At 62.4% G+C, this 54,641-nt stretch carries 60 protein-coding genes (2 of these 60 running past the window's edge); 27 read left to right on the forward strand and 33 right to left on the reverse strand.

Going from position 1 to position 54,641, the window contains the following annotated elements:
* The 9 genes in view from PQ627_RS03875 to PQ627_RS03915 are tightly spaced (at most 58 nt apart) and all read right to left on the reverse strand, a layout consistent with a single transcriptional unit that may run on beyond the window.
* On the reverse strand, positions 1-197 hold the beginning of the coding sequence (locus tag PQ627_RS03875) for a GNAT family N-acetyltransferase (protein ID WP_274258557.1). 340 nt of this gene lie to the left of the window's left edge; 197 of the gene's 537 nt are visible here — the first part of the coding sequence; its start codon is at positions 195-197; its stop codon lies beyond the left edge, outside the window.
* An 18-nt stretch (positions 198-215) separates the two neighbouring features.
* Positions 216-1,226 carry a YdcF family protein gene (locus PQ627_RS03880; protein WP_274258559.1) on the reverse strand — a complete coding sequence of 337 codons (1,011 nt, stop codon included), beginning with the start codon at positions 1,224-1,226 and terminating at the stop codon, positions 216-218.
* A 58-nt stretch (positions 1,227-1,284) separates the two neighbouring features.
* Positions 1,285-1,935: an alpha/beta fold hydrolase gene (locus PQ627_RS03885; RefSeq protein ID WP_274258561.1), complete on the reverse strand. Its 651-nt coding sequence runs from the start codon at positions 1,933-1,935 to the stop codon at positions 1,285-1,287.
* Between the two features lie 15 nt (positions 1,936-1,950).
* Positions 1,951-2,355 carry a rhodanese-like domain-containing protein gene (locus tag PQ627_RS03890; RefSeq protein WP_274258563.1) on the reverse strand — a complete coding sequence of 135 codons (405 nt, stop codon included), beginning with the start codon at positions 2,353-2,355 and terminating at the stop codon, positions 1,951-1,953.
* Complete coding sequence (locus PQ627_RS03895) at positions 2,352-3,167, reverse strand: IclR family transcriptional regulator (RefSeq protein ID WP_274258565.1); 816 nt, start codon at positions 3,165-3,167, stop codon at positions 2,352-2,354. Before PQ627_RS03895 ends, PQ627_RS03890 begins: the two co-directional genes overlap by 4 nt.
* Positions 3,168-4,784, reverse strand: a complete 1,617-nt coding sequence (locus tag PQ627_RS03900) for a beta-N-acetylhexosaminidase (RefSeq protein ID WP_274258567.1) — start codon at positions 4,782-4,784, stop codon at positions 3,168-3,170.
* Positions 4,781-5,689 (reverse strand): carbohydrate ABC transporter permease, encoded by a 909-nt coding sequence (locus tag PQ627_RS03905; RefSeq protein ID WP_274258568.1) that lies wholly within the window; start codon positions 5,687-5,689, stop codon positions 4,781-4,783. Before PQ627_RS03905 ends, PQ627_RS03900 begins: the two co-directional genes overlap by 4 nt.
* On the reverse strand, positions 5,686-6,666 hold the full coding sequence (locus tag PQ627_RS03910; protein WP_144660472.1) for a carbohydrate ABC transporter permease: 981 nt from the start codon (positions 6,664-6,666) through the stop codon (positions 5,686-5,688). Before PQ627_RS03910 ends, PQ627_RS03905 begins: the two co-directional genes overlap by 4 nt.
* A gap of 34 nt (positions 6,667-6,700) precedes the next feature.
* Positions 6,701-7,993: an extracellular solute-binding protein gene (locus tag PQ627_RS03915; RefSeq protein ID WP_274258571.1), complete on the reverse strand. Its 1,293-nt coding sequence runs from the start codon at positions 7,991-7,993 to the stop codon at positions 6,701-6,703.
* 223 nt (positions 7,994-8,216) lie between these two features.
* On the opposite strand from PQ627_RS03915, the gene PQ627_RS03920 reads away from it, so the two are divergent.
* The 3 genes from PQ627_RS03920 to PQ627_RS03930 are packed head-to-tail and all read left to right on the forward strand — an operon-like array spanning position 8,217 to position 11,223.
* Positions 8,217-8,582 carry a metal-sensitive transcriptional regulator gene (locus PQ627_RS03920; protein WP_274258573.1) on the forward strand — a complete coding sequence of 122 codons (366 nt, stop codon included), beginning with the start codon at positions 8,217-8,219 and terminating at the stop codon, positions 8,580-8,582.
* Between the two features lie 55 nt (positions 8,583-8,637).
* Entirely contained in the window at positions 8,638-8,871 is a 234-nt protein-coding gene (locus PQ627_RS03925; RefSeq protein ID WP_260842389.1) for a heavy-metal-associated domain-containing protein, read from the forward strand.
* Positions 8,872-8,880: 9 nt separating this feature from the next.
* Positions 8,881-11,223, forward strand: coding sequence for a heavy metal translocating P-type ATPase (locus tag PQ627_RS03930; RefSeq protein WP_274258576.1), 2,343 nt, complete (start codon positions 8,881-8,883; stop codon positions 11,221-11,223).
* Positions 11,224-11,244: 21 nt separating this feature from the next.
* Here PQ627_RS03930 and PQ627_RS03935 read toward each other — a convergent pair whose 3' ends face one another.
* On the reverse strand, positions 11,245-11,517 hold the full coding sequence (locus tag PQ627_RS03935) for a DUF2277 domain-containing protein (RefSeq protein ID WP_262276609.1): 273 nt from the start codon (positions 11,515-11,517) through the stop codon (positions 11,245-11,247).
* A 158-nt stretch (positions 11,518-11,675) separates the two neighbouring features.
* Between PQ627_RS03935 and PQ627_RS03940 the strand changes: the two genes are divergently transcribed.
* Positions 11,676-11,939, forward strand: a complete 264-nt coding sequence (locus PQ627_RS03940; RefSeq protein WP_144660457.1) for a WXG100 family type VII secretion target — start codon at positions 11,676-11,678, stop codon at positions 11,937-11,939.
* Between the two features lie 67 nt (positions 11,940-12,006).
* Here the strand turns inward: PQ627_RS03940 and PQ627_RS03945 are convergent, their stop codons facing one another.
* Positions 12,007-13,032 carry an EamA family transporter gene (locus tag PQ627_RS03945; protein ID WP_144660446.1) on the reverse strand — a complete coding sequence of 342 codons (1,026 nt, stop codon included), beginning with the start codon at positions 13,030-13,032 and terminating at the stop codon, positions 12,007-12,009.
* 71 nt (positions 13,033-13,103) lie between these two features.
* On the opposite strand from PQ627_RS03945, the gene PQ627_RS03950 reads away from it, so the two are divergent.
* From PQ627_RS03950 to PQ627_RS03965, 4 genes are all read left to right on the forward strand, one after another.
* On the forward strand, positions 13,104-13,652 hold the full coding sequence (locus PQ627_RS03950; RefSeq protein WP_274258581.1) for a CGNR zinc finger domain-containing protein: 549 nt from the start codon (positions 13,104-13,106) through the stop codon (positions 13,650-13,652).
* Between the two features lie 180 nt (positions 13,653-13,832).
* The gene (locus PQ627_RS03955) at positions 13,833-14,402 is read left to right on the forward strand and encodes an RNA polymerase sigma factor (protein WP_274258583.1); all 570 of its coding nucleotides are present in this window, start codon (positions 13,833-13,835) and stop codon (positions 14,400-14,402) included.
* Complete coding sequence (locus tag PQ627_RS03960; protein ID WP_274258585.1) at positions 14,395-15,450, forward strand: CU044_5270 family protein; 1,056 nt, start codon at positions 14,395-14,397, stop codon at positions 15,448-15,450. The genes PQ627_RS03955 and PQ627_RS03960 overlap by 8 nt, the downstream gene beginning before the upstream one ends.
* Positions 15,451-16,339: 889 nt before the next feature.
* Positions 16,340-16,708, forward strand: coding sequence for a hypothetical protein (locus tag PQ627_RS03965; protein ID WP_274258587.1), 369 nt, complete (start codon positions 16,340-16,342; stop codon positions 16,706-16,708).
* Between the two features lie 39 nt (positions 16,709-16,747).
* Here the strand turns inward: PQ627_RS03965 and PQ627_RS03970 are convergent, their stop codons facing one another.
* From PQ627_RS03970 to PQ627_RS03980, 3 genes are all read right to left on the reverse strand, one after another.
* Positions 16,748-17,095, reverse strand: coding sequence for a hypothetical protein (locus PQ627_RS03970; RefSeq protein ID WP_144660441.1), 348 nt, complete (start codon positions 17,093-17,095; stop codon positions 16,748-16,750).
* 68 nt (positions 17,096-17,163) lie between these two features.
* On the reverse strand, positions 17,164-17,736 hold the full coding sequence (locus PQ627_RS03975) for a hypothetical protein (protein WP_274258590.1): 573 nt from the start codon (positions 17,734-17,736) through the stop codon (positions 17,164-17,166).
* A gap of 9 nt (positions 17,737-17,745) precedes the next feature.
* Complete coding sequence (locus PQ627_RS03980; protein ID WP_274258591.1) at positions 17,746-19,086, reverse strand: MATE family efflux transporter; 1,341 nt, start codon at positions 19,084-19,086, stop codon at positions 17,746-17,748.
* A gap of 41 nt (positions 19,087-19,127) precedes the next feature.
* Between PQ627_RS03980 and PQ627_RS03985 the strand changes: the two genes are divergently transcribed.
* Both PQ627_RS03985 and PQ627_RS03990 read left to right on the forward strand, forming a co-directional pair.
* Positions 19,128-19,694: an antibiotic biosynthesis monooxygenase gene (locus PQ627_RS03985; RefSeq protein WP_274258593.1), complete on the forward strand. Its 567-nt coding sequence runs from the start codon at positions 19,128-19,130 to the stop codon at positions 19,692-19,694.
* A 68-nt stretch (positions 19,695-19,762) separates the two neighbouring features.
* On the forward strand, positions 19,763-20,197 hold the full coding sequence (locus PQ627_RS03990) for a DoxX family protein (protein WP_262276617.1): 435 nt from the start codon (positions 19,763-19,765) through the stop codon (positions 20,195-20,197).
* A gap of 76 nt (positions 20,198-20,273) precedes the next feature.
* Here PQ627_RS03990 and PQ627_RS03995 read toward each other — a convergent pair whose 3' ends face one another.
* The 5 genes from PQ627_RS03995 to PQ627_RS04015 form a co-directional block, all read right to left on the reverse strand.
* The gene (locus PQ627_RS03995; RefSeq protein WP_274258597.1) at positions 20,274-20,975 is read right to left on the reverse strand and encodes an HAD-IA family hydrolase; all 702 of its coding nucleotides are present in this window, start codon (positions 20,973-20,975) and stop codon (positions 20,274-20,276) included.
* A gap of 13 nt (positions 20,976-20,988) precedes the next feature.
* Entirely contained in the window at positions 20,989-22,032 is a 1,044-nt protein-coding gene (locus tag PQ627_RS04000) for an NAD(P)-dependent alcohol dehydrogenase (protein ID WP_274258598.1), read from the reverse strand.
* A 28-nt stretch (positions 22,033-22,060) separates the two neighbouring features.
* Complete coding sequence (locus PQ627_RS04005; protein WP_274258600.1) at positions 22,061-22,957, reverse strand: carbohydrate ABC transporter permease; 897 nt, start codon at positions 22,955-22,957, stop codon at positions 22,061-22,063.
* The gene (locus tag PQ627_RS04010; RefSeq protein WP_274258602.1) at positions 22,954-23,814 is read right to left on the reverse strand and encodes a carbohydrate ABC transporter permease; all 861 of its coding nucleotides are present in this window, start codon (positions 23,812-23,814) and stop codon (positions 22,954-22,956) included. The genes PQ627_RS04005 and PQ627_RS04010 overlap by 4 nt, the downstream gene beginning before the upstream one ends.
* Positions 23,815-23,895: 81 nt before the next feature.
* Complete coding sequence (locus tag PQ627_RS04015) at positions 23,896-25,275, reverse strand: ABC transporter substrate-binding protein (protein ID WP_274258604.1); 1,380 nt, start codon at positions 25,273-25,275, stop codon at positions 23,896-23,898.
* Between the two features lie 100 nt (positions 25,276-25,375).
* Here PQ627_RS04015 and PQ627_RS04020 point away from each other — a divergent pair, with 100 nt between their 5' ends.
* The gene (locus PQ627_RS04020) at positions 25,376-26,317 is read left to right on the forward strand and encodes a sugar-binding transcriptional regulator (RefSeq protein WP_274258606.1); all 942 of its coding nucleotides are present in this window, start codon (positions 25,376-25,378) and stop codon (positions 26,315-26,317) included.
* Between the two features lie 8 nt (positions 26,318-26,325).
* Here PQ627_RS04020 and aztD read toward each other — a convergent pair whose 3' ends face one another.
* A complete protein-coding gene (aztD, locus tag PQ627_RS04025) occupies positions 26,326-27,633 on the reverse strand; it encodes a zinc metallochaperone AztD (protein WP_274258608.1) in 1,308 nt (435 codons plus the stop codon).
* Positions 27,634-27,744: 111 nt separating this feature from the next.
* Here aztD and PQ627_RS04030 point away from each other — a divergent pair, with 111 nt between their 5' ends.
* On the forward strand, positions 27,745-28,719 hold the full coding sequence (locus PQ627_RS04030; protein ID WP_274258610.1) for an acyl-CoA thioesterase: 975 nt from the start codon (positions 27,745-27,747) through the stop codon (positions 28,717-28,719).
* Positions 28,720-28,747: 28 nt separating this feature from the next.
* On the opposite strand, the gene PQ627_RS04035 is transcribed toward PQ627_RS04030, so the two are convergent.
* The 6 genes from PQ627_RS04035 to PQ627_RS04060 form a co-directional block, all read right to left on the reverse strand.
* The gene (locus PQ627_RS04035) at positions 28,748-29,485 is read right to left on the reverse strand and encodes a VOC family protein (protein WP_274258612.1); all 738 of its coding nucleotides are present in this window, start codon (positions 29,483-29,485) and stop codon (positions 28,748-28,750) included.
* A 31-nt stretch (positions 29,486-29,516) separates the two neighbouring features.
* Positions 29,517-30,572, reverse strand: coding sequence for a PDDEXK nuclease domain-containing protein (locus tag PQ627_RS04040; RefSeq protein ID WP_274258614.1), 1,056 nt, complete (start codon positions 30,570-30,572; stop codon positions 29,517-29,519).
* Positions 30,573-30,620: 48 nt separating this feature from the next.
* On the reverse strand, positions 30,621-31,277 hold the full coding sequence (locus tag PQ627_RS04045) for a GntR family transcriptional regulator (RefSeq protein WP_144660418.1): 657 nt from the start codon (positions 31,275-31,277) through the stop codon (positions 30,621-30,623).
* 137 nt (positions 31,278-31,414) lie between these two features.
* On the reverse strand, positions 31,415-32,410 hold the full coding sequence (locus PQ627_RS04050) for a transketolase family protein (protein WP_144660415.1): 996 nt from the start codon (positions 32,408-32,410) through the stop codon (positions 31,415-31,417).
* Positions 32,407-33,297, reverse strand: a complete 891-nt coding sequence (locus PQ627_RS04055) for a transketolase (RefSeq protein ID WP_274258619.1) — start codon at positions 33,295-33,297, stop codon at positions 32,407-32,409. Before PQ627_RS04055 ends, PQ627_RS04050 begins: the two co-directional genes overlap by 4 nt.
* Positions 33,298-33,360: 63 nt before the next feature.
* Entirely contained in the window at positions 33,361-34,698 is a 1,338-nt protein-coding gene (locus tag PQ627_RS04060; protein ID WP_274258621.1) for an MFS transporter, read from the reverse strand.
* A 204-nt stretch (positions 34,699-34,902) separates the two neighbouring features.
* Here PQ627_RS04060 and PQ627_RS04065 point away from each other — a divergent pair, with 204 nt between their 5' ends.
* From PQ627_RS04065 to PQ627_RS04085, 5 genes are all read left to right on the forward strand, one after another.
* Entirely contained in the window at positions 34,903-35,745 is an 843-nt protein-coding gene (locus tag PQ627_RS04065; RefSeq protein WP_274258622.1) for a sugar phosphate isomerase/epimerase family protein, read from the forward strand.
* Between the two features lie 24 nt (positions 35,746-35,769).
* Entirely contained in the window at positions 35,770-36,543 is a 774-nt protein-coding gene (locus tag PQ627_RS04070) for an SDR family NAD(P)-dependent oxidoreductase (protein ID WP_274258624.1), read from the forward strand.
* Positions 36,544-36,574: 31 nt separating this feature from the next.
* Positions 36,575-38,311, forward strand: a complete 1,737-nt coding sequence (locus PQ627_RS04075) for a dihydroxyacetone kinase family protein (protein WP_274258626.1) — start codon at positions 36,575-36,577, stop codon at positions 38,309-38,311.
* A gap of 13 nt (positions 38,312-38,324) precedes the next feature.
* Positions 38,325-38,783 (forward strand): ribose-5-phosphate isomerase, encoded by a 459-nt coding sequence (locus tag PQ627_RS04080; protein ID WP_144660401.1) that lies wholly within the window; start codon positions 38,325-38,327, stop codon positions 38,781-38,783.
* 395 nt (positions 38,784-39,178) lie between these two features.
* Positions 39,179-39,640 (forward strand): phage tail protein, encoded by a 462-nt coding sequence (locus tag PQ627_RS04085; RefSeq protein ID WP_144660398.1) that lies wholly within the window; start codon positions 39,179-39,181, stop codon positions 39,638-39,640.
* Positions 39,641-39,667: 27 nt separating this feature from the next.
* Here the strand turns inward: PQ627_RS04085 and dnaB are convergent, their stop codons facing one another.
* Positions 39,668-41,050, reverse strand: coding sequence for a replicative DNA helicase (gene dnaB, locus PQ627_RS04090; RefSeq protein ID WP_144660393.1), 1,383 nt, complete (start codon positions 41,048-41,050; stop codon positions 39,668-39,670).
* Between the two features lie 585 nt (positions 41,051-41,635).
* Here dnaB and PQ627_RS04095 point away from each other — a divergent pair.
* Together PQ627_RS04095 and PQ627_RS04100 are read left to right on the forward strand one after the other, a co-directional pair.
* Positions 41,636-42,109, forward strand: coding sequence for a hypothetical protein (locus PQ627_RS04095; protein ID WP_274258993.1), 474 nt, complete (start codon positions 41,636-41,638; stop codon positions 42,107-42,109).
* Positions 42,110-42,116: 7 nt separating this feature from the next.
* Complete coding sequence (locus PQ627_RS04100) at positions 42,117-42,530, forward strand: hypothetical protein (protein ID WP_274258629.1); 414 nt, start codon at positions 42,117-42,119, stop codon at positions 42,528-42,530.
* A 99-nt stretch (positions 42,531-42,629) separates the two neighbouring features.
* On the opposite strand, the gene PQ627_RS04105 is transcribed toward PQ627_RS04100, so the two are convergent.
* The 3 genes from PQ627_RS04105 to PQ627_RS04115 form a co-directional block, all read right to left on the reverse strand.
* Positions 42,630-43,253, reverse strand: a complete 624-nt coding sequence (locus PQ627_RS04105; protein ID WP_274258631.1) for an FMN reductase — start codon at positions 43,251-43,253, stop codon at positions 42,630-42,632.
* A 101-nt stretch (positions 43,254-43,354) separates the two neighbouring features.
* The gene (locus PQ627_RS04110; protein WP_274258633.1) at positions 43,355-44,434 is read right to left on the reverse strand and encodes an alpha/beta hydrolase; all 1,080 of its coding nucleotides are present in this window, start codon (positions 44,432-44,434) and stop codon (positions 43,355-43,357) included.
* A 63-nt stretch (positions 44,435-44,497) separates the two neighbouring features.
* Positions 44,498-45,010 carry a GNAT family N-acetyltransferase gene (locus PQ627_RS04115; protein ID WP_274258635.1) on the reverse strand — a complete coding sequence of 171 codons (513 nt, stop codon included), beginning with the start codon at positions 45,008-45,010 and terminating at the stop codon, positions 44,498-44,500.
* Positions 45,011-45,058: 48 nt separating this feature from the next.
* Here PQ627_RS04115 and PQ627_RS04120 point away from each other — a divergent pair, with 48 nt between their 5' ends.
* A complete protein-coding gene (locus PQ627_RS04120; RefSeq protein ID WP_274258637.1) occupies positions 45,059-46,309 on the forward strand; it encodes a CaiB/BaiF CoA transferase family protein in 1,251 nt (416 codons plus the stop codon).
* Positions 46,306-47,256, forward strand: coding sequence for a hydroxymethylglutaryl-CoA lyase (locus tag PQ627_RS04125; RefSeq protein ID WP_274258639.1), 951 nt, complete (start codon positions 46,306-46,308; stop codon positions 47,254-47,256). The genes PQ627_RS04120 and PQ627_RS04125 overlap by 4 nt, the downstream gene beginning before the upstream one ends.
* Positions 47,257-47,270: 14 nt before the next feature.
* On the opposite strand, the gene PQ627_RS04130 is transcribed toward PQ627_RS04125, so the two are convergent.
* Together PQ627_RS04130 and PQ627_RS04135 are read right to left on the reverse strand one after the other, a co-directional pair.
* Positions 47,271-47,717 (reverse strand): SRPBCC family protein, encoded by a 447-nt coding sequence (locus PQ627_RS04130; protein WP_274258641.1) that lies wholly within the window; start codon positions 47,715-47,717, stop codon positions 47,271-47,273.
* A gap of 85 nt (positions 47,718-47,802) precedes the next feature.
* Positions 47,803-48,096, reverse strand: coding sequence for a DUF4287 domain-containing protein (locus tag PQ627_RS04135; protein WP_274258643.1), 294 nt, complete (start codon positions 48,094-48,096; stop codon positions 47,803-47,805).
* A 96-nt stretch (positions 48,097-48,192) separates the two neighbouring features.
* Here PQ627_RS04135 and PQ627_RS04140 point away from each other — a divergent pair, with 96 nt between their 5' ends.
* Positions 48,193-49,074 carry a hypothetical protein gene (locus tag PQ627_RS04140; RefSeq protein ID WP_274258645.1) on the forward strand — a complete coding sequence of 294 codons (882 nt, stop codon included), beginning with the start codon at positions 48,193-48,195 and terminating at the stop codon, positions 49,072-49,074.
* Between the two features lie 14 nt (positions 49,075-49,088).
* Here PQ627_RS04140 and PQ627_RS04145 read toward each other — a convergent pair whose 3' ends face one another.
* Entirely contained in the window at positions 49,089-50,006 is a 918-nt protein-coding gene (locus tag PQ627_RS04145; RefSeq protein WP_260842387.1) for a diacylglycerol/lipid kinase family protein, read from the reverse strand.
* A 174-nt stretch (positions 50,007-50,180) separates the two neighbouring features.
* Between PQ627_RS04145 and PQ627_RS04150 the strand changes: the two genes are divergently transcribed.
* From PQ627_RS04150 to PQ627_RS04170, 5 genes are all read left to right on the forward strand, one after another.
* Positions 50,181-50,387 carry a hypothetical protein gene (locus tag PQ627_RS04150; RefSeq protein WP_262276643.1) on the forward strand — a complete coding sequence of 69 codons (207 nt, stop codon included), beginning with the start codon at positions 50,181-50,183 and terminating at the stop codon, positions 50,385-50,387.
* A 30-nt stretch (positions 50,388-50,417) separates the two neighbouring features.
* The gene (locus tag PQ627_RS04155) at positions 50,418-51,086 is read left to right on the forward strand and encodes an ABC transporter ATP-binding protein (protein ID WP_274258649.1); all 669 of its coding nucleotides are present in this window, start codon (positions 50,418-50,420) and stop codon (positions 51,084-51,086) included.
* 1 nt (position 51,087) lies between these two features.
* Entirely contained in the window at positions 51,088-52,620 is a 1,533-nt protein-coding gene (locus PQ627_RS04160) for a DUF6297 family protein (RefSeq protein ID WP_274258651.1), read from the forward strand.
* A gap of 433 nt (positions 52,621-53,053) precedes the next feature.
* The gene (locus PQ627_RS04165) at positions 53,054-53,350 is read left to right on the forward strand and encodes a hypothetical protein (RefSeq protein ID WP_144660360.1); all 297 of its coding nucleotides are present in this window, start codon (positions 53,054-53,056) and stop codon (positions 53,348-53,350) included.
* Between the two features lie 76 nt (positions 53,351-53,426).
* A protein-coding gene (locus tag PQ627_RS04170; RefSeq protein ID WP_274258654.1) for a hypothetical protein crosses the window boundary here: on the forward strand, positions 53,427-54,641 show its 5' portion. Its footprint extends 135 nt past the window's final position; 1,215 of the gene's 1,350 nt are visible here — the first part of the coding sequence; it begins with the start codon at positions 53,427-53,429; its stop codon lies off the right edge, out of view.

Genomic DNA, 54,641 nt, shown 5'->3' on the forward strand with positions numbered 1-54,641 from the left:
CAAGGCACGATGCCCTGGTCCTCTTCCACATGCTCCGCATCCCTCAGCTGCCGGACCCAGGCAGCGAACCCTTCAGCTGTGGTGACGTTCCCGGCCATGAAAACTCCTGCGCCATCCTGGTGGGCGCCTTCCCACTCAGCGTGCGACTCAAGGAACGACTCGTGGAAAGAAACATCGGGAGCAACGAGGGTAAACATGCACCGAGCCTAGCCGGACTACACCACCGGCGAGTTCATCAGGGCAACCGTGATGAGCAGGGCAATACCGAACATCGGCAGGCAGAGGACAACATTGGTCCGACAATTGTCCCGCATCACGGCGACGAATTCGCGAAGGAATGCGCTAGGGACAAAGTACCTTGCCGTTGGAGCACCGACCACTTCAGCACTGATCTTCTGCCTGCGCGACAGGAGCGCGGCTCGGAGGACGTGGTAGTTGTTGGTGCACACAAGCAACGGACCCTGGATTCCTTTCTCTGCCAGCAGCGCCACGGAATAGGCCAGGTTCTCGCGGGTGGTGGTGGCTTTGTTCTCCTCCAAGACATCTGCAGCCGCTGCTCCCTTCGCCACCAAATACTCCTTCATCGCAGTGGACTCGGGCCTGGGTTCGTCCGGGCCTTGACCCCCGGAAGGTACCAAAACGGGCCTGACCGGGGCGACGCCGTCGTAAATTTCCAAGGCCTTATTCAAGCGAGCGGCGAGCAACGGCGGCACGTCGCCGTCGATCAGGCCCGACCCCAAGACGACGACGGCGGCAGGGTTCAAGCTATGGCGCATCCTGGAATACACCAGCGCGTAGCCCAGGAAGACGACGAAAGCGCATCCCAGGTAAGCGCAGAGGAAGAAGGCCAAGGCAGCGATGCCGGCCAGGATGGGTTGCCCGCTCAGCACGAAAAGGAAGGCGACCACGGGGGCCAGGAACACGGTCAACCCCACGGCGATCGGCAGGAAGCTGGTGATTCCGGGGCCTTCGCGTCGGACCATCGTGACGCCGTTCGCGATGAGGAAGGCGGCGAAGACGAAGATGCTCACCACGGGAACAACGACAACAACGAGGTTCAGCCACTCGAACCATGGGTTCAGGTCAATCAGGAAGTCCAGGAGCGCCTGCAGCAGGAACCAGGCCGCGACCAAAAGGAAGACGCCGTTGCGGAGCCGTCGCCGATCCGACTGGTAGGAGGCCAGGAAAAACCCCGCAAAGATAAGGCCAAGGACCAGGTTCAGCATGGTTCAAGCCTATTCGGTGTGGCCGGGCGGCGGTGGCAGAGCTGTCGCCCCTGAGGAACTACCGGCCCTCTGCAACCTGCCCGGCGAAGTCGTTCAAGGCTCCGGCTACAGCCTCGGGGTGGCTCAACGGAACATAGTGACCGCCCGGGATCTCAACCGGTTCGGCGCCCAGCCGGTCGCGGATTTGGCGCCTCATGAACGACGGCGGGAAGAACAGATCGTCGAGGCACAGAATCCCCAAAGTCGGCACGTCCGGACGCTGTCCCGGCCACGGCGCTGCCATCCAGGCACCCTGTTGGTCTCGCTCCTTTTCCAAAGCGTGGCGGGCCAAATCATCAGGGACCAGGTTGAAGTATGGCTCTTCGGGAATGGTTTCCCGGTCATGCCCCGTGTTGGTCCACCAGTCCCCGAAAGTCTCGCCAGGCAGGGGAATCATCGCCGAGAGATACACCAACCCATCCGAGTGGAGTGCCTCGCAAACCAAGGGCGCGGTGAAACCGCCCAGCGAGTGCCCTACCACGATGGTGTTTCTGGCATCGCCAACTGCTTTCGTCACTGCACGGGTGTAGTCCTCAAGTCCGGCCCCGGGATCTTCGATGGGCAGATCGACGGCCACCACGTGATGCCCGGAGGCTTCAAGAAGCGGGCTGACCAGATGCCAATCCCACGCCGTGGAACCGCCCCCGTGAATCAGTACGAAAACTGCCACGCCGCCCCCTTCACATCAGGCCTTGTGCGCTGTCACCAGCGGATCCGGCGCACTCTGGACCACGCCCGCGGAAGTTTCCACCGGCAACCCGTTCCGGATCCAATACTCGATGCCACCGATCATTTCCTTGACCGCGTAGCCGAGTTCCGCGAAGGCGAGCGCAGCGAAAGTACTCCCATTGCAGCCCGGACCCCAGGAGTACACCACTACCTGCGATCCAGCCGGGACCAGCCCGGGAGCGAGCTCCGGAATGCTGGAGGTGGGGATATGTACGGCATCAGGAATATGCCCGTGCTCCCACGACGATCGCCGTCGGGTATCCACGACCATCAAGGAACCCGGTTCGGACTCAGCCACCTCCATGACGTCGATCTCGCATTGGAGCTTGGCGCGGAAGAACTCTGCAGCGCTCATGCTCATGCGAGTTTCGCCAGCTTCGCAGACGCCCGGCGCGAACCGAGCTTGGCGGAAATCCGGAGGCTGGTCTCCGCCGCCATCGGCCCCACTTCCCGAACCCGCTTGGCGGTCATCCGGGAAGACAGCGAAGATACCGAAAGCGCAGCCACCACGTGATCGTCATGCCCGAAGATGGGCGCCGCAACGCAGCGCACTTCCGGCTCGTTCTCCCGATCGTCGATGGAGTAACCCCGCCGTCGTATGGCTTCAAAGTCGGCGCGCAACAGTGCCGGATCAGTGATGGTCTTGTCAGTGAGCGGCACCAAGTTGCCGGCCAGGATCGGTCCCACCACTTCCTCCGGGCTGAACGCCAACATGGCCTTGCCCACCGCCGTGCAATAAGCGGGCATGGTGGCGCCAACACGCGACGCCATGCGCACCGTGGCCTCGTCTTCCACCTTGTCCAGATAGACGACGTCCTGCCCGGAAAGCACCACCAGGTGGCAGGTGCTCTCCGTAGCACGCATGAGGCTCCGGAGCTCACCGTTTGCAACGCTGCGCAGGTCCACACGATCCAGGTAGGACTGCCCCAACCTCAGGCAGCCGTGTCCAAGGCGGAACTTTCCGGTCTCGTGGTCACGCTCCAGCAGGTTCTCTTCGAGCAATGGCGCAGCCAGGCGCAACAAGGTGCTCTTGTTCAATCCGGAGAGCCGGGTGAGCTCTACGAGCGCCAGCCCATCACCATTGCCAGGTTCCTCGGCCACCACCGTCAACAGAGCCAGTGCTTTGCGAAGTGACGCCGAAGAATTGCGGGCGTCCTTGCCTTCAGTAGTCACTCAGTTCCTCACGAGCTGCTCGGCATCGTAATCACGTTTCCAACCCTCGACGCCCGGCCGCTGCTGCCACGGAGCGGGACCGGACAGCGGCCGGTATTCCACGCCCATGGCCTCGAGCCGTGCAAGATGTGCACCTGTGAGCCGGGTCAGGAACCCATCGTAGTCCCGGTCCTCGGGGTTGGACCAGAACACTTCCGAGATGGCGCTGAGGCGCGGGAAGGCCGCATAGTGCACCCGGCGGGGCGAGTCGAGGTGCTCGGTCCAGATGTTCGCCTGGGCGCCGAGCAAACGTCCCGGCAACCCCTCTGCGGAGAGGCCAGGCAGCGGATCGAACTCGTAGACGGCCTGCAGGGTGGTCACGAACCCGACGGGTACCGGCTCGTCGTCGCCATCGGCTTGCCGGTGGTCGAGGTAGAGCTTGTGTTCGGGGCACATCACAACGTCGTACCCCTTGCGGAGCGCATCAATGCCACCCTCGTACCCACGCCAGGACGCCACGAGCGCGCCGTCCGGAAGTCCGCCGTCGCCGATTTCGTCCCATACGGAGGTGGCGCGGCCGTGCCGCTGAAGGTGCTCCGCCAGCTGCCCGACGAACCAGCTGTGCAGGCCCGAGACATCGTCCAGGCCAAGCGACTCCGCCTTCGCGCGAGCGGCAGCACTGGACTGCCATTGGGAGAGCGGAACTTCGTCGCCGCCCAGGCTTATCCACGGGGAGGGGAAGATCTCCACGACTTCGTCCAGGACATTTCGATAGAACTCCAGGGAGGTTTCCGAGACCGAAAGGACCGTGTCATTGATACCCCAGCGCGTCCACACCTCCACAGGTTCCGCGCCGTCGGCTGGGCCCTCGCCCAGCTCCGGGTACGCTGCGATTGCGGCCTGGCTGTGGCCGGGGACGTCGATCTCCGGGATGACGGTGATGTGCCGCTCAGCGGCGAACGCCACGATCTCGCGGAGGTCGTCCTGCGTGTAGAAGCCACCGTGCGGTCGACCGTCGAAGACACCGGCACGCCAGGAACCAAGCGATGATTCGCACCGCCACGCCCCGATTTCAGTCAGCTTGGGGTAGCGGTTGATCTGGATCCGCCACCCCTGATCGTCCGTCAGGTGCAGGTGGAGGACATTGAGCTTGTGCATCGCCATCACCTCGATGAACCGCAACAGGTTGTCCTTGGGCATGAAGTGTCGCGCGACGTCCAGCATCGTCCCGCGATAGCCGAACCGCGGCTTGTCCTCCACAGAAACCCGCGGAACCGACCACGCCGAACCGACCGCTGACTGCCGGAAAGCCTTCGGTCCAAGCAACTGCAACAGCGTCTGCGCAGCGTAGAACGCGCCGGCAGGTCCACCGGCAGAAATTACGACGGCGTCACTCACCTTCAAGCGGTACGCCTCGGAGTCGAGGTCCGGGTCCAGCAGGAAGCGGATGTGCGCGTCGTCGCTGGCTGCGGCAATCAGATCCCAGCCCGTCGCCGCCCCCAAAGAACGGGCCAACCAACGGCGGGGACCGCTCAGTTCAGGGTCGGCACCCAAAGTAGTACCGGCGTCGAGCGTCAACTCGCCGTGCCCGGCCGAGAAGGACCAGGGCGCCGGGATCAACTGGTGAAGCGGGCTCATCCCTTCACCGCCCCGGCCAGACCGGACACAAGCTTGCGCTGGACGGAGACGAAGAAGATCAACACAGGAATGGTCATGATGACCGAGCCGGCCATGATGGCTCCCCAATCGTTTTGGTCGGGCTTGAAGAACGTCAGCAGTGCCATGGGCAGCGTCTGGTTCTCCTGGGCGGAAATGATGAAGGTCTTGGCGAACAGGAAGTCGTTCCATGTGGAGATGAACGAGAAAACCGAACACGCCACCACGCCCGGTGCCACCAACGGAAACAGGATGGAACGGACAAAGCGGAAGCTGCCGGCACCATCAAGGCGTGCCGCTTCCTCCACCTCAACCGGCACGGCCGCCACGAAGCCGCGCAGCATCCAGATGGCAAACGGAATGCTGAAGCCCACATGGACCAGCACCAGCGAACCCAGCTGGTTCAGGCCGACCAGCGGAATGGCTTCGCCCGCGTTGCGGAGCAGAAAGAACAACGGGATCGTCAGGGCTTCAACAGGCACCATCTGCGAGACCAGGATGATGATCAGCAGCTTGGTCCGCATCTTGAAGTTGTACCGGGTCAGCGCCACAGCCGCGAGGAACGCCAGGATCGTGGACAGCACCACAACCGCCAACGCCACAATCACGCTGTTGAGGAAGTATTGACCAAAATTGTTGACCCCAAGGACGCGCCCGAACGAGTCCAGCGACGGTTCCAGCGTGAACGGGGCCGCGTCACCGGCGTCGAGAGCGGTTTTGGGCTTCAGCGCGGAAAGCACCATCCAGAACAGCGGGAAGGCCACAATCAGCGCGATGACGATCGCCGCGACGTCGGCGCCGAAACGGCGCTTGCCGTTCTTGCGGAACTTCTGCTGGTTCTCTGCCGCTGCTTGCGGCGCAAGCGGTGAAACGTCGACGGCGGTCACAGGGCTTCTCCTGTTCGCTTGAGGATGCGGAGGTAAACGAGGGTAATGACCATCAGCAAAGCAGTCATGATGACCCCAAGGGCCGAACCCAGCCCGTACAGGCTCGCGGCGAAGGCCTGCTGGTAGCCGTACACATTGAGGACCAGGTTCTGGCCCGCGATGCCGCCACCGTTGGTCATGATGTAGATCTGCGAAAAGATCTTGAAGTTCCAGATGATCGACTGGATGGTCACTACGATCACGATTGGGCGGAGCATCGGCAACATGATGCTGCGGGCGATGCGGGGCATGGATGCGCCGTCGATCCTTGCGGCTTCGATGACCTCTGTCGGGATCGCCTGGATGCCCGCGTAGACCGTGACCAGGACGAACGGGAACGAGCACCACACCACTTCGCTGGCTACCAGCCCGAAGGCCGACCATTTGTCGTAGGTCCAGGAGTAGCCCTGGAACTGCGTCAATCCGATGGCGACCAGCGTCTTGTTAACCAGTCCCAAGGTGGGTTCGAACAGGAACAACCACACGGCACTGCCCGTGACCGCAGGCGTGGCCCAGGCGCCCAGCGAAACCACAAACAACACCGATCGGACCCAGGGTCGGAGCCTGGTGGCCAGCACTGCAAGAGAACTGCCCACCAGCAACGTGAAGACCACACAGGCGGTGGCGAAGACCACGGTATTGCCTAGGACGGTCCAGAACTGCGGATCGGCGAAGAGCTTCTGGTAGTTCTCCAATCCCACGAATTTCAGGGGTGCTTTCCCACTGACCTGGGCCTGGCGGTAGTCGTACAGGGAGACGTTGATCAGCTGGAAGATCGGGTAGCCGAGCAAGGCAATCAGGACAATGAAGGCCGGTGCCAGATAGAGCCAAGGCTCCAGACGCCCCCGACGGCGGGAGGCGCGTGCCGCCGTCGTCGTGCCTTTGCGTGGGGTGCCGCCCTGCGGCGCTTCAGGCAAAACCGGGGTGAGGGCTGTCATGATGCGCCTTCGGTGCGTGATGGGGTGCAGCGCATTACTTGGACCCGAACGCAGCGTTCATGGCGGCAGCGGCCTCGCTGGTTGCTGCGTTCACATCGGCCTTGCCCGTGACCACCTTCTGGTACATGCCCGTGAAGACGCCTTGGGCATCGATGGTGGACCAGTTTTCGGTGACCGGGACGAACTTGGTGCCGGCGCCCAACGTATTGATGAAGGGCTCAACCTGCTTGTTGTTTTCCGCCACCGACTTCTGGACATCACTGAATGTGGGGAGGTTGCCCATGGAGTCGAACATCTTCTGCTGGTACTTCTTGCTGGCCAGCAGCTTCACGAAGTCCGCTGCGAGGGTACGGCGTTCGCTGCTGTTGAAGACGCCCAGGTTGTTGCCTCCGGCGAATGCGGGCGCAATGGAACCTGCAGTCTTGCCCGGAACCGGGACGACCGCGAACTTGTCCTTGATGGCACTGGCAGCAACGGCCTTGTAGTTGAAGTCGCCGCCGATGGTCATGGCCGACTTGCCTGCGATGAACTGCTGGACACTGGCGTTTCCACCGAATTCCGCGCAGGTCTGGGCGGGGCAAATATCGTCCTTGAGGAGACGGGCGTAGGCTGCCACGCCTTCACGGGACTGGGTGGAGTCGAGGCCGGAAACGAACTTGTCGCCTTCCTTTGTGGCGATTTCCCCGCCGTTGGCCCACAGATACGGCATGGCGGAGAACTGTGCAGCACCGCCGACGGAGATGCCCAGCATGTCCGGGTTGGCTGCGCGGACAGCGCGCGCAACTGTCTCCACCTCGTCCAAGGTCTTGGGGACCTCAAGCCCGAGCTGCTGCAGGAGATCAGTGCGGTAGTAGAGGGCGCGAACTCCTACGAACCACGGCACACCGTAGTTCTTGCCGTCGATTTCAGTGGTGGCAAGGATCTTCTGGTCCAGGTCCTTGGCTTCATCCCAGGACTTGATGTCCCCGGTAACATCGGCCAGACCGCCCGATGCTACGTAGCTCGCAAGGTCCGTGTTGCCGAACTCGGCCACATCCGGCGCGCTGGAAGGATCGTTGAACGCTGCCTTGAACCGTTCTGCCCGGCTGTCTACCGGGATGTACTGGACATCGATCTTGGCACCACTGTGTGCCGCCTCGAATTCAGTAACAGCTTCCTTGACCACTGCGGACTTGGGGTCCTGGTTGACCTCGGAGAAAAGCCATACGCGGACAGTTCCCGTCTGCTCGTCAGAGCTGGCGGCTGCGTTGTTCGAGGTTGGTGGAGCGCAAGCGGTCAAGGCGAGCGCTGCGATGGCAATTGCCGCGGCGGAGCGTGCGAGTTTCAAGTGTCCTCCATGGAGAAAAGTTGGATTCCGCGGGATTCCCCCTCCGCGGCTATGTGACCAAACACTATGAACGCGGAGGTGTGGGCGGAAGCACATTTGCCCAAAGGTTTGCATTGCAAAACAAGAATCCGATTTCTTGCTGTTTTGGTCTATACCAAGTCATGCTGTGGATACCCCCTGGGGGTACTTGACTCCATACCCCCTTGGGGTATAACTTGGGGCCATGAACACGCCAGACCTGAGCATGAGCCATCAGGATGCACCAGTCATCGAGGTGGACCTGGAGCCCTCTGCATCCCATGGGTACACCAGCAACAAGGACGCGTACCTCAAACGGCTCAAACGCATTGAAGGGCAGGTTCGCGGCATTGCCCGCATGGTGGAGGAAGACAAATACTGCATCGATATCCTCACGCAAGTCGCGGCAGCCACCAAGGCTCTCCACGCCGTCAGCCTGGGACTCGTTGAGGAGCATATTGGCCATTGCGTCGTGGGTGCTGCCTCCGAGCCCGATCCCGAAACACGCGCCGAACACATCGACGCCAAAGTCAAGGAGGCCACCGATGCCATCGGGCGCCTGCTGCGGTAGCGGTAACTCAGCCACCACCCACCACACCATCCAACTCACCACCAAGGAGCACTCCATGAGCCAGACCATCCAGACCAACGTCAACGTATCCGGCATGACCTGCGGCCACTGTGTCTCCAGCGTGAGCGAAGAACTTGAAGCGCTCAGCGGCGTCAAGGACGTCGCAGTGGACCTCAACCCCGGCGGTTTGTCCACCGTCACCATCACATCCACCCAGGAGCTCTCACCGTCGGAAATTGGCGAGGCCGTAGCAGAAGCCGGCTACGTGGTGGTAGCCAACGAAGCCTAGGGGGTTCTCTTGAGTAACCAGGAGACCTTCAACCAACCCGCACAAAGGGTGATCGAGCTGGACATTGAGGGCATGACCTGCGCCTCATGCGTCAATCGAGTGGAACGGAAACTGGGCAAACTCGAAGGGGTCGAGGCAAGCGTTAACCTGCCGCTCGAATCGGCGCACGTCACGGTCCCCGCAAACGTTACAGACCAGCAAATCGTGGACACCGTGAACGCAACGGGATACAAGGCAACGCTGAGGCAAGCCCCTGCACGCCACTCCCGGCCTGCAGTCGATGACCACGGGCATGGGCATGGGCATCACGAGGTCGGGCCGGCTCGCCAGGAACACGATGAACACGCCGGCCACGAAAACCACATGGATCATGGTCCTTCGGCTTCCACGCTGCGGCCCCGGTTGATCCTGGCCGCCGTGCTGACTGTTCCCGTTTTCGCAATCTCCATGATCCCGGCCCTCCAGTTCCCCCACTGGGGCTGGGTTGTCGGCGTACTGGCACTTCCGGTAGTGAGCTGGGCCGCCTGGCCGTTCCACCGGGCCGCTGCCATCAACGCCCGGCATTTCGCCTCCACCATGGACACCCTGGTTTCCATCGGCGTCATCGCGGCCTACGCGTACTCGGCCTGGCAGTTGTTCGCGGATCCACGCATGACAGAGCACCCCGGCATGGAAAGCATGGCGGGCGGCGGCCTGTACTTCGAAGTCGCAGCCGTGGTTACCACCTTCCTGCTGCTGGGACGCTATCTTGAAGCGAATGCCAAAGCCAAGGCAGGCAACGCCCTCAAAGCCCTGCTCAATCTGGGCGCCAAGGATGCAACAATCCTGGTGGATGGCGTGGAGAAGAAGATCCCCGCAGACCAGCTCCTGGTGGACGATGTGTTCGTTGTTCGTCCCGGTGAGAAGGTCGCCACCGATGGGGTGGTGCTCGATGGCGCATCAGCCGTGGACGCATCCCTGGTGACCGGAGAATCCGTCCCTGTCGAAGTTGGACCGGGCAGCACAGTAACGGGTGCCACCATCAACACCTCCGGGCGATTGCTGGTACGGGCCACGCGCGTCGGTTCCGACACGACTCTCGCCCAGATGGGACGACTGGTCAGCGAAGCCCAGACCGGCAAAGCACCCATCGCCCGGCTCGCGGACCGGATCAGTTCGGTCTTCGTTCCCATCGTGCTGGTCATCGCCGTGGTCACTTTCCTTCTTTGGCTGTTCTTCTCCGGGGACCTCAACGCTGCCTTCACAGCTGCCGTTGCGGTCCTGGTGATCGCTTGCCCCTGCGCGTTGGGCCTGGCTACCCCGGTTGGCTTGCTGACCGGAACGGGCCGTGGTGCCCAGCTGGGTATCCTCATCAAGGGCCCGCAGGTGCTGGAAGACACCCGGCACGTGGACACCATCCTGCTGGATAAGACGGGCACGGTGACCAGTGGCAAGCTGGCCGTGGACCACACGGTCGCCCTCAACGGGCACTCCCCCGCTGCCATCCTGACCTTCGCCGGGGCCGTCGAGTCGGCATCGGAACACCCGATCGCCCACGCCATTGCGGCGGCGGCCAAAGAAGCAGCGCACGACGCCGGAACACTGCCTGCCGTTGGAAGCTTCAGTTCCGCGCCAGGCGGCGGAGTTCGGGGCAGCGTAGCGCTGGACGGCAGCACGAAGACCGTCGTTGTGGGCCGTTCGGGGTGGTTGGAGGAAAACGGCATCTCCCTCGAAACCGAACACCGCGATGTCCTCGCTGCCCAGGAGAATGGGGGTGCCACCGCTATCTGGGTGGCTGTCGATGGCGAACCGGCGGGCATTGTGAGCCTCCGGGACACCATCAAACCCGGCTCCGCGGCGGCGATCGCAAAACTGAAGGACCTCGGGATCCGTCCCATCCTCCTGACCGGAGACAACGCCGCAGTGGCCGCCCAGGTGGCTGCCGCCGTCAGAATTGCGCCGGAAGATGTGTTCGCCGGGGTATTGCCGGAAGGCAAGGTGGACGCCGTTCGGAAGCTCCAGGAATCGGGTTCCACGGTCGCCATGGCCGGCGACGGCGTCAACGACGCCGCGGCCCTGGCCCAGTCGGACCTGGGAATCGCAATGGGTTCCGGCACGGACGTTGCTATCGAGGCCTCGGACCTGACCGTGATGGGCAGTGATCTGGGTCAGTTGGTGCAGGCGATCGAACTGTCCAGGAAGACGCTCTCCACCATCAAGACCAACCTGTTCTGGGCGTTCTTCTACAACGCGATCGGCATTCCGGTTGCTGCCCTTGGGCTGCTGAATCCGATGATCGCGGGCGCGGCAATGGCGGCCAGCTCAGTCCTGGTTGTGGCCAATTCGCTGAGGCTGCGCTCGTTCGGCAAGTAGCGCGCTGGAACGAGGCCCGGGTCAGGCGGTTCCGAAGCGGACTGCGGCCCGGGCCTTCGCCTTGGCTGCTTCCTCTTCACGGTTCTTGGCGGGACCGTGGCTTACCAATGAGTCCAAGAGATGCTGCGTAATGTGCGCGATCTCGTGGACAGCCTCGGCAAAAGCTTCTTCGTTGGCCTTTGACGGCTTGGTGGATCCGCTGATCTTGCGCACATATTGGAGGGCTGCGGCCTCCACTTCCTCGCTGGTGGCATGCGGTTCGAAGTTATGCAAAGTCCTGATATTCCGGCACATAGCCCCATGCTAACCATGGGCAGTGCTGCATGGGGAGGGGTGCCCATCGACGCGTTTGCGATTCACGGGATAGGTTTTAGCTATTGGATCTTCCGGATGAGCCGGAGGCCGCTGGGGATGCCGAAGAGCTCGGGTCCGAACAAATGAAGGAGAATCTCATGGCTATTTGGGGTGCAGATGTTGATCAGCTTCGTCAGCTCGGTAACAAGCTGAAGGCAGGTGCTGAGCAGATCGAGCAGCAGCGTTCGCAGCTCAAGGGCGCTCTTGACGGCACTGACTGGAAGGGCCCGGACGCTGACAAGTTCCGCAGCGAGTGGGACGGCGAGCACACTTCCAACCTGAAGAAGGTTGCCGACGCCCTTCGTCAGGCTGGCGACCGTGCCCAGAAGAACGCTGAGCAGCAGCAGCAGGCCTCCAACTAGGACAGTTGGGAAAATGCCCGGACGCACAAGCGTCCGGGCATTTTTGCGTTCTTTTCGAAATCTTGGATCATCGACCTTCGGCGACCGGCCCCGACGGGACAGGTTCGACGTCGTTCGGATGATCCAAAGCCCGGGCGCCCGCGGCAGCGGCCCGTCGGTCTCCGCGCAGTTCATCCACCCGGACAAGGACAACGCCGCCCACGATCAGGAGACCGCCAAGGAGCTGGATCGGACCGGGAAGTTCGCCCAGCAACAGCCACGCCCAGATCACAGCGAACAGCACCTCCGTCAACGAGACGAACGAAGCCACCTTGGAGCCCAGGCTCCGCGCCGCCATGATTCCGGAAACGTACGCCAGGACAGTTGCCAGGATGATCAGGCCGACGGCGGACACCCACCACGGCACGGTCCACGGACCCAGCGTTGTGTCCGCGGTACTGAACGTCATGGGAAGCAAGCCCAATCCGCCCACGAGCCACATCACCAGGGCACCCACCAGGAGGCCACCCGAGGCCAGCACCAGCGGAGGAAGGGTGTCGTTCTCCTTGGCTGTGATGAAGAAGTAGATCACCAGGCACACGGCAGCCGCCATACCCCACAGGACCCCTACAAAGTCCACCTTCACGGCACCGGTCAGGTCGAGCACCAGCACCAGGCCGCCGAGCGAAAGCAACGCACCGGCAGCGGTCAGCGCACGCGGCTTCCGGCGGGTGGAGATCCAGAGCCACAGGACGATCATCACCGGGGCCAGGTACTCCAGCAGCAGCGCGACGCCGACGGACAAACGGGCTACGGCGTTGAAATAGAAGAGCTGGCAGCCGGCGACTCCGATGAGGCCGAAAAGCAGGATGGTGAGCCAGTTTTCCTTGAGCTGGTGCCAGCGTCCGCGAAGAACGACGACGGCGGGAATCGCCAGGATCAGCGCGGCACCGGTGAGGCGCACGGTGACTGCGGCGCCGGGTGACCAGCCGGTTTCCAGCATTGATTTGGCGAAGGAGCCTGAGGTGCCGAACACGGCTGAAGAAAAGAGTGCGATGCCGAGTCCTGATGCCAGGAAATTCTTTGCATCAGCCTTCGTCATTGGAGCTGACACAGCAGCCTCCTGTCAGGAGTAAAGTGGGCTTATGGTCATGACAGTACTCCCGGAACATGTAAGGAGTCAAAGTGCTTTTTGCGCCTGACACCGTGGTTGCCCTCCGCAGCGTGGTCAACCTGATCAACACGGCTGCCAATGGGCAGGAACTGCTGACCTCCCTGGAAGACCTCAACGCCTTTCTGGCCGCTGAGGAGTTCACCGGTTCACGTATCAATTCTTCGGAAGAGCTGAACAGCATCAAGCGTCTCCGTGGCCAGCTCGCAACGCTCTGGAGCTCAGACGAAGACACCGCAGCCAAGTCCGTCAACAAGCTGCTCACCGACGCGAAAGCACTCCCACAGCTGGTCAAACACGACCATTGGGATTGGCACCTTCACGCCACCACCCCTGAAGCGCCGCTGGCAGACCGCATGGGCACCGAAGCGGCGATGGCGATCATCGATGTGATCCGCAGCAAAGAGATGGAACGGATGCGCGTATGTGCCGCGGATGACTGTGACGCCGTGGTCCTGGACCTCAGCCGCAACCGCTCAAAGCTGTACTGCGACACCGGCAACTGCGCCAACCGAACCCACGTCGCGGCGTACCGTGCGAGGAAGGCGGCCGAAGGCGAGTAAGCCGGGCAGCGCCCACCCATCGCGTTGCGAACCTCACCTTGGAGGCGTTCTGAAGCTTACGGACAACCCTCGGGCAGCCCAGGGTCTCCCGAAACCTGTTTCCAGGCACTCTTCGGGTCTCAGGCAGCAGGGAGAAGGGACCGCCGTGAACTCTTTTCCGGCCAGCGGTCAATACATAGTGTGAGCACAGACAGCGACATCATCAGCCGGTCCAGGGACAGCCCCTCGCTTTTCGGGGTGCTGTTCGACAGGTACGCCTCGGCCATCTATAGGTACGCGGCTCGCCGTGCCGGTGACTTCGCGGCCGACGACGTCACGTCGGAAACCTTCTTGGTCGCCTGGGAGCAGCTGGACAAATACGACCTCAGTCGGGATGACGCCCGGCCGTGGTTGTTCGGCATTGCCAACAACTTGCTCCGCCAGCATCATCGATCTGAAGCCAACGTTCTGAAAGCTGCCGCCAGAGCAGCAGGTCGCGAGGCCATGGCGGACGACTCTGACAGGATCGCCGCCGAGGTCGATGCCCAGGTTGCCGCCGGACGCATCGCCCAGGCCCTTAAGAGCATGGCATCCATCGACCGGGAAACGCTGCTGCTCTACGCCTGGGCGGATCTGACGTACGAAGGCATCGCCCAGGCCATGAGCGTACCGGTGGGAACCGTCCGGTCCCGTCTGAACCGTGCGCGGCAAATACTTCGAACCGAGTTCACACTCGAACAACTCAGTGAAACGGAGACCTCCCATGGATGACCTGCAGTTACTCCGCGAAATGCGTAGCGACGTCGGCACCGCACCTGCGGCAACCCTGGCACGCAGCCGCGAAAGACTCATGACCAGGATCGCAAATACTCCGGACGTCGAGGCATTCCGGCCCGAAGCACCCGGTACACCGACACGGTTCCGACGACGCATCCTCATCATCTCGGCAGCTGCGGCACTGATCGCGGGCACCATGGTTATTGCCGACGTCGTCCGTCCAGGGTCCCCTGGAGCCACCGCCGAAGCAGCGGAAGTCCTCAACAACGCAGCCGCCGCAACCATCCGAACGTCGGACCCCGTGGTGGGACCTGGCCAGTATCTGAAAGTCGAAACTAAACAACTTACCGGCGGAGGGGCTCAAGCTTCCGACGGGCGCCAAATCAACTGGCAGGAAACGACCGGCGGCCAGGTCTACATTCCCTCCAACCAGGAAGGAGAATGGGTCTGGAACCGCGAACCGCGGGTGCCCGTCGAATCAGCCTCCCCCGAAGCCAAGGCCCTTGCCGCCGACATGGCGGCAAGCCTGAAGAACATGCCGACAGGGCAGCCGCCGATCGTTGGCATTGTGCGTGCACCCGGCGGCGCCTTCTACGGCAACGAACCGGCAGCCATCATCGGTACACCCTTGAAAGACGCAGGGAACCTGCCCAAAGACCCTCGAGCCTTACTGGACCTCATCTACGAACGGACCAAAGGCGCGGGGAAAAGCCCTGACAGTGAAGCTTTCGTAACCATCGCGGACGGCCTGCGAACCGGCGCCGTCCCCGCCGAGCTTCGTGCCGCACTCTACAAAGCCGCGGCGCTCATACCGGGTGTCACGCTAAGTGACCGGCAGGCGATGGTGGACGGCAGGACGGGCACCGCGATCGGCATCCCATCGCCCGACGGCGGCATAAGGAGCGACATCGTTATCGATCCGGAGTCCGGATTGGTCATTGGCGAACAAAGCGTTTTGCTTAGGGACTACCCAGAGGCCCCCGCCGGCACGATCGTCGGCTGGACCTCGGTACGCACTTCGGTGGTGGACTCCGCGCCATAACTGGGTGTGGTTCAGGGCCGGGCGCCTGCGACTTGCCACTCCGATACGGGACGTTGTGCAGATGCCGTTTGCGAGGGCGAGTAACGCGGCATAATGGCGTCATGGGGGAACAATCGAGCACAGGTGCTCAAAACTACAAGGTCGTCCCGCCAGCGATTCCAAATGGCGGTGGGTTCGGCCAAGTGATTGGCCCGACATGGCTCCATGGGACCGTGTAACAATGACCAACCCTTTCAACGAGCCGCAACTGACGCAGTATGTCCCCGTGCAAGCCCAGACCTCGAGCGGCCTTGCACGCCCCCAACTGCCTTGGGTTTGGCTAGCCCTGCCCATACAAATGGCGGTGGGGCTCATCGTCATGACGCCCCTCTGGATCTACATCCATCTCTCTCTGACAGTCACCTATGACGGGGTGTTGACCCTCATTGGTTTCACTGTGATGACCGTCTTGGCTCCCTGGATTACGGTCTGTGCAGCGGCGCTCTTTGGGCTTCCAATTCGGCTCATTCCAGCCCCAAGGCGGTGGTGGACAAGCAATGGCGAAGTCGGCTTGGCCGGCGTCGTCATCGGATACGGACGGACTTGTGCTCGCCGGAAGCTTCAGCAGACATCGCGAGACGGGTGTTGTGGACGGCGTCCCTTACGACGTACTTAGCCCGGATATGGGATTGCTCTTTGCTGGCTGGCTCGTGTTTGGATTCTTCATCGTCAATACGTGGATTCCGCTACGTTGGTACGGCCGCCGGGGTCAGACCAACACCGCTCCAAGCCCACGACAGCGGGCGTTGAGGAAGCCGTGAACCCGCATTCGCCACGGCCGGGAGTCGCCCCGATCCACCAGTTCGCCGTCGCGTACCCCTTTCTGGCCGTGATGTGGTTAGTGTGCGGGATGGCCGCGAGTTCTGGCGGTGAGCTCTCCGGGATCTTGTTAGCTGCCGTTGTTTTCCCCATCTTCACGATGGTCTTTGCCGTAGCAGTCGGATTGCCGCTTCGACTGAACCGCTGGCTCAGCCGGTGGTGGCTGGGCAACTACAAGGCATACATCCTCACAGCAGCTGGCGGCGCAGCCCTTATCGCCTCTGGATTCATGACATCCGAGCACCGCGTGGGCGTCATGGATGGCTACCATTACGACGTCGTCACGCGTCACGGCGGAATGCTCATCGGCGGTTGCTTCGTCCTGACGTTCTTGGCGGTCAACGCAGGCTTCCGTCGGCGGACCACCCCCGAAGAAGGCGGGAACCGCAGCGCCCACTAAAAAGCGCTCCCCCAACCGAGGTGGGGAAGCGCTGGAAGGTTAGCGGCCGGCGTCGGGCGTTTCAGTCCCGTCAGGCGACTCCGGAGCCGCCGATCCGCCGTGCGGACGCTTCGAGCTGAGGTTGACCCCCGAACCCTTGCCGAGGTGGTCGGCGTTTTCCTTGTAGCTCATGGAGAGCATGGCTGCCACGACGAGGCTCACGATGAAGGCGATGCCGGCGCCGGTGAAGGCGAGGTCGAACCGAGGAGTCCGCGCGCTGCCGCCGGACGCGAAGATCAGCACGGCAAAGAAAGCCAGCACTGCGAAGAAGGCGGAGAACATGAGCGGTCCCTTGACCGAGGTCCGCATCTTGCGCGGTTCTCCTGGTGTCTGGTCTGCCACGGTCATTCCTCCAATGATGGCGGAACGCGTCCGCCGGTATGCAAAAGTTCTACAACGAGTAGAACGTCCAACTACTAGTTTACGGCCTCCGGAGAAGCGCCGGGCGCAGGGGTCCGTGCGCCCACTCGGGCATCATGCCGCAGCGACAAGCCGGAGAGCATCCACAGAACCCCGGAGAGAATCGCGCCGCCACCGGATACGCCCAAAAGCGCATGCGCGCCCAGTGATGTGAAGAACGGCAACGCAATGGCGGTACCCACCGAGATGATCCCCGAGATAAGCCAGTCGCGGGCCAGGGAATCGCGCTTTTTGAGGCCCTTCATGAATTCCAGGAGCCCGAGCACCAGCAGCGCGAGCATTGCCGAAAGAGCCACGCCTTCGTCTGACTGCGTGACCAAAGCGGCCACGCCGCCCGAGGCCACCACCACGGCCACGGCCGCAGGCAGCGCACGGGAGATCCACAACGCCGCCGCTGTTCCCAGCAGATACAGGCCGACGGCCCACGCCAGAACATGCACCGACGGTGAACTCCAGAAGATCGTCACCAGGCCGAACAACACCGCAACCGTCGCGCGGATCAGGACCGGTTTCCACGGCCCCGCCGGAAGGGCGGAAGGGGTTTGGGCAGGAGTCGCTGGAAGAGTCACCCGTCCAGTTTAGTGCGAACCCAGCACCATCCAGCGATCGGTCCGCGCCCGCAGCCCCAGAGTCACCGCCCGCGCCAGCATGTAGCCCAGCGCGAACGCGGCCCACAGCCACAAGAGCCCCGCCTCGCCGTCGGGCCTTAATTGGTGGACAGCCACCAGCAGCGGCAAGTAAACAGCCAGATTTACGACGCCGGCAATCGCCAGATAGCGCGCGTCGCCAGCGCCGATGAGGACACCGTCCAGGACGAAGACGTACCCGGCAATGGGCTGCCCCACCGCAAGTACCCACAGCGCCACAGTCAGGGCCGAGCGGACACCGGAGTCGGAGGTGAAGATGTACCCGACCCAGGGAGCCGCGACGGCCAGCACCGCTCCCGTGATCACGCCGAATCCCAGACCCCAGCGGATCATGGTGCGCGTCAGTCCGCGGGCCTTGCGGGCGTTGCGGGCTCCCAGCTCCTTGCCGATCAACGCCTGCGCCGCGATGGCCAAGGCATCAAGGGCAAAGGCAAGGAAGGAGAAAATGGTCATGGCCAACTGATGCGCCGCGAGGTTGACCGCGCCTTGTGCCGTCACCACCAGTACCGTTGCCAGGATTGCCAGGCGGAGGCTCAGCGTGCGGAGCATGAGCCAGGAACCGACCTTGGTCATGGCCCGGATGCCATGCCAGTCGGGCTTCAGGGAAACGCCGTGCTGCCGCGCGTTGCGGCCCACCATCACCAGATACACCGCTGCCATGGCCCACTGGGCGACGCTCGTGCCGATGGCCGAACCCGCTACGGACAGGTTCAGGCCATAAACGAGGAACCAGTTGAGGGCTATGTTGAGCGCGAAGCCGGCCGTAGCCACAAGAAGGGGGGTGCGGGTGTCCTGCAATCCGCGGAGGACACCAGTGCCCGCGAAGACCAGGAGCATCGCCGCCAGGCCGGGCATGGACCAGCGCAGGTAGTCAACGGCAAAGCCCTGCACGTCACCGGTGGCACCCATCAAACCAACAAGGGGTTCAGCGGCAACAAAGCCGGCCACAGCGAGCAGCACGCCCAACAACATGGCCAGCCACACGCCGTCGCGCCCTGCCGCCAAAGCCTTGCCCAGCTTCCCGTCGCCGATGGCGCGGGCGACTGCCGGCGTCGTCGAATACGCCAGGAAGACCATGAGTCCGACGGCTGTGTGCAGGATGGTGGACGCCAGACCGACGCCGGCCAACTGGTCCACTCCCAAATGCCCTACGATCGCGGAGTCGGCCAGCAGGAACAGCGGCTCGGCAATCAGGGCGCCGAAGGCAGGTACGGCGAGGCGAAGGATTTCGCGCGCGTTCGAGCGGGCCGGGGCAATTGTGGTTTGAGGCACTAAACAAGCCTAGTCTGCCGGGAGCCGGGTACATTTGGGCCGTGTCATATGAGCATCCCGTCACCGTTTCCGTCGCCCGAACCATCCTCCCGGGCTACACCCGCCAGGCCAACGCCTGGGCCCACGCGGGGCAGGAACTCGCGCGCGAATGGCCCGGCTACCTGGGATCGGGCTGGGTCCGCAACGGCGTCGACTCCACCGAATGGCACATGCTCTACCGCTTCGCCGACGCAGAGTCGCTGCAGGCGTGGGAGGACTCCGAGGAGAGGCGCTGGTGGATCGACAGCGCCAGGGACATGATGGAGACCACCCGCGTGGAGCGTCACACGGGGATTGAGGGATGGTTCTCGCAGCCGGGGGACGTCTCGGTGGTGGTCCCGGAGACGGTGGTGCCGCCGCGCTGGAAGCAGGCCATCAGCATCTTCCTGCCATTCTTCCCGCTCAGCCTCCTGGCCAACTTCCTGCTGCACCCGGTGACGCAGAACTGGCCTTTGGTGTTTGCTGTGCTGCTCAACATTGTCATCCTGACTCCCCTGATGACGTACATCTTCCTGCCGGTCACCACCCGGCTTCTTCAGCCGTGGCTGCAAGCGAAACCTCGTAAATAGCTGGGAATTACTTGGATGCGCGCTGTGATTAGTTGACACTTCAACTAATCACCTGCGAGGGTTGAAGCATGAACAAGTCCAGCTTGACCACCACAGCCCTGACCATCCTGCGCGTCATTGCAGGATTTCTCTTCGCCGCGCACGGTTGGCAGAAGTTCAACGAATTCACCATTGCCGGAACCCAGGCGTCCTTCACGCAGATGGGCGTGCCGGGCGCTTCCGTCGTAGCCCCGATCGTCGCAACCCTGGAACTCGTGGGTGGCATCGCCCTGATCCTCGGCCTGCTGACCCGCGTTTTCGCAGCACTCCTTGCCGTCGACATGCTGGGGGCCCTGTTCCTGGTGCACGCCCCGGCCGGCATCTTTGTAGGCAACGGGGGCTACGAGCTCGTGCTGCTCTTCGCCGGCGCGGCCCTTGCCCTGGCCCTCGCGGGCGCGGGTCGCCTCTCGGCCGACGCCGCACTGTTTGGTCGCCCGGGCTCGAAGCTCCGCGTCCTGGCGTAGAACCCTCTCTCACATCCCGCCCCTTTCACCTGGACGCTCTATCACTCCCTTGGAGGGAGCGATAGAGCGTCGGCGTTTAAAGGGTGGGATGTGAGAGAGGGTCCAGGGCGTGCAGTCGCACCCGAAGACCTCCGTCCGTCCCCACGACAACGGCGACGTCGGCCAGTGAGGTGACGACGGCGTCGGCATGGGGCTGGAGCTCCGCCGCCGTCGCAGTACCCGGAAGGCCGACCGTCAGGCAGCCTGCACTGCGGGCTGAACGCAACCCGGCGACGGTGTCTTCAAAAGCGACAGGCGGCACGCCGTCCCGCGCCCAACGCGTGCCGGTACGGTAAGGCTCGGGGTCGGGCTTGCCGCGCTTAACGTCGTCACCCGTTATCAGCAGTGCGGGCGCCGTAATACCCCCGGCGGCCAACCGTGCCTGGGCTACCAGGCGTGCGGCAGAGGTCACCACCGCGCACCTGTCACCGGGAACTGCAGCCAACAACTCGAGCGCCCCGGGCAGCGGAGTTACCGGAGCCCGGGGGTTCTGCTCAATTTCGCTGAGCCGGAGGAGGGCAGCAGTTATCCGTTCTTCAGGTACGAATGACGCAGCCAAGTCCCGCGACGTGCGTCCGTGAAACGACTCCCCATCAGGAATGGTCACCCCTTCCTCTTCCGCCCATTCGTGCCACGCCTGCTCCACCGCCGCGATGGAGTCCAGGAGCGTTCCATCCATATCGAAGAGAAACTCGCTGACTTCCCATTCGATGGCCCTTTTGTTGTCAATCCGGTTCAAAGCGATCGTCCTGCTACCGCTTTGTCTGCGGGACGGGGATGACCATGGTTTTGATCGCCATAGGGTCCTTCTTGGCCTTCATCAGTGACTCTTCAACGTCCTCCAGCCCATAGCGCCCTGTGACGATGCCTTCCACATCCACAGCTCCCGAGGCCAACAGTGCAATTGCCGTGGGCCACGTATTCACATACCGAAACGTCCCGGTCAAAGTGATCTCGCGGTGCTGGATCATGGCGATGGGAACATTGAGTTCATCCCCTCCCATCCCCACCAGGCATGCGGTCCCACCCCGTTTGACGGCGGGGAAGGCGGGCAGGATCGCCCGTGCGTTCCCGGAAGCATCAATGTAGACGTCAAAATACTCTGCATAGTCGTCCAGACCGTTTGTGGTGGGGTCCAGTGCTACGTCCGCCCCATGGGCCAAGGCAAAGTCCCGCCGGTGCGCGATCGGGTCGCTGATGACCACCTCACTGGCACCCAACGCCTTGGCGACCTGGACATTCATGACCCCGATCGGCCCCGCACCAGTGATGAGAACTTTGTCTCCGGCCTTCACACCTGCCCGCCGGGCTGCGTGGACGGCCACGGACAGCGGTTCGAGAAGGGCTGCTTGCTCGTCGGAGATTTCCTCCGGAACGGCATGTGCAAAGTCGTCATCGACAATTACGTACTCCGCGAAAGAGCCGTCAACGGGCCAAGCCCCGTAAAACAAGATGTCCCGGCACAGGTGATAGCGGCCCGTCTTGCAGTAATCGCACTTCCGGCAAGGAGTCTGCGGTTCAACCGCCACCCGTGTTCCTACACGGCTGCTGTCGACGCCAGGCCCGACGGCGACAATCTCACCGGCCGTTTCGTGCCCGAGGACAATGGGACCTTGGACGACTATGTCGCCGATTGAACCAGTCTCGTAAAAATGGGTATCCGAACCGCAGACCCCCACCGCCGTCACGCGGACAAGCACCTGGCCCGGCTGCGGTTCCGGAACTGGGACTTCCTGAAGTTCTATGGTCTTGGGCGAGGTCAGGACGCTGGCGCGCATGGTTGCAGGGATTGACATGTTTATGTCCTTTCGAGGTGGGGTGTGGTCAGCCCTTGACCGTGCCGGCAGTGAGACCACCGACGATCCAGCGCAAGGAGAAGAGAGCAAAGAGGATGCCAGGGACCATTGAGACGACCGTGGCCGCCGCCATCGGACCCCAGTCAATGGATTGGTAGGCGATGTACTGCTGGATGCCCGTGGTGACTACCTGGGTGTTCTTGCCGCTCAGAACAAGGGGCAAGGTGTAGCTGTTCCACGCCCAGATGAAGGAAAGCATCAAGCTGGCGCCAAGACCCGGTGCGATCAACCGGAACAGCACGTGCCGGAACGCCGTCCAGCGACTTCCGCCGTCCATGGCAACCGCTTCTTCGAGTTCGACAGGGAGATCTTCGATGAAGGAGCGCAGCATCCACACGAGCATCGGCAGCGTCACCAGCTGGTAAGCCAGGATCAGGCCCAGGTAGTTGTCGTACAAACCGATCTTCTGGAAGATCAGGTACAGCGGAAGGATGATCAGCAGCTCCGGAGCAAAACGGAGGGACAGGATGCTGAACGCAATGTTCTCGCGGCCCCGGAACTTGAAGCGCGCCAAGGCGTAGGCCGTCGGCAGACCAATGAGCAGGGTCAGCACCAGCGAGCCCAGCGTCACGATCAGGGAGTTCACGAACGGTGTCATGAACGCGCTGCCACTGAGCACCTTCACGTAGTTGTCCAAAGTTGGAGAGAACAAGAACTTCGGCGGATAGACCACGATGTCGCCCGGCATTTTGAAGGACATCATCAAAATCCAGACAATCGGCGCCAATGCGAACACGGTCCAGAGTGTCAGGACGGCCATGGCCGCTGCGCGTCGCAGCTTCCTTGACCTTTCCCGCCGGGAGGTGGCAGGCGCCGGCGGAGTCCTTTGGGTGCGTACCGCAGGCTCGACAACTGTGCTGCTCATGAAAATGCCTCCTTACGACGGGCCTTGAGCAGGAAAAAGGAGATGAGGTAGCAAAGAAGCCAGAGGACAATCAAAGCTGCCATCGCTGCACCGAAGTTCAGGTTGCGAATGCCATCCAGGTAGGCCATGACATGCAGATTGGTGGTCGCATCCACAGGTCCGCCCTTGGTGGTGGTGTAGATAATGTCGAACATTTTCAGCGAGTCGATGCCCCTGAAAGTGATGATGACTACCAGGACGGGCATGAGCATCGGCAATGTCACCGACACGAAGTTTCGAACCGGCCCCGCACCATCCATGGCGGCAGCTTCACTGAGTTCCTTCGGGACGCTCTTGAGGCCTGCTTGTGCCAGAAGCACAACGAACGGCGTGAAGATCCAGACGTCGATAAGGACAACGGACCAGAGGGCGCTGTCCGGCCCGTTCAGCCAGAGCAGCTTCTGGGACCCCACCGCCTCCAGCAACCAGTTCACAACACCGTTTTCGGTCAGCATGACCTTCCACATGAGAGCCGCGACCACCGGAGGCAGCAGCAACGGAAGGACTATCAGCAGCCGAAAAGAGTTTCCTATCCGGCCCACGTAGTTAAGGAGCATCGCCAGGCCTATGCCGAAGAGGCATTCAAGCACCACGACGACGACCGCGTAGCCGAGCGTGATGCCGATTGCGTGCAGGCCCTCCCCGCTTGAGAAGAGATTGAGGAAGTTCTCTCCCCAATTGGGCACGGGCGCGCCCCGGTTGAGCCGGTACGAGGTGAACGACCACCACGCCCCGGTGAGGAACGGGTAGAGAATCGCCACCAGCAGCGCCAGGGCGGGTAAGAGTAAAAGGTAGGGAAGAGAAGGTTTGTGTTTCATGGGTTCCCTTGGTTGATGCAACTCTGCCCTGCGGCCGGCGCGACAGTGCGCCTCCAAGGACCGCGGGAAGTGTCGGCAGGGTTACTTGATAACGGCGTCGATCTTCTTTGCGGCGTCATTGAGGGCGTCCTCGACGGACGCCTGGCCCAAGATGGCGGACTGGATTGCGGTGGCCCAGATGTCGCCTGCGTTCGTCCAACTGGCCGACGGCGAATACGGCCAGGACGCGTACTTCGAGAGGATTTCAGTCCACGTCTTGTTGTAGTCGCCCCAGCTGGCAGTGGCTTGGATCATCTCCGGGCTGTTGGCCACCGACATACGCGTTGGATTCATGTTTCCTGCTGCGATGGCGGAGGTCAGGAGTTCCTTGGAAGTGGCCCATTGCATGAACTGCCAGGCCGCCCCTTTGTTTTTCGACGACGAGTTCATTCCCAGCGACCAGAGCCACATGCTGGAGGAGCGGCCTTTGGGACCCTCGGGCGGGAGGGCGTAGCCCACCTTGCCGGCGATCGCGCTGCCCTTTTTCTCAAAATCCGGAGCCATGTGGTCGGCGTCGATGTAGAACGCCGAAGTACCCGCCAGGAAGTCCTGCTGTGCCTCGTACCAGGTGTAGGTGCTGGCCGCCTTGGGCGCCGTCTTCATCAGCTCCACCCACTTGCTGGTCGCTTCAATGCCCTCGGGAGAGTTGACGGTGGCTTTTCCGTCGGTGATGTCCTTGACGCCGTAGGCTCCGGCGAAGGTGGAGAAGGGGTTCAGCGTGGGGTAGGTCTTGTCGCCGCGGCTGACGAAGCCGGAGATCTTCTTCCCACCGAAGTCGATCCCGTTGAGCTTCTGCGCTGCGGCGATGAGCTGGTCGATGGTTTGCGGTACTTCGACGTTGTTGGCTTCAAGAATGTCCTTGCGATAGAAGAGCGCGTAGCCTTCCTCGTTCGCCGGGATCGCCCACAGACCGCCTTTGCCTGCACCTCCGAAGTTGGTCTTATCCCAACGCTCAGCGCTCAACAAAGCTGGAAAGAAATCGTTGATGTCGTAGTCAGGAGCAGTGTGCTTGGAGTTGTCCACCCAGGGCTGCAGGTCCTCGATCCAACCGGCGGCCGCGTACTGGTAGTTCATGGGCTGGGACGTCATGAAGACGTCATAGGCACCGGAGCCGGACTGAAGCTCGGTCAGGATCTTCACCATGTAGTCGGATTCACTGAGGGTTTCAAGGTTCACCTTGATTCCGGTCTTCGTCTCAAAGTCACTCAGCTGCGGCTTGATCGCTGCGGAGAGCGGGTGCTCGCTCATCAAGAGATTGAGGCTTTTTCCTTCGAAGTTCCGCCAGCCGAACGAATCGACATCGGCTGTGGAATCCGCTCCGCCTCCGGGCGAGCAGGCGGCGAGAGTAGCCGTAGCGGCTACTGCGGTCACGGCCATTTGCATCACGGTGCGACGGCTTGGGCGGAAACGCTGAACTTCCATCATCTACTCCTTGGACTCGCGGCAACCCTGCGGCGTCGGTGCCACAAGGTGTAGATGAAAGACTAATGAGAGCGCTCACAACCTGGTCTATGATGCTCAGGTGAGCAAGGAATTGAGCATGGAAGAGCAGCTGCGCCACGTTTACGCGGCCATGCAGCACCTGAAATTCGGCCGGCCAACGGTGGACATAGCCGAGGAATTGGGGATTTCCCGCTTTGCCGTTGGTCGGATGGTGAAGTACGCCCGGGAGCAGGGGCTGGTGGAAGTCACCCCACGACTCCCCGATCCCATTGACGCCACCCTTTCCAAGGCGCTGGCCTCTTGCTATGGCTTGGAATCGACCATTGTCTGCATCCCCGCAGCTGAGGGTGACAAGGCCGCCCGCGCCGCTATCGCCGCCGTCGCCTCGAAGCTCCTGTCGGAGCTCATCGAAGAAGATGACATCTTGGGGCTGGGCCCCGGCCGGACCATTCTGGAGACCTGCGCGCGGATACAAACCGCGCCAAATTGCGACTTGGTGCAGCTAACAGGCGTTGCATCGACGGACGATGACAATCTGGAGGTCATCATGGAGTTGCGCCGGGTGGCCCAAGGACGGATGTTTCCGCTTCATTCGCCCGTCATAGCGACTGATCCCGTCGCGGCGCAGGTCATCCGGAGCCAGCCCGGGGTTCGGCAGGCTTTGAAACGGATGGACTTACTGGATAAAGCCGTTTTCACTGTGGGTGGGTGGCCCCACAGTTCGCTCCTGGCCAGCCTTTTGGACGAGACGGGCGAGCTCGGCCCACTGATCGAACAGGGCGTCGCGGCAGAAATCGGAACCACCCTCCTGGACGCCCATGGCAAGGAGCTTCACCTTCTTGACGACCGCATGATCGGCATCACCACACAGCAACTGGCTTCCGTACCGCTCAAAGTGGCCCTCGGAGGCGGGCCCGGCAAGAAACGAGCTGTGATCGCGGCCCTGAAATCAGGACTGGTGGATACCCTGGTCACTGATGTGGACACCGCCAAGGCTGCACTGGCGGCCGTCAAGAAGTAAGGCAGGAACTAACCAGTCACACCGGTGAGTTCGTTCGGAGTGTGCTCAAGCTTCGCCGACTTGGCCACTTTGCCAGCTTTCAGGTCCACAGCGTGAAGTGACTGCGTCGCCGGTTCGGTGACGTACGCCGTCGAGCCCTGCACGAAAAGGGTGGGCCGCGGGTCCTGCCAGGTGGCTGATTCCTCCCAGGGCGCCACCACTGGAATGGTGGCCGTGACCGCGCCGGTGAGTGGATCGATCACCCGGAGGCCGCCATCGGTGCCGAGTACCAGTGCTTCGCCTGCGGGGCCGCGGCCCAGCGAGCGGAAGGAATAGCTGGTGCCGATGTCCACGAGCTGCAGGGCGGCGGTCTCGGTGTTAACGAGCGAGATCCGGGTGGGCCGCTCGGGCTTGGCGGCCTTGTCTACTTTGTAATCGCCCAGAATCACGGGAGATTTTTCCGATCCCGCCTGGTTGCCCAAACGGCCGTAGGCATCGGGACTGGCCACCTTGGTGATGGCGCCATCCTTGTAAATGAGCATGCCGTTCTCGCAGCCGACCACCACGGCTTCACCGGCAGCGACCGCCTCGCCGTGGACGCCGGGGCAGTCTTCGTTGCGGACAACTTCCTGACGATCCTGGCCCTTGCCTGCGGAAAGCACAGCGATTCCCGACCGGCTTTCCTCGTTGCCGAGCGTCACCAGCAGCTTGCCGTCCTCCAGCTCCACCGCCACGCCGTGATGCGCTTCGGGTGTGGTGTAGACGTCGGTGGCGGGCAACTTTCCGTCTTCCACGGCGGCACCCAGCGCGGAACTTTCGAAGCTCTCCACCTTGCCGGATCCATCGCTGAAGAGCACAGTCTTGCCGGCGTGCAGCACCACGTGGCCAGCCTTGTCGGCTTCGAAAGCAAAATCGGTCAGCGCGGGCTCGGAGACGTAATGGTGGCTGTGGTCCCCGTGCGGTTCCGACCAGGCTCCGGCGTCGAAGAGGCGGAAGGCGTCGCCCGTTGAGACGAACACATGCCGCCCATCGCCAGCGGGGTTGAGGCGGTTGAAGCCCGCCAGTTCGGCGCCCCCCACGTCGGCGAGGGAGGCGGCATCGAGGACTCCTATGCCGCCGTCGTGCGTGTAAACCAGGCGGGGCGTCGGCGCGCCTGCCTCTTTAGGGCTGGGCTTCGAAGTGGACGACGGCGACGCGTCGGTCGCGCTGCCGGCGGAACCTCCGGGCGCGGCGCAGGCCGTAAGGAGAAGAGCGGAAAGCCCGACGGCGGCAAGCGGCGTTGCGTGAAGGCGACGCTTCCGGGCGGGCAAGGTGACAGGGTTTGGGTGATGATGCATGCGTTAAATGATATTGATTCTCATTTAGAGAGCAAATTGCTTCTGTCCGGGCCTCCGGGGAGGCTCAGTCTTAGTCACGTAACAGAAACACGGCGCCAGTAAACTTCGAGCATGAGCGAGTCCCCCGCGAATTCCGTGACCCTCCGCTTCCTCGCGGCCCCCACTGACGTTGGCCATAGCGGATCCGTTGACGCCGGCACCGTCCTTGAGTGGGTCGACAAAGCCGCCTATGCAGCGGCCGTGGGATGGGCCAAGTCCTATTGCGTCACTGCCTACGTGGGCAACATCCACTTCACTGATCCCGTGAACAGCGGCGACATGGTGGAGGTGACGTCCACCATCGTCTATACCGGCCGCTCCTCCATGCACATCCACACAGTGGTCAGCTCCCACGACCCCAAGGGCGGCCCCGAGACGATGCACAGCCAGTGCATGGTGATCTTTGTTGCCGTCGGGCCCGACGGGAAGCCGATCCCTGTCCCCCAGTTCGAGCCTTCCACTCCTGCCGAGATCGAAGCCCGCGATCACGCGTTGGCGCGCATCGAAGTCCGCGAGCAGATCGTCAATGCGATGAACGCCCAGGAATATACCGACGCCGGGACCGCCGAGCGCGTCACGCTGCGGTTCATGGCGTCCCCCACTGATGTGAACTGGGGCGGCAAAGTCCACGGTGGCATCGTGATGAAGTGGATCGACGAGGCCGCGTACGTTTGCGCGTCCCGTTACTGCGGGAAGGACACCGTAGCGGTGTTTTCCGGCGGCGTTCGTTTCTACCGGCCGCTGCTGATCGGTCACGTGGTGGAGGTTGAGGCCCGGCTGGTGTACACCGGTGCGAAGGGCATGCACATCGCGGTCCACGTTCGTTCAGGCGACCCCAAGACCCGCGAGATGAACCTGACCACGTACTGCCTCACCGTGATGGTGGCGCGCGACGAAACCGGTACGGCCGTGCCGATTCCGGAGTGGATTCCCGTATCTGATGAAGACAAGAAGCTGCACGCACATGCCCGCGAACTACTTGAAATCCGGGGGCGGGCGCCGGGCAACCGACTGCCGGATCACTTGCTGAAGGCGGCTGGGCGGTAGTCGCCTTGGGCCTCGCTGGGCTGGGCCGCTAGCGGGGCGCCAGCACGCAGAAGTCGTTTCCCTCAGGGTCCCTAAGACATTTCCACGGGACATTCCCTTGACCAACGTCGGCGTCATGGGCCCCCAGGGAGTGCAGCCTCTCCACCTCTGTGGTTTGGTCGTCCCCAGGGTAGGGCATCAGGTCGAGATGGATACGGCTTTGCAGGGCGCCCGGGTCCGGGGTTTTTAGGAGCTCAAGGTAGGGGCCCACACCTTTGGACGACCTCAACCTCGCATGCTCATCGTTTACCTCGTGCAAGGTCCAGTCCATGGCCTCACTCCAGAAATCGGCCATGGCACTGGGATTGTCACAGTTGACTACCACCGTGGCGATGGGACCGGTGTCCTGGTAGATCGGCCGTGGCTCGAGGACACAGAACAAGTTGCCTTCAGGATCAGCCATCACCACCCACGGCACGTCTCCCTGGCCGATGTCGGCGAGCGTCGCACCCAGTCCCTTCAAGCGCTCGACAAGCTCGCGCTGGTGGGCTGCAGAGGTGGTGGCAAGGTCCAGGTGAACACGGTACTTCACCGTCTCAGGGTCCGGAACGGTGACCACGTCCACGCAGACGGCCGTGGGATCTGGCCATGTGAAGCCAAGTGGTTCCACGTTGGTGACACCGGGTCCCTCGCTGGAAACACCCCAGCCGAGGGCGTCAGCCCAGAATTGCCCGAGAGCTGAATCATCGCGGGCCTTGAAATTCACTTGAACCAAACGCAGTGCCATGGTTCACAACTCTATGCTGCGGCCGGGCCCCCTAGGCCGGGGAATCACCACTGTTCGCACGCTCGGCCCATTCGAGCGCGGCCACGAGATGCCCTTCATTGGGAAGCACCTGCTTCTCGGCCATAGGGAGACTCTCATAGCTGTAGCCAGCCACCGCCATCGGTGAGGTCGAACGGCCAAGACTGTAGCGAACGCTCCTGTCGTTCTTGGTACCACAGATCAAGATGCCTATGGTTTCGTTGTGATGCTCCCGACGCAGTACGTCATCAACAAGGGCCACGTAAAAGTTGAGCTTTCCCGCGTGCTCAGGCTGGAACTTACCCGTCTTGAGTTCGATCACCACGTAACGGTTCTGGTCCATGTGGAAGAAAAGCATGTCTACGAAGTAGTCGTCGCCGTCAACGTCAAAATGGACTTGTCGGCCCACAAACGAGAAGCCGGGTCCCAACTCGCGCAGCGTTTCAGTGATCCTGCCGGTCAGCGCGCTCTCCAGGTCCCGTTCCGCGACCTGGCCCGACAACCCCAGGAACTCAAAGTTGTACGGATCCTTCGCGACCTGCTGGGCGAGCTCCGAATCTTGCGCAACAAGCCGTTGCGCAAAGTTGGAGGGCGCAGCCCCTGCGCGTTCCAGCGTCTTATTCAGGATCATGTTCAAGAGCACATTGCGGGACCAGCCATATTCGACGGCGGCCGCGGCGTACCACGCACGGTCCTGCTGTTCGCTCAGCTTGTCCAGCAGCACGGTGATGTGCCCCCATGGCAATTGCGCAACAGGCTGTTGCGCAATTGGCCCACCCTGCCATACGCCTGCAAATGTAGTCATGTACTGGATGTTTCTTGGCGAAAGGCCCGTCATTTGCGGGAATTCAGCGCGCAGATCAGACGATAGGCGTTTGATTACCCCGGCGCCCCATCCGTGCTTCTCCTGCTGAAGCCTTACATCCCGCCCGATAGCCCAGTACAGCTCTATCAGCTGTGTGTTGACGGTCCGAAGCACCTTGGTACGTGCAGCCTTAACACGATCCTTAAGATCGTCCAAGAGCTCCGTATAGCCGGCGGGAAGGCCCAACTCGCGTGATTCACCCATGCCCCGCACCCTACGAGGGAGCCCCGACAAAAAGCGGTTCGAACGGAACTACCCCACCAAATTCTCGGCCGCGCCATTCATGTGCTCGATGATCGTTTCCCGTGCCTTCGCAGCATTCCCGGTCTCGATCGCCGCAACAATGTCATGATGCCTCCCGACACTCATGTTGCGCGTGGCGCGTTCCAACCCGGCGAACATGATGGACATCCGGATGGAGCCTTCCAGGGATTCCCACGAATGCAGCAACGTCTCGTTTCCGGACAGCCGGCACAACGTGCGGTGAAATTCGAGGTCCGATTCGATGCGCTCCTCAAGTGAGGATTTCGCGGCCTTGTCCATATTTTCGACGGCGGCACGCAACTCGGCGAGGGCGGGCTCCTTGTCCGGCATGTCGCTAAGGGTCCGGGCGGCCAGTGACTCCAGCACCCCACGGACAGCGAAGATGTCCCGGATTTCCTTGACGTCCAAGTGCCGTACGGACATGCGGCCACGCGGTCCGGCGGAGATCAGACCTTCCTGTTCCAGCTGACGGAGGGCTTCACGCAGGGTGCCCCGGCTGATCTGGAGCATTTCGGAGAGCTCGGTCTCCACCAGGTGCCGTCCCGGCTCAAGCTCGCCACTGGTGATCGCGGTGCGCAAAGCTGCGAGCGCCTGTTCGCGAAGGCTCTTCTTCTCCAGTCCCAGCAGGGAGGCTGTGGCGGCCATGGTGTGTCCTCGGTTCTATTGGCAACTGCTGACAGTCCGTTGTTAACTGTCGATACTACGGGCGCCCGGGTTTTTGTACAGCTAATGACCTTTGGAAGCGGCCTTGAGGGCATCAGCTGTACAAAAACTCCGGAGAGTTAGGCGAGTTCAGCCAGCACCTTTGCCACGATCCGGTCGACGGACAGTCCGTATCGTTCGTGCAGTGTCGGCAGCGCGCCGGCGTCGAGGAATTGGTCCGGAAGCGCGATGGGAACCACGCGCTTGCCCAGGCCGGCACTTACGACGGCGGAGGCAACAGTTTCGAACAAACCGCCAACAACGGTGTGGTTCTCCAGCGTCACGGCGAGGCGGTCCGTGTTCAGTTCAGCCAGCACGGTTGCCGAGTCGAAGGGCTTGATCGTCGGAGTGTGAACCACTGCCACGTCAACGTTGTGGGCAGCCAGGGCGTCCGCGGCCTGCAGGGCCCGCATGGTCATCAGGCCCGAGGAAACGAATACGACGTCGTTGCCGCCGCGCAGGACCTTGGCTTTGCCGAGCTCGAATGTGTAGTCGTACTCATCCAAAACCGTCGGCACATTGCCGCGGAGAAGGCGCAGGTACGTAGGGCCGTCCGAGGCGGCGAGCTGCGGGACGGCCTGCTCGATGTCCACGGAGTCGCACGGGTCCACGATGGTCAGGTTGGGCATGCCGCGGAAGATTGCCATGTCTTCGGTGGCCTGGTGGCTGGGACCGTAGCCCGTGGTCAGGCCAGGCAGACCGCCGACGATGTTGACGTTCAAGTTGGGCTCGGCGATGTCCAGGCACAGGAAGTCGTAGGCACGCCGGGCTGCGAACACGGAGTAGGTGGACGCGAAAGGAACCAGCCCGGTCTCAGCCATGCCGGCGGCTGCACCAAAGAGGAGCTGCTCGGCCATGCCCATTTGGAAGAATCTCTCCGGGAAGGCCTTCGCGAAGATGTGCATGTCCGTGTACTTGCCCAGGTCCGCGGTCAGCCCGACAATGGCAGGGTTGGCTTCCGCGGCTGCCACCAGAGCGTGCCCGAACGGGGCGGACGTGGTCTTCTGGCCCGGGTCGGCGAACGAGGCGATCATGGCCGAGGTCTTCAGCTTCGGCTTTGCCGTGGTGGTGCTCATGCTGAGACCGTCCCTTCGTATCCTGCAGTCAGCTGTTCGCGGCAGATCTGCCATTCGTTTTCTTCGATGCGCATGAAGTGCGCCTTCTCGCGGGTCTCCAGCAGTGGCACGCCACGGCCCACCTTGGTGTCGCACAGGATCACGGACGGCCTCCCGACCGGACCGGAAACCGAGGCGATGTTGTCGAACGCAGCCAGCAGCGCACCGACGTCGTTCCCATCCACCCGCTGCGTGTACCACCCGAACGATTCCCACTTCTCCGTCACAGGCTCGGTGCGCAGCACCGTGTTGGTGGCGCCGTCGGCCTGGAGCGCGTTGATGTCCACCATGGCGATGAGGTTGCCCAGCTGGTGATGGTGCGCTCCCATGGCCGCCTCCCACGTCGAACCTTCATCCAACTCACCGTCGGAAAGGAAGTTGATTACCCGCGAAGCCGAACCTTGCGCCCGCAGGCCCAGCGCCATGCCAACCGCGATCGTCAGTCCGTGGCCCAGCGAACCGCCGGAGATTTCCATGCCCGGGGTGTAGGTGGACATTCCGGACATCGGCAGGCGGGAATCATCCGAACCGTAGGTTTCCAGCTCGGCAACCGGGACGATTCCGGCTTCAGCCAGCGCCGCGTAGTGTCCGATCGCGTAATGGCCCGTGGAGAGCAGGAACCGGTCCCGGCCTTCCCAGTGAGGGTTTTCGGCCTGGTAGCTGAGCTGGTCGGCGTATACGGCGGCGAACATGTCCGCGGCACCCAGCGCCTGACCTACGTAGCCTTGGCCTTGGACCTCGCCCATGTTCAGGGCGTGGTGGCGGATGCGGTAGGCGGCAGCGCGGATACGCTCGACGCGCTCGGCGGCCGGCAAAGCGGGCGCTGCTTCTACTGATGAGAGAGACACTGGATTCCTTCCGGAGTCGGGCGCGTACGGATGGGGAGAACGCGCCCGACGTCGAGTGGTTGCTTAGGCGTTTACCGTCTGGGGAGTTTTGCTGGCGGCTTCTTCGGCGAGCTGGCGCTCACGCTTACCCCAGGTTTCCTTGGTGACCAGCGCGGCCCACAGACCGATGGCGCCATAGATGCTGAAGAGGGCTGCAGGGCCAACCCAACCAAAGCTCACGAACAGCAGCGTGGTGATGAAGGGCGTAAAGCCGGAGACCATGGCGGAGATCTGGTAGGCCAGGGAGGCGCCGGAGGAACGGGTCTTGGCCTGGAAGAGTTCCGGGAACCATGCGCCCTGGGCGCCGGCGAGGGAGTTCTGGCACACGGCGTAGGCGATCACGATGGTGGCGATGATGAAGATGAAGAGACCGGTGTTGACCAGGAGGAACATCGGGATGCCGAAGACAACGGCGAACGCGGTGGACCAGATGTAGACGGGCCGGCGGCCTACCTTGTCGGTCAACTTGCCCCAGGCGTAGGTGGCGAAGATGCCGATGGCGGCCGCGATGCACAGGGCAACGAGGGTCTGGGTCTTGTCTGCGAGCTTGGTGCTGTGCAGGTAGGAAATCATGTAGGTCACGGAGACGGCGTAGCCTGCGGTTTCGGCGATGCGGAGGCCGATGCCGCGGACGATGTTGCGCCAGTCGGTCTTGATGACCTCAACGATGGGGGACTTCACGATGTCGCCCTTGGTCTTGACATCCTCAAAGACCGGGGACTCGGGAACCTTGGAACGGATGATCAAACCAACGGCCACCAGCAGGATGCTCGCCAGGAACGGCACGCGCCACGCCCATTCGCTGCCGAGGCCGACACTGAAGAGGAATACGAGGTTCGCGAGCAACAAGCCAACGGGGAAGCCGGCCTGCACGATTCCCGTGAACTGGCCCTTCTTCCGCCACGGTGCGTGCTCGTAGCTCATCAAAATGGCGCCGCCCCATTCAGCACCGAAGGCGAGGCCCTGGATGATGCGGACAAGGACCAGGAGCGCGGGAGCCAGAAGGCCAACCTGCTGGTAGGTGGGTAGCAACCCGATAGCGAAAGTTGCCAGGCCCATGAGAATCAGCGAGGCAACCAGCACCGGCTTGCGACCGAGCTTGTCTCCAAGGTGGCCACCGATGATGCCGCCCAACGGACGGGCAGCGAAGCCGACGCCGAGGGTCGCGAAGGAGGCCAGGGTGCCAGTTACCGGGTCGGCGCCCGGGAAGAAGGCCGTACCGAAGTACAGCGCAGCGGCGGTGCCGAAACCGATGAAGTCATAGGTTTCGATGACTGCGCCCACGCCCGAGCCGACGGCGACGCGCTTTGCTTCCTTGGTTCCATGAACCGGACCACGCATGGTCAGAGCTTCATTGCTCATGAGTGTCTTTCCCTTTCAAAAGTGCGGCGCTTCTTCGGCAACCCCACTGTCGACAGTCAACATAATACGTCAACTGTGACCGAGACCACCAGCAATGTCAACAGTCAACTTGAGAGGTTGACTGTTGACAGTTAACGAAGCTAACGTGGTGTCCATCACTAAGGCCCTTCTCCGTCGAGGGGCTCAACTTGAGGATCAACGACGATGTTTCATCACCGACTGGGCTGTTCTTCCATCAGCTTTCGACACCAGGACCTCGCCGCCGCCCTGCACACCATGCGCGGGCTCGGCTTCGAGGAGATTGACCTGGGCGCCCTCCCCGGCGTCTGCGACCACGTGCCCTACATACTTGACGCCAAGGCAGTCGAGGCGGTTGCCGCCGTCGTGCGCGATTCCGGACTCCGCGTCCGCTCGGTCAACGGCGACGTCGGCGACCTGAACGCAACGCTCGACGCCGGTGCCGCGGAGGCGCGCCAACGCCACCTTGGGATGCTGCTCAGCTTGGCGGAGAAGACCGGCGCGAAGGCGCTTGTCCTTCCGTGCGGAGCGATCGACCACGATCCTGTGCGCAGTTTGGAAGAAGACATCGACGCTGTTGCCTCGCAGCTGATCCACGCGTCGGAGCGGGCCAAGGAGTTCGGCGTCGAGCTGTGGACCGAGTCCCTCCACTACTTCCGGCTTTGCTGGAACATCGAACGCGCGCAGCTGCTCGCAGACCGCCTGGCCGGTTCCGACGTCGGAATCGTCATGGACTTCAGCCACATCGTTGCCTCCGGCGGCGACCCCAAGGACTTCGTTTCGCGGTTCGGCGAGCGCATCACCCATGTGCACCTCCGCGACGCGACGGCTGCCACTGACACGCAGCCCGGGAACATCAACCTCAGCATCGGCAACGGCCAGGCGGACTTTGCCGCGGGGCTTTCGACGCTGAGGGCCCTTGGCTACACCGGCCACTTCTCACTGGAACTCGAAACGCGCGACGTCACCCACGACGAGCGACCGGCCGCCGCCGCCAAAGCCGGCAGCTACATCTCAGACCTCATCTAACAACCACAACTTTCAAGGAGCACCATGACCACCATCCAGCGCACCGCCGTCCTCACCGGAGCCACCTCAGAGCGCGGCATCGGCCTCACCACCGCCCGCCGCTACGCCGCCCAGGGATGGGGCGTCGCCATCCTGGACCTCGACGGCGAGAAGTCCGCCAAGGTTGCCGCCGAAATCGGCAACGAGTTCAACGTCCCGGCTTTCGGTTACGAGATCGACGTCGCCAACGAAGCTTCCGTCGCAGCTGCCCAGGCAGCCGTTGCCGCTGAGGTTTCCAGCGGTCACCTTCCTCCCGTCGGCGCCTTGGCGAACATCGCCGGAATCACCTCGCCCGTCCCGTTCCTCGGAACCACGCTTGAACTGTGGCACAAGGTCATGGACGTCAACGCCACCGGCACCTACCTCGTAACCAAGGCGTTCCTGCCGGACATGATCGCCAACGGCTGGGGCCGCATCGTGAACATGTCCTCCGTTTCCGCGCAGCGCGGCGGTGGTGTGTTCGGCAAGGTTCCCTACTCGGCAGCCAAGGCGGCCATCCTCGGATTCACCAAGGCCCTGGCCCGTGAAATCGGTGAAACCGGCGTGACCGTCAACGCCATCACCCCCGGCGCAGTGGACACCAACATCCGCGTGGGCAGCACTGAAGAGCAGGAAGCCGCCATCAACGCCGGCATCCCCTTGGGCCGCAATGCCACTACGGAGGAAGTGGCCGCCGTCATCACGTTCCTCTCCTCCGAGGATTCCGCGTACCTCACTGGCACCACGATCGACATCAACGGCGGCAGCCACATCCACTAGTCCCGTACTTCGAGGAAAACCAGGACCCACCATGACCAAAATCTTCAACGATCCCGCTGATTTTGCAGATGAAGCGCTTGCCGGCTTCTGTGATGCCCACTCGGACCTCGTTCGTCAGGTTGAGGGCGGAGCTGTACGACGCAACCGGCCGGCTACGCCAAAAGTCGCCGTGATCACAGGCGGTGGCTCGGGCCACTATCCCGCATTCGCCGGCATCATCGGCCCGGGTTTCGCTGACGGTGCCGTGGTGGGCAATATCTTCACCTCACCGTCCACCCAGCAGGCCTACTCCGTGGCGAAGGCTGCTAACTCCGGAGCCGGGGTGGTGTTCACCTACGGCAACTATGCCGGGGACGTCATGAATTTCGGAATGGCCAGCGAGCGCTTGAACGCTGAAGGCATCCGGGCGGAAAACGTGCTGGTCACGGACGACATCGCCAGCGCTCCCCTTTCCGAGATCGAAAAGCGCCGCGGAATTGCCGGCGACTTCGTGGTCTTCAAGGTCATGGGTGCTGCCGCCGAGGCCGGACTGGATCTGGACTCCGTGGTCCGGTTGGGCCGCAAGACGAACGAGCTCACACGCACCATCGGAACAGCGTTCGGTGGCTGCACGTTCCCTGGTGCTGATGCCCCACTCTTTCGCCTTCCCGAGGGACAGATGGGCCTGGGCCTTGGCATCCACGGCGAACCGGGACTGTTCGATACCGAGCTGCCCACCGCCGTCGAGCTTGGCCGGGAACTGGTGCGGCGCGTGCTGGAGGAGGCCCCTGCGGGCGGTTCGACGCGGCTCGCGGTGATCCTGAACGGCCTGGGTTCAACCAAACACGAGGAACTCTTTGTCCTTTGGCGCACCGTGGCTCCGCTGCTTCGCGACGCCGGCTACACGCTGGTGATGCCGGAAGTTGGCGAACTGGTGACGTCCTTGGACATGGCCGGCGCATCGCTGACGCTCACGTGGCTCGATGACGAACTGGAGCAGTACTGGACAGCCCCGGCGCTGACGCCAGCGTACCGTCGGGGGTCCGTCGGATTCGACGTTGTTGTCTCCGAGGACGCCTCCGAGGATTTCGTCACGGAAGCGGCCCACTACTCCTCCACAGAGGCTTCCCGCGCCTACGCGGGTCAGTGCCTTGGTGCTTTGGAGACCGCGGCCGCCCTGCTGCGTTCTTCCGAAACCATGCTGGGCGACATGGATGCCATAGCCGGCGACGGCGACCATGGACGCGGCATGGTCCGCGGCTCGGCGGCATCCCTCGAGGCTGCTGCGGCCGCCTTTTCCGTGGGCGCCGGCGCTGGTTCGGTCCTGATTGCCGCTGGAGACGCCTGGGCCGATAAGGCCGGCGGCACGTCGGGCGTCCTGTGGGGTGCCGGGCTGCGCGCTTTTGGCGAACGCTTGGGAGACGCGGAAATCCCGACGCCGGAGGTCCTCACCGAGTCTGTCCGTGCCTTCGCTGACCGCATGGCGAGCCTTGGAAAGGCGGAGATCGGCGACAAGACCATGATGGATGCGCTGCTGCCGTTTGTTTCCTCGCTGGAGAAAGGTGTGGCTGCCGGTACGCCCTTGGAACACGCGTGGGCAACTGCCGCGGCTGATGCAACAACCGCCGCTGCGTCCACCGCGGACCTTCGACCCCTCAAGGGCCGTGCCAGGCCACTCGCCGAGAAAAGCATCGGCACGCCGGATCCCGGGGCGACGTCGCTCGCCATGGTGTTTGCCGCCGTCGGACCCCATTTCACTGCAGTTCCCGTAGCTGCCGCCAACCACTAGGAGAACCACCACCATGCGCATCATCGTGGGCGCCGACGAAGCCGGCGTTGACTACAAGGACCGAATCCTGGCCGACCTCCAGGCCGACTCACGGATCACCGAAGTGATCGATATCGGAGTCCACCGTGACGATGAGGACTTCTCGCGCCCGTATCCCTATGTGGGTATCGCCGCCGGTGAGATGATCCGGGACGGCAAAGCCGACCGCGCCATCCTGTTCTGCGGTACGGGAATCGGTGTGGCCATTGCCGCGAACAAGGTGCCGGGAATCCGGGCTACGGCAGCGCACGATTCGTTCTCCGTGGAACGATCCATTCTGTCCAACGACTGCCAAGTCCTCACCATGGGCCAGCGCGTTGTGGGCGTGGAGCTTGCCCGTCGGCTGGCGAAGGAGTGGATCGGCTACGCCTTCGATCCGTCCTCGGGGTCGGCTGCAAAGGTCAAAGTGCTGAGCGACTTCGAGGGCTGCTAGGGGCCGTATCGGTTACTCGGCCCTTCCCGTCCTCGACCTTCGGGAAGGAAACCATGGTTTAGACGGCATGAAGAACCAAAACAGGAAAATCAGGGCCAGCATGAATAAGGCAAACACTGTCGGCTTAGGTATGAGGCCCCCCGTTGCCCAGTACAAGAGCCAGTGAGCGGACCAAAACCCGCCCGTGAACGCTAGATACACATACGCCCTTCCTGCGAAGGTGCGCGGAGTCATGCACGGTGAAAACCCTTAGTCACTTCCAGTTCCCTTCCGCTCACCTTTACGTGATCGCAGTAGCCGGAACATGACGCGGTGAATCCGCCACCTCATAGCTAATGTGGCCCGGGCCGCCCCATCAGTAGCATTGGTGCAAACACGCCGGACCAGGAGAGCTGATGCCCTACACCGTTGACTTCAAGACCGTATCCACCGTTGGACTTGAGTCCTCACCTGTCGCCGAGGCGGCTGCCGGGTTGCGTGCCAACGAAGCCCGCTATTACAAGAACAAGTACGACCACGACTTCACGGTGAGCCCCGCCGAGGAGCTCCCCGAGGTAGTGGACAGGGTGAGCCGGATCCTTAAGGAAGAGCGGGACATCGTGATCAAGTCCAAGCCGCTGGAAGCCACGGCTTTCCAGGTGGAGGACCTGCAGATGGCATACGTGTTCTACGAGTCCGGCTTGTCGATCAATGTCATGTACAGCACGGGCGAGGGAAAGCGGGCGGTGGGCTTCAAGCTCGCCGACGGCATGGACGTCCCCGAGGAGCTGGACTCGAAGTTCAAGTTCGCCCGCCAAAAGTCCAAGCTGGCCGGAACGATCCGTGGCTCCTACTTCGTGATCAAGGGCGAGTACTGAACCTGCGCCCGGCAGCTTGAAGCCGGCCTAGAAACCCCCACCGCCGGTCTCGCCAGCCATGTTGGCGAAGCGTGAGTAGTGACCCTGGAAAGCCACAACGATGTCCTTGGTGGGACCGTTACGGTGCTTTGCAATGAGGATGTCGGCCTCGCCCGCACGCGGGGATTCCTTGTCGTAGACATCTTCACGGTGAAGCAGGATGACCATGTCGGCGTCCTGCTCGATGGAGCCGGATTCACGAAGGTCCGAAACCATGGGCCGCTTGTCCTGGCGCTGCTCCGAACCACGGTTCAGCTGCGACAGGGCGATCACGGGCACCTGCAGCTCCTTGGCAAGCAGCTTGAGGGCACGCGAGAACTCGGAAACTTCCTGCTGGCGGGACTCCACCTTCTTGCCGGAGCTCATGAGCTGGAGGTAGTCAAGGATGACCAGCTTGAGGTCGTGCTGCTGCTTCAGGCGGCGGCACTTGGCCCGGATCTCCATGAGCGACATGTTGGGGCTGTCATCAATGAAGAGGGGAGCGTCGTTCATGCGGCCCATGGTGGTGGCAATCTTGGACCACTGTTCGTCCTTGATGGTGCCCTTGCGGAGGTCCTGGAGGCCGATGGTGGCTTCTGCGGAGAGAAGACGCATCGCAATCTCGTTCCGGCCCATTTCCAGCGAGAACATGACCGTGGCCAGGTTGTTCTTGATGGCAGCGGAACGGGCAAAGTCCAACGCGAACGTGGACTTACCCACGGCAGGACGGGCTGCGATAACGATCATCTGGCCCGGGTGGAGGCCGTGCGTCAGTTCGTCGAGTTCGTAGAAACCGGTGGGGACGCCTGTCATGCCTTCGCCGCGGTGCCCCGACGCTTCGATTTCGTCCACGGTGGACTCCATGACGTCCTTCAACGCCACGTAGTCCTCGGCCGTTCGCTTTTCAGCAACCGCGTAGACCTCGGCCTGTGCCTGGTTGACGAGATCTTCCACCTCGCCGTCCTGGCCGTAGCCCATCTGGACGATCTTGGTGCCGGCATTCACCAGACGGCGAAGCACGGCACGCTCGGCCACGATTTCCGCATAGTATCCGGCGTTCGCCGCGGTGGGGACGGTCTGGATGAGCTCGTGAAGGTACGCCGGCCCACCGATCCGGTTGATCTCACCGCGCTTGGTCAGTTCGTCGGAGACCGTGACGGCGTCAGCGGGTTCGCCCCGGCCATAGAGGTCGATGATGGACTCGTAGATGGTCTCATGGGCCGGACGGTAGAAGTCGTGCCCTCGGACGATCTCGACGACGTCCGCGATTGCGTCCTTGGACAGCATCATGCCACCGAGTACGGATTGCTCAGCAGGGATGTCCTGGGGAGGCTTCCGGCTCGAGTCCGAAGCGCGAGTGCCCTCGATTGAGTCCAAGTGCGTAACTGACAAAGCCGTCCTCCAAATATGTACCGCTGCAGAGATGTACTCCCCGGCGGTCGCAAAGCGCGGTGTGGCTACGTCCGCCGGGTTGCTCCGAGGATGTCAGGCAGGTCCGACAAAATTACGTATCCACAAGTTATCCACAATGCCTTCCGGGGACCCGTCACGGTGAGTGACTTTTTATCGGCCCGGGAAACCCAATGCGGGTAAATGAGTGCCCAAAATGGACACTTCAGACACGTTACAGCAGGCGACAGATAGCCCTTGTGGATAACTTGTGGAATACCGCCCCTACGTTGTGCACAGACTGTGCGCTACTCTGTGGATAGAGAAATTCTTTGAGCGGCATCAACGCTCTGACCTGCGGAAACGTTGCTCACAAGCTGTGGACTGAAGAAAGTTTTGCCCACAAATCATCCACAGCCGTGTCGATTCCCGAGTCTGCAGAAGCGGGCAAAATCACCCCAAACATGCCCCAAATGTGATGGAACTTACATTCCATGCCTTAATTTGACACCATGCTCTCGGAATCCTATGCCGACCGTGGAATGTGCTGTGGATAACGCACTTCTGGCATAAGCTCTAAGCATGGGGATGAACTTTGGTGACGTGCTGACGGTTGCCCTTCCGTTGCTCGTCCTCCTGGGCCTGCTGTGGGCGCTGTCGGCGGCCTTCAGACCGCGGGATACGGGCATGTCGGACGCCGAAAAATACCAACGCGAACTCGCGGCCCGTTCCGCCGCGCACCAGGCTTCCCAAGTCCAGCAGGCGTTGGCCCTTCGAGCCCGCATCGAGGCCACGACCAAGCCCAGCCAGAACGCAGCCCAGCATAGCCAGCATGCGCAACCGAACAACGCGGCAATCCAGGCACAGACCGGACGCGCTCCGGCCGCCAATCAGCCAGGTCAGCAGCCCGCGGTCCTCCCCAACGGCCAGCTCAACCCCCAGCTCGCCTTTGAGCTGCAGAACCTGGTCCGCAGCGGAAAGAAGATCGAGGCCATCAAGGTTCTTCGCCAAGCCACCCATTCAGATTTGCTTACCGCCAAGAACTACGTAGATCGGCTCTGACAACGCCATGGATTCAATCCTCATCCCGCTCCTGATCCTCATTGCGGTCGTCGCGGGAGTGCTCCTGCTTATTCATTCATTCACCAAGCGCTCAGCGGAAACGAAGGCAAACGCCCAGGCAACGAGTGCGCCGAAGGACCCGGTGGAACTGGCCAGGGAGTCAGCAGCCAAGCTCAACCAGGAGCAGCACCGCCAGCTGTATTCGCTGATAGCCCAGGGCCAGGGCATGGCCGCCATCAAGCTCTATCTGCAAGCCACGGGAGAAGGACTTCGTGCCTCGCGCAACGCCGTGGGTGCCTTGGCGGCGCACCCCCAGCCATTCACGCCCGAAACCCCCGCCAAGGACCTGCTCGCCGATGATGACGACGAGCCCGAGCGCTTTCCGTACCGGTACAGGGCGATCGTGAGCAAAGGCCAGTAATCGATCTCCACGCCGCTTCGTTCGCTCATCACCAGGTCAATGGAATCCACAGGACACTTCATGCTTGCCCCAACGACCCAACCTGGGTAAAAGTTCGGACTACCTGCCTGCCGAGATTCCGGCGAGCAGCTGCTCAAACGGCAGCGACTCAAGAACCGGAGCCTTGCGGCCGGGCTGGGGGCCGCTCAGCAGTTGCACGAGTTCACCGGCTGCCCGGTCCACCCGCGACGACAGTGGCGATCCGCCGTCGTCGTTTCCCCAGTCCTGTGGCCCCGCGAAAACGGCGGTAGCGGCAATCCGTGTCCGGAGGTACGTGAACAGCGGGCGCATGGCGTAGTCCAGGACCATCTGGTGGCGGTCGGTGCCGCCGGTTGCACCCAGCAGGACCGCCTTGCCATCCAGCGACTTGGGATCGAGGACGTCGATGAACGACTTGAAAAGGCCACTGTAGGAAGCACTGAACACCGGGCTGACAGCGATGACGGCGTCGGAATCCTCGACGCCGGCGATCACCTCCGCGAGGCGGGGCGCCGCATAGCCGGTGACAAAGTTGTTCGCGATGTCCACAGCGAGGTCGCGAAGTTCGACGACGTCGATCCTCGCCTCATAGCCTGCCGCACGCAGTTGCCGCTCGGCGGAGGCGGCCAGCTGGTCGGCCAGCAGACGGCTCGACGACGGCACGCCGAGTCCGGCGGAAAGTACGGTGATGCGGCGGGTTTCCATGGCGTTTCTCCTGTTGTTCGTTCAATCAGTTTACATGCGTTTGCATCTAAATCAATGAACAGGGGCGGCAGGGAAAGTATTCCCTGCGGGCCGCAGGAAGATTAAGGACGCCGCGCAGCGTGAGCAGACAGGAAATCGAAAGTCTTGTCCCTCGCCTCGCGGGCTTCGGCGAAGTTCAGATGGAACTGGTACTCGTGCGGCAGCTCAGGTTGGTGGGTTGCCGGCCAAAACAGCTCCGTCACGGGCACTCCGGCGTCTTTGAGCCGGTTGCTGTAGGGCACCGATTGCAGCCAGGTGAGGCCGTCACCGTTGCCGCCGCTGATAAAGGTCGGCGGGAAGTCGGGGGTGACAAAGTCGATGGTGGACATCGTGGCCCCGGCAAAGGTTGCGGACCAATCCTTGGTGCCGGTGTAAGCCCACAAGGCAGTTTTGAAACCCCACGCCACAATGCCGTTCAGGTCCGCCATGGCCCGCAGGTCGTAGACGCCGCAGTGCAGGATGGTTGCAGCCAGTTCGGACTTCTGAAGCGCGGGCTGAATTCCCATAAGGTTGGCGTACTCGGGGTTGACGGTGAGCGTTGTCATCTGGCTGGCCAGCTGGGCCCCTGCAGAGTCACCGGCAAGGACGATGCGGCTGGTGTCCACATTGAGCTCGGCAGCGTGCGCCTTGATGTAGGCCAGGGCTTCGTTGATGTCGCGGACAGCAGTGGGGTACGTGGCTTCGGGTGCGATCGGATAGCTCATGCCGATGGTGGTGTAGCCCTGGTCGGCCATGATCTGGAGGTACGGATTGACGTCGCGCTGTGCCCCGGAAATCCAAGCGCCTCCGTGAATCCACACCACAGTAGGTAGCGGCGCCGTCGTCCCCTGGGGACTGAAGACGTCAAAGGTGGACCCCGGCTTGTACTCCACCCCCATCCGCGTATCCAACGGAGTAGCGGGAACGTAGGGCGTCATTTCGTCGATGGTCGCCTGGGCTCCCCGCTCGAAAACACTGCGGATCAGCAGCGCCGACGGCCAAGGAGTGGCGGAAAGGGCCACAGCCAGGATCAAAACCACCAAGATCGCCAGTTCCAGCCTGCGCAGCCGCGAGGAGCGCTTTCGCCGGGCCTTGGCCGGCACTTCCACGCGGGTTGGCGGGGTTTTCCTTGCAGTTTTTTCGATCGAATCCAGCGGCCCCATCACACACTCCCCCAGTCGGCGCATCTCTGGACCCATGCTACGGCGGCGCGGGGTCGCATGGGGTCAGGACGGCGGCCGCGCCGCCGCGAGCAAGACGCCATCACCGCCGTCGAACGTTACGCCGTGAAAAACCGGTCCTCGCGCGACCTCTCGGAACCCCCACCGACGATGCAATGCCAGTGAAGCCTCATTGCGCGCGTTCACGATGTACAAGGCAGTGTCAGCGTGTTCCCAGATCCACTCAAGCCGGCGCGAGGTCAAGGCAACCGCAAGTCCCCGACGCCGGAAATCGGGCGCAACGGTAAGGCCGCCCAGATAGTGACCCGCCGGCGCCGGACCGTCACCGACGTCGTAACGGTGCGTTTTCGCCCAGCCAACGACGGCGAAACCAGGCCCGGGGGTCATGTCCGATTTCGCCTCGGCCACCAGAGCCAGGCGATCTTCGTCGGATATTGCAGCAGCGATCTTTGCCGCGAAAGGCTCCCTTCCCGCCTCTGACAACCGGCCGGACAGGGTCTCCACGGTCACAATTCCGGGAACATCCGTTTCAACCGCGGGACGGATGGCGAATCTCATGGGCCTAGTCTAGGTTTGCAAAAGGGGGCATCAGCACGGAAGAGGGCCATGACACAGCAACCAATCGCACCGCTGGACGGCGTCCGGGTCTTGGAACTCGGCAACTACATCGCTGCGCCCACCGCGGGCCGGCTGCTGGCCGACTTCGGCGCCGAGGTCATCAAGGTCGAACGGCCCGGAACCGGCGACGAACTGCGAAACTGGCGTCTGCACAAGGGCACAACCTCCATGCTGTACCGCACGTTGAACCGCAACAAGAAGTCCGTGGTGCTGGACCTCCGCACGGAGGCCGGCAAGCGGGCCGTCCTGGACCTGGCGGCAAAATCAGACATTCTGCTGGAGAATTTCCGCCCAGGCACGCTCGAAAAGTGGGGCCTCGGTCCCGAGGTTCTCAACCAGGCCAATCCGGACCTCGTGGTGACCCGCATCTCCGCCTTCGGGCAGACTGGGCCACTGTCCGAGCGTCCCGGTTTTGCCGCCGTCGCCGAAGCCTACGGAGGTTTCCGCAACCTGGTGGGCGACCCCGACCGCGCACCGGTGCGGGTCGGCGTCTCCATCGGAGACTCGATCGCGGGACTATACGCCGCCTTCGGTTCCGTAATGGGCCTCTACCAGCGTGAAGCACGACGCCGGGACTCGGCTGGCGCTGTACCCCTCACCGAACGCGTCATTGACGTCGCCCTGCACGAGGCAATGTTTTCCATGATGGAATCGCTCATTCCCGACTATCAGGCCTACGGCGTGGACCGCCAGCGGGTCGGCGGCCGGATGGAGGGCATCGCCCCGTCCAATGCATATGTGTGCAAGGACGGCGCGAGCATTGTGGTCGCAGGTAACGGTGATTCAATTTTCCAGCGGTACATGCAGACCATCGGCCGTCCGGACTTGGCAAGGCGCCCTGATTTGCAGAGCAATGCCGGGCGCTGGACCCAGCGGGAGGAACTGGACGAGGCGATCGGCCAATGGACTGGCACGCTCCCCGCAGCTGAGGCACTGGCCGCCTTGGAAGCTGCGGGTGTTCCCGCGGGTCCCATCTATACCGCCGCCGACATCAGCAGCGACAACCAATACGCCGCCAGGAACATGATCCAAAAATTCGATGTCTCCACGGGCGAAGAAACCCTCACTGGCGTCGGCTTCCCTGGCGTGGTTCCCGTTATCGGTGGCGAGTCCTTGCCCATTCGCAACCTCGGACCGGATTTGGGCGAGAACACCCAGGAGGTTCTCGGCGGGCTGCTTGGCATGAGCGAGAGCGAGATCAACGATGCATCCGGCCGCGAGGGAGCTGTTAAGTCATGATCCGTCCTGAAGGGCCCGTGGCCGCAACCCTGGGCAACGCCATTCTGCGGGACGTCACCCTTCGCGACGGCCTCCAACTGACGGGCAAGCTCCTTTCCGCGGAACAGAAGGTCCAGACTGTGCGCGAGTTGCTGCGGCTCGGTGTGCCGGCGATCGAGCTCGGGTCCATGGCCCGGCCGGACCTGGTCCCCACGATGGCCAACACCTTGGAAGTGGTGCACGCCCTGACCCCGGCGGAACTCGAAAAGTGCTGGATCTGGGTAGCAACCCCGGGCCATGTTGCGAAGGCCGCAGCTGCCGGGGCGCGCAATTTCCAGTACTGCCTGTCTGCTTCCGACTCCCACAACAAGGCGAACATCGGCCGCACAACCGATCAAAGCCTCGCAACCCTGCCCGAGGCCATCGAGTACGCGCGGGCAGTAGACGGCCATATCCAGCTCTGCATTGCAACGTCCTTCACCTGCCCGTTCGAGGGCCAGGTCCCCGAAGATCGCATCCTGGCCATCGCCAACGACCCCCGTGCCGAGGGCACCACCGACATCGTCATTTGCGACACCTTGGGACAGGCGGTCCCGGCACAGGTTGCCCAGCTGATCACCCGTGTTCGTACCGAGTCGCCTTCCCGTCGCGTCGTCTATCACGGCCACGACACGTGGGGTTTGGGCGTGGCGAACACCCTTGCGGCCATCCAAGCAGGGGCTGAAATGGTGGACGGAGCGCTTGGCGGCCTGGGCGGATGCCCCTTCGCCCCCGGTGCCAGCGGAAATACGTCCAGCGAAGACATCCTGTTCGCCACCCGCCCCGGCTGGCTGACGCCTGAAATCTTTGGCGAACTGGTGGTGCTTTCGGAACATTTACTGCAGGAGCTCGACGAGCCCAACCGCTCCAAGTCGGCCCAAGGCGCACGGTCCAAAGCAGAGGCCTTTGACTGGGTACTGCGGCCCTAAGGCCCGCGCGGGCGCTAGGACCTGCCCGCGCCGCCCACTGCCATCAGTTCCAAGCGCCTGAGGGTTTCGCGGTTCCGGACAGCGATAACGGGATCACGTAATTTCTTGGGCACCAATTTGCCGGGGCCCCGCACGGCATCCTCAGCGATGGAAACCCGGCATTGGGAGCCACCGAGGTCTTCCAGGGTGATGAGCACCTTGGCTTCGCCCAACGGCCAACCCCTCGCCAAGAGTTCAAGCTTGCGTTCCGGTTCGACGGCGGTGACGCGGCTGCTGTCGTCGATGAGGAATGGCCAGGATCCCACGGAATGGTGAAGCCGGGAGCCCTCGGCCGGCCACTGCTCATCAACGGAGCGGATCCTCGAGGCGCCCACCACCCAGCCTGAGTACAGCCACCCCTCCTGGATGACTTTCCAAACATCTGCGGCAGGGGCCTTGAACAACTGGGTCACGGTGGCCATCTGGAACCTTTCTGCGCAGGTGGAGGATTGGGGTGTCACCTTAAGCTAAGCATGCTTATGGTTTAGTTGCCAGTGTCTCCCGCCATCATGAAGCTGGCTTGCTGGCCTTACCGTCCAACCACAGCGTGTCCGACTCGTCGCGGTGAGTTCCCTCCGATCCCACATGCTTGCTGTCGATCTGCGGCCCCTTCTTGATGACGTGCACCAACGCCATGCCGTGGCCACGCCCCAGGTCATAATCGGCCTTGAGCCATTCAAGGATGGTCCCGGCCTTGACCGAAGGATCATTGAAGCCCCTGGATTCAGCGATGTCCACCAACTGCCGCGGCGTCAGGCCGGTTTTGTCTTCGATGGCGTCGAGGTAAGCCTGGAATGACATGGAGGTCCCCTTTCGTGGCCAAACTCCATGGGCGGAGTTGGCAGGTGTGCGTGAGCGACATCGTACCCGCGCACTGGGGGCGCCTACACTGATCGCATGGTGTGCCGCAGAAGGCGTGTCCTTGCGTCTTGCATGGTCCTGGCCACGATGCTGCCTGTCCTGTCCGCCTGCAGCTCAAGCGCCCCGGCCAACCCGCCATCATCCGGCAGCAGCACTGCGCCCATTACGGTGGAAATCAACCAATCCCGTGACCAGTACGGGAAGCAAGCCATCCAGATCCAGTTCACCAACACCACTGACGATGTCCTGACGGTGACCGGAGCACGGGTCCGTTCACCGCTTTTCGACGGCGACATACTCTGGCAGCGCTCGGGGAATGGCCTTGAACTGCCGTCCCGGCAACCTAAAAGCGTTCCTGCGGCACTGCCGGCCGCGTCATGTGGAGCCGCACAGAACGGTTCCAGCCAGGCAACGCTTGAGTTCACGGCACCCGGTAAGGAAGCCAGCGAAGAGGTGACGGACGCAGCCGACCCCTTCGGCGTACTGTCCAGAAACTCAGCCGAGCTGTGCATCGCGGCCCAGGCCGCCGCCGTCGCCACGTTGGAACTGGACCCGGAACTGAAGGTGGCCGCGGACGGTCAAACCGCCGTCGTGCGTCTTGTCATCACACCGGCCGGTCCGGGGGCGCAGGCGCAAAGCCTCACGATTGAATCGATCGACGAGACCACGTTGCTTGCCCAATCCCCCACGGATCCATGGCCAAGGAACGTCACGGTGGGCTCCACAAAGCAGGAGCTGGCACTCACCATCCGGCCCGCACGTTGTGATCCGCATGCCGTCGCCGAAGACAAGGTGGGTACGCTCCTCCCACTCCGGGTGAGGGTGGGAGAGCGCCAAGGATTGATAAAAGTGGCCGCCTCAACTGACCTGCGCGGACGTATCTACGACTTTGTCACCGACGCTTGCGCACACGGTTGAACCCCGGCGGCCACCTAGCCGAGCGTCGCCAAAGCTCCTTGGGCGCACTCCACCTTGACCTTGACGTTCGCATCCACGCTCTTCACCTCGCCGTCCATCTGATACGGCAGTGGCTTGAGGGTGGTGAATTCATAGCTGCTGACGCTCGGTTGGTCGCCGAGTCCCTGGGTGGTGGCCTTGAGCGCCTTCAAAAGGACCCGCCACTTGGGCATATGCGGGAAAATGATGACCTCGAACTTGCCATCGGACGGGTGCTCATCGGCGTCGCTGAGGGTGGCGTACTTGGCCATCTCACGGATATTGGCGAACACCAGGCTGTCGAACTTGTGACGCTTCCCGTCAGGCAAACGAACTCCGAAAGGCTCAAATTTGGAAAAGGTCTGAATCACAGTGACCATTTCCTTGAGGGCGCCTTTGCTGCCCTTTTCCAGTTCGGTGGCAACCACAGGGGTCAAGCCGAAGCCTATGTAGGAATGCGCGTACTCAAGTGGTTCGTCCTCTTTCTGACCCGTATGGATTTGGAGGAGGTCGATGTTGTGGACCCGGCCCTCGGCTATGGCTTCTTCCAAGGGCTTGGTGGCGATGATCCTGCTGTGGTCGTTGGCGTTTCCGGCGGCCCGAACAGCGCACACCGCCCGGGGATTTCCGGCCTGCATCACCCCGTTGACGACCTCGTTGTAGCCGCCATCGCCACTGACGGAAACCACCAGGACGTCGCCGCCCTTCGCCGCGGCTTCCCGCGCAAGGTCCACCGCGTGTCCGGCATGCTCCGTGGGTTGGAGGATGATCTCGGGTTCGTAGCTGAGAACTTCCTTCAGCCGCTGATGCAATTGCTGCGCCAGCTCCGGCGCATCCCCTGTGCTGTTGGGATTAAAAATGATGACGATCGACTCAAAGGTCCGGGCAGAATCCACGATGTACTCCTGATTCATTGCGAGGTCCCTTATTCGGGCGGCTGTTTCCCTCGGAAGTTCCCATAGTATTCGCAACCCAGAGGGGTTTCGGATAAACGACGAACGTGAAACGATGAAATCGGGTTCCCAGTTGGGAATCTGCCTCAACCAGCTGGATGCGGCACGATGCTGCGGCAGCAGTGTGGAAATCCCATGGACTCACGCCAGACAGCACGAATACTCGTCCTCGAGCATGAGATCACCCTTGACGATTTATGGGCGTGGTACTGGGCCAACGGCGGCAATGCCGGGCTGTGGGACTTCGACGCTTATCTCTTCGGGATCCTGGAACGCGACCCCTTCGATCTGAGGATCCTAGGCTGGGCGATGGAGGACCTCGAGGCCCACTCACTTCTCTGAGGGCCGCCGGCGCGCCGGTAGGGTTGCCTCATGGGGACTGTACTGGACGTCGAAAACCTGCTGGTGGGTTATGCCGGATCTCCGGTGTGTGGCGAGGTGTCGGCAACCGTGCGCGCCGGCGAGATCCTGGGAATCGTGGGTGCCAACGGCGCCGGGAAGTCAACAGTTGCCCGGACCATAGCGGGTCGTCAGGCCGCCCTTGCCGGCGAGGTGAAGGTCCATGGCCTTCTCATCGACGCCGACGCCGTACCGTTCCGGCGGGAGGTCTCCGCTGTCTTCGACGACGATCTCTTCTTCCCCTCGCTGACTGTCCGGGAACACTTGCTGCTCGTCGCCCGCGGACACTCCGTGGCGGATCCCGAAACGCGGGTCGAGGAAGAACTGGAGTTCTTCGGCTTGCAGGGACGAGCCCACGCTATCCCCGACGCCCTCTCGTCCGGGCAACGCCGCAGGCTGCTGCTCGCAGCCGGGCTGATCCGTCCGTCGTCGCTCCTGATTCTTGACGAGCCGGAGCAGCGGCTAGATCCCAAGATGCGGGTGGCCATCGGAGAACGGATCGCTGAGCACGGCGGCGCCGTGGTCCTGGTAACGCACGATCCGGACCTGTTGCTCGCCACCGCTTCTTCGTGTTTGGTAATCGACGACGACGTCCGCGAATTCGGTCCGCAGCAGGGAGCCTCGATCATTGCCGGGTCCTGACATGCTGATTCATGAAAGCACGACGCCGGACCGTCACCTCGCGCGGGACATCGTCAGTTTCACTCGCCAATCGGTCCGCCGCTACAAGCGGAGCAGAGGCTTATGGAGCGAACGCTTTGTCGATGCGTACAGTTGGGGACTCGGTATCGCCGTTTCCCTGACCATCGCAGCCTCATTCGTCCTTGCCCTGCGTAACGAGATCGCGGACCGCGCCTCTACTGGGAGCAGCATTATCCAGGCGCAATGGCTCGTCCTTCCGGCGCCAGTGCTGTGGACACTAGCGACGTACGCGGTCCTGCTGGTGGTGGCCAACCTTGCCCGCAAGCTCGGACCTATCACGGTCGGCGGACCCGAGAGCACCTGGTGGCTGTCCCTCCCCGTCGACCGCCGACCGATGGTTCTGCCGCCTTTCCTCCGCAAGGCTGTACTAACGGGGGTGGGTCTTGCCGTCCTATACCTGCCATTCAGCATCGTTACGGCCGTGGACCGTACCGGCCCGGAGCACCTTCTTGCATCAGCGGCCTTTGGCGTTTCCGGGGTCATCGCGGTGGCCTTGGCGGCCTTCCAGCAGCTGGGCATGCTTGGAGTCCGGCTTGGCCGGGTGGTAAGCGTTGCTGTGCTCCTGGCGTGCGCCGTCCTTCCCACGATTCCAGGGGCACCATGGCCGGAAGCTTTGGTGGCGGTGGCCGCCGTCGTGCTCCTGGGTGTCGCGGGCCGACGCGCTGGTGAGGTGCGGGGTGAAGAGCTTATCCGCGGCGGAGCGGTGGCTGGCCACACCGGCGCTTCCCTGTTCATGATGGATTCCAACGAGGTACTTCGCGCGCTGGGCGCCGGACATAAAACGGTCGACGGCGGCAGGGCGGCAGGCTTCTTCGCCAGACCGGCGGGCGGCCCGCTCCGGGCGCTGATCCGCGCCGATACAGTAGCGTTTCTCCGGCTGAATCCGCCCTGGTTGGCTTCCTTGCTGTGGCTCGGTGCTTGCATCGCCGTGCTGCTGGTGGAAGGAGGACTCCCGGAGTTCGCACAGCTGGCCATCGTTGTCATAGCCGGCTGTGCAACAGCGTCGGGCATGGGGAGCGTGGCGCGCAAGACGGCCCTCGTTCCGGAGCTCGATGCGCTGCTCCCCCTCCATCCGGCACTGGTCCGTACCAGCCGGACCCTCATCCCGTGCCTTGCCATGGCTGTATGGATGACCGTCCTTAGCGGCCTTCTGGTTCTCCTGGGCGCTTCCGATCCTGCCCTGATTGGCGTGGGGGCATTGGCCGGCGTCGGAATGGGCGCGGGAACGCTGCGTTCTGCCACCAAAGCCGCGCCGGATTGGTCGGCTCCCCCGGTGGACACGCCCTTCGGTCCCGTGCCCCGCGCGCAGCTCGGCTCCCTGATGCACGGGCTGGACGTGACGATCCTGGCGATGGTTCCGCTGCTGGTTGGGCTCTACCTTGGCTACACTCCGTGGGCTGTGGCGCTGGTTCAGGCCCTGTTCAGTGCCGGCATCGTACTTGTTGCAGTGCTGTCCAAACCCAAGCGGGCGTGAGGACCGGCCCTTGTCGGGCGAAAAACAGGCCTACCAACAGAGGGGTATGTCGCTCGCGATACCCGCATATGTATGAGTGGCAGGCCGTCCGTGTCGCAGGTTTCGAGATTTTTTTAACTTTTTTTTGGCATCCTTCATTCGGGAGAACACCGGTGATTTGCCTGAGTGAGGCCAGCATCAAGTTCATGACGGCAAAATTGCAAAGATCATCCTCTAGAGCACTAAATGAGCCTTTGTTACGCAGTTTTGCTGATACTTGTAGGCTCAAATATCGCAAGAATAAGGCTCCTTTGGATCAATGAGTAGCTTGACCGCTACAAGTTCATAGGCAATGCTCCTTGATGGCTGCAACAAGTCATTCGGCCGAAGACAAACAGCCACTATCAAGTGATCCTGAAGAATCCATTCGCATGATATTGAAAGGAGCATTTCCATGTCCGCATCAATCACACAAGTCCAGCGTGATATCAATCCCGCCGTTGTAAAAGCGGTTAAGGTCGGCGGCGTGACGGCTGCCCTGTTCGCCACCTTGTCCGTGGTATTCCAGGCCGTCGCCACCCTCGGCATCTCCTCGGGCCTGGCGACCAATCTGTACTTCGCGCTCAACGCACTTTCATGGGCGGCCTTGGCTGCAGGCATCGTCGCCTCGTTCGGGATCGGCACGGCCCTTGCAGGCGTGATCTTCGGTCTCGTCAAGCGCTGGGCACTGAAGCAGTTCGTAGCCTGGTAAACCGCTGCCGTTGAACTCGGAGGGGGCCGCAATGAATCCACTGAGCACCCAGCCACGGTGGCGCAGCGCTTTCGCTGTGGCTCTCTCCGGCGCACGTGCCACGTATATCAACGAATTCCGTCGCAAAGCCAGCCGCTTGCGGGATGTACTTAGTGACCTCGGGTTCTCCATCAGCCTGGGCACCAGCAAAGCCGCCGTAACGGCAGGACAGGCAGTAACTCTGCTTGTCTTGATGGTCGGGCTTGGATGGACGCCACCACCCACAGGGCTGATCCCGTTAGGTATCCGGCTCAGCGCCCCGGAATTGGCAGCTATGGCTGCGTTGGTGCTCGCAGCCGGACTACTCCAAGCGCGGCGTCGCTTCCGGCGGGCGCACCGGCAATGGACCACCCTGACGGGAGCGCTGGAAAGCGGAATGCGGGCAGGACTAGCGATCCCGGACATCGGCTTGGCATTGATGCTGGTGGTTCAGAATCTTCGCTGGGGCTACCCGATCAATGCACTGGGAAGCGTCTCCCTGGTGGGCGCCGCTGTTACGCTCCTTTCCAGCGGCAGGAAGCGGGCGTGGCCGTCCGCGATTATGGCAACAGCAGCGGCGACCGCAACTCTGGTCATGCTCATATCGCAGTCGAACATGCTTGTGGCATCCGTCAACATCAAAGACCAAATCATGATCGATATGGCGATTGCCGTAGCTTCATTGATCCTTACAGCATCAGCCACACCCATTCTGTTCGCAGGAATTGCCCATAAATACGCGCTCAAGACACGTGGCTTATTCCTGGACATGGGCATCAAGGTCGGCAGCGTAGTACTGCTGGCTTCACTATCACTGTCAATTAGTGAGGGTACACCGTGGCCCGGCATTGCCCCTTTCGTGTCTATTGCTGTGTTTTTCCTGGGAATGATTTTTTTCAGGTCTGGATTCGTGCGGACATCCTCACCTGAAACTCTGGGATATGCATTGTTTGTTTTCCGCATCTCCCCAAGGAAACCAAGGGCGCTGATAATCAGAAGTCTTGTCACCAACGCTGTCCTTGTACTACCCGCTTTGGCGTGTCTCATCACGACTTTGCTCGTCCACAGAAATCCACAGTCGGCTTTGCTGCTGGCCGCGCTGGCGATCTTTGAAATCGCTGCTGATGCCCTGGCCATCCAACGGAAGACAGCGGTTCTGCCGGCCTCTCGTATCGCCGAGCTGTCCCAACGCTCAAGGACAGGCGTGGGGGCAGCTTTGTGCGCCGGCATGGCGGTAGTTCTTTCCGGGGTCATGGGAGGCATCATTCCCGGA

The organism is Paenarthrobacter sp. AB444 (assembly GCF_028736865.1).
GTDB classification, from domain to species: domain Bacteria; phylum Actinomycetota; class Actinomycetes; order Actinomycetales; family Micrococcaceae; genus Arthrobacter; species Arthrobacter nicotinovorans_B.

What these genes read in the sequence shown, in the direction of transcription:
- PQ627_RS03880 (WP_274258559.1), bottom strand. Translation starts at nt 1,226, where the DNA reads ATGCTGAACCTGGTCCTTGGCCTTATCTTTGCGGGGTTTTTCCTGGCC.
- PQ627_RS03890 (WP_274258563.1), bottom strand. Translation starts at nt 2,355, where the DNA reads ATGAGCATGAGCGCTGCAGAGTTCTTCCGCGCCAAGCTCCAATGCGAG.
- PQ627_RS03900 (WP_274258567.1), bottom strand. Translation starts at nt 4,784, where the DNA reads ATGAGCCCGCTTCACCAGTTGATCCCGGCGCCCTGGTCCTTCTCGGCC.
- PQ627_RS03910 (WP_144660472.1), bottom strand. Translation starts at nt 6,666, where the DNA reads ATGACAGCCCTCACCCCGGTTTTGCCTGAAGCGCCGCAGGGCGGCACC.
- PQ627_RS03920 (WP_274258573.1), top strand. Translation starts at nt 8,217, where the DNA reads ATGAACACGCCAGACCTGAGCATGAGCCATCAGGATGCACCAGTCATC.
- PQ627_RS03925 (WP_260842389.1), top strand. Translation starts at nt 8,638, where the DNA reads ATGAGCCAGACCATCCAGACCAACGTCAACGTATCCGGCATGACCTGC.
- PQ627_RS03935 (WP_262276609.1), bottom strand. Translation starts at nt 11,517, where the DNA reads ATGTGCCGGAATATCAGGACTTTGCATAACTTCGAACCGCATGCCACC.
- PQ627_RS03940 (WP_144660457.1), top strand. Translation starts at nt 11,676, where the DNA reads ATGGCTATTTGGGGTGCAGATGTTGATCAGCTTCGTCAGCTCGGTAAC.
- PQ627_RS03960 (WP_274258585.1), top strand. Translation starts at nt 14,395, where the DNA reads ATGGATGACCTGCAGTTACTCCGCGAAATGCGTAGCGACGTCGGCACC.
- PQ627_RS03965 (WP_274258587.1), top strand. Translation starts at nt 16,340, where the DNA reads ATGGCCGCGAGTTCTGGCGGTGAGCTCTCCGGGATCTTGTTAGCTGCC.
- PQ627_RS03970 (WP_144660441.1), bottom strand. Translation starts at nt 17,095, where the DNA reads ATGACCGTGGCAGACCAGACACCAGGAGAACCGCGCAAGATGCGGACC.
- PQ627_RS03990 (WP_262276617.1), top strand. Translation starts at nt 19,763, where the DNA reads ATGAACAAGTCCAGCTTGACCACCACAGCCCTGACCATCCTGCGCGTC.
- PQ627_RS04000 (WP_274258598.1), bottom strand. Translation starts at nt 22,032, where the DNA reads ATGTCAATCCCTGCAACCATGCGCGCCAGCGTCCTGACCTCGCCCAAG.
- PQ627_RS04005 (WP_274258600.1), bottom strand. Translation starts at nt 22,957, where the DNA reads ATGAGCAGCACAGTTGTCGAGCCTGCGGTACGCACCCAAAGGACTCCG.
- PQ627_RS04010 (WP_274258602.1), bottom strand. Translation starts at nt 23,814, where the DNA reads ATGAAACACAAACCTTCTCTTCCCTACCTTTTACTCTTACCCGCCCTG.
- PQ627_RS04015 (WP_274258604.1), bottom strand. Translation starts at nt 25,275, where the DNA reads ATGGAAGTTCAGCGTTTCCGCCCAAGCCGTCGCACCGTGATGCAAATG.
- aztD (WP_274258608.1), bottom strand. Translation starts at nt 27,633, where the DNA reads ATGCATCATCACCCAAACCCTGTCACCTTGCCCGCCCGGAAGCGTCGC.
- PQ627_RS04030 (WP_274258610.1), top strand. Translation starts at nt 27,745, where the DNA reads ATGAGCGAGTCCCCCGCGAATTCCGTGACCCTCCGCTTCCTCGCGGCC.
- PQ627_RS04035 (WP_274258612.1), bottom strand. Translation starts at nt 29,485, where the DNA reads ATGGCACTGCGTTTGGTTCAAGTGAATTTCAAGGCCCGCGATGATTCA.
- PQ627_RS04040 (WP_274258614.1), bottom strand. Translation starts at nt 30,572, where the DNA reads ATGGGTGAATCACGCGAGTTGGGCCTTCCCGCCGGCTATACGGAGCTC.
- PQ627_RS04045 (WP_144660418.1), bottom strand. Translation starts at nt 31,277, where the DNA reads ATGGCCGCCACAGCCTCCCTGCTGGGACTGGAGAAGAAGAGCCTTCGC.
- PQ627_RS04050 (WP_144660415.1), bottom strand. Translation starts at nt 32,410, where the DNA reads ATGAGCACCACCACGGCAAAGCCGAAGCTGAAGACCTCGGCCATGATC.
- PQ627_RS04060 (WP_274258621.1), bottom strand. Translation starts at nt 34,698, where the DNA reads ATGAGCAATGAAGCTCTGACCATGCGTGGTCCGGTTCATGGAACCAAG.
- PQ627_RS04065 (WP_274258622.1), top strand. Translation starts at nt 34,903, where the DNA reads ATGTTTCATCACCGACTGGGCTGTTCTTCCATCAGCTTTCGACACCAG.
- PQ627_RS04070 (WP_274258624.1), top strand. Translation starts at nt 35,770, where the DNA reads ATGACCACCATCCAGCGCACCGCCGTCCTCACCGGAGCCACCTCAGAG.
- PQ627_RS04075 (WP_274258626.1), top strand. Translation starts at nt 36,575, where the DNA reads ATGACCAAAATCTTCAACGATCCCGCTGATTTTGCAGATGAAGCGCTT.
- PQ627_RS04080 (WP_144660401.1), top strand. Translation starts at nt 38,325, where the DNA reads ATGCGCATCATCGTGGGCGCCGACGAAGCCGGCGTTGACTACAAGGAC.
- PQ627_RS04085 (WP_144660398.1), top strand. Translation starts at nt 39,179, where the DNA reads ATGCCCTACACCGTTGACTTCAAGACCGTATCCACCGTTGGACTTGAG.
- PQ627_RS04095 (WP_274258993.1), top strand. Translation starts at nt 41,636, where the DNA reads ATGAACTTTGGTGACGTGCTGACGGTTGCCCTTCCGTTGCTCGTCCTC.
- PQ627_RS04100 (WP_274258629.1), top strand. Translation starts at nt 42,117, where the DNA reads ATGGATTCAATCCTCATCCCGCTCCTGATCCTCATTGCGGTCGTCGCG.
- PQ627_RS04105 (WP_274258631.1), bottom strand. Translation starts at nt 43,253, where the DNA reads ATGGAAACCCGCCGCATCACCGTACTTTCCGCCGGACTCGGCGTGCCG.
- PQ627_RS04110 (WP_274258633.1), bottom strand. Translation starts at nt 44,434, where the DNA reads ATGGGGCCGCTGGATTCGATCGAAAAAACTGCAAGGAAAACCCCGCCA.
- PQ627_RS04115 (WP_274258635.1), bottom strand. Translation starts at nt 45,010, where the DNA reads ATGAGATTCGCCATCCGTCCCGCGGTTGAAACGGATGTTCCCGGAATT.
- PQ627_RS04120 (WP_274258637.1), top strand. Translation starts at nt 45,059, where the DNA reads ATGACACAGCAACCAATCGCACCGCTGGACGGCGTCCGGGTCTTGGAA.
- PQ627_RS04125 (WP_274258639.1), top strand. Translation starts at nt 46,306, where the DNA reads ATGATCCGTCCTGAAGGGCCCGTGGCCGCAACCCTGGGCAACGCCATT.
- PQ627_RS04130 (WP_274258641.1), bottom strand. Translation starts at nt 47,717, where the DNA reads ATGGCCACCGTGACCCAGTTGTTCAAGGCCCCTGCCGCAGATGTTTGG.
- PQ627_RS04135 (WP_274258643.1), bottom strand. Translation starts at nt 48,096, where the DNA reads ATGTCATTCCAGGCTTACCTCGACGCCATCGAAGACAAAACCGGCCTG.
- PQ627_RS04140 (WP_274258645.1), top strand. Translation starts at nt 48,193, where the DNA reads ATGGTGTGCCGCAGAAGGCGTGTCCTTGCGTCTTGCATGGTCCTGGCC.
- PQ627_RS04145 (WP_260842387.1), bottom strand. Translation starts at nt 50,006, where the DNA reads ATGAATCAGGAGTACATCGTGGATTCTGCCCGGACCTTTGAGTCGATC.
- PQ627_RS04150 (WP_262276643.1), top strand. Translation starts at nt 50,181, where the DNA reads ATGGACTCACGCCAGACAGCACGAATACTCGTCCTCGAGCATGAGATC.
- PQ627_RS04155 (WP_274258649.1), top strand. Translation starts at nt 50,418, where the DNA reads ATGGGGACTGTACTGGACGTCGAAAACCTGCTGGTGGGTTATGCCGGA.
- PQ627_RS04160 (WP_274258651.1), top strand. Translation starts at nt 51,088, where the DNA reads ATGCTGATTCATGAAAGCACGACGCCGGACCGTCACCTCGCGCGGGAC.
- PQ627_RS04165 (WP_144660360.1), top strand. Translation starts at nt 53,054, where the DNA reads ATGTCCGCATCAATCACACAAGTCCAGCGTGATATCAATCCCGCCGTT.